The sequence below is a fragment of the Nocardiopsis sp. NPDC055879 genome, from assembly GCF_053615935.1.
Genome location: NZ_JBSHCT010000024.1, coordinates 1302 through 58972 on the forward strand (window position 1 = coordinate 1302; position 57671 = coordinate 58972).

Annotated in this window: 42 protein-coding genes and 1 pseudogene (1 of these 43 only partly in view); 11 read left to right on the plus strand and 32 right to left on the minus strand. The window is 69.1% G+C overall.

The features are described from left to right. From ACWGKS_RS24320 to ACWGKS_RS24355, 8 genes are all read right to left on the minus strand, one after another. Nucleotides 1-294: ATP-binding cassette domain-containing protein (locus ACWGKS_RS24320; protein WP_452524160.1), on the minus strand; the 294-nt coding region annotated here is incomplete at its 3' end. Beyond that, nucleotides 294-926: a biotin transporter BioY gene (locus ACWGKS_RS24325; protein ID WP_358504276.1), complete on the minus strand. Its 633-nt coding sequence runs from the start codon at nt 924-926 to the stop codon at nt 294-296. The genes ACWGKS_RS24325 and ACWGKS_RS24320, both read right to left, overlap by 1 nt. 235 nt (nt 927-1161) lie before the next feature. Further along, nucleotides 1162-1809, minus strand: coding sequence for an RraA family protein (locus ACWGKS_RS24330; protein ID WP_358504279.1), 648 nt, complete (start codon nt 1807-1809; stop codon nt 1162-1164). 51 nt (nt 1810-1860) lie between these two features. Continuing rightward, complete coding sequence (locus ACWGKS_RS24335) at nt 1861-3276, minus strand: TRAP transporter large permease (RefSeq protein ID WP_358504282.1); 1416 nt, start codon at nt 3274-3276, stop codon at nt 1861-1863. Then, entirely contained in the window at nt 3273-3854 is a 582-nt protein-coding gene (locus tag ACWGKS_RS24340; RefSeq protein WP_358504285.1) for a TRAP transporter small permease subunit, read from the minus strand. Before ACWGKS_RS24340 ends, ACWGKS_RS24335 begins: the two co-directional genes overlap by 4 nt. After that, nucleotides 3851-4969, minus strand: coding sequence for a C4-dicarboxylate TRAP transporter substrate-binding protein (locus ACWGKS_RS24345; RefSeq protein ID WP_358504288.1), 1119 nt, complete (start codon nt 4967-4969; stop codon nt 3851-3853). Before ACWGKS_RS24345 ends, ACWGKS_RS24340 begins: the two co-directional genes overlap by 4 nt. Before the next feature lie 3 nt (nt 4970-4972). Next, nucleotides 4973-5773 carry a carbon-nitrogen hydrolase family protein gene (locus tag ACWGKS_RS24350; protein WP_358504291.1) on the minus strand — a complete coding sequence of 267 codons (801 nt, stop codon included), beginning with the start codon at nt 5771-5773 and terminating at the stop codon, nt 4973-4975. Then, nucleotides 5773-6531: an HpcH/HpaI aldolase family protein gene (locus ACWGKS_RS24355; protein WP_452524163.1), complete on the minus strand. Its 759-nt coding sequence runs from the start codon at nt 6529-6531 to the stop codon at nt 5773-5775. Before ACWGKS_RS24355 ends, ACWGKS_RS24350 begins: the two co-directional genes overlap by 1 nt. A gap of 101 nt (nt 6532-6632) precedes the next feature. Here ACWGKS_RS24355 and ACWGKS_RS24360 point away from each other — a divergent pair, with 101 nt between their 5' ends. Beyond that, nucleotides 6633-7307: a GntR family transcriptional regulator gene (locus ACWGKS_RS24360; RefSeq protein ID WP_452524165.1), complete on the plus strand. Its 675-nt coding sequence runs from the start codon at nt 6633-6635 to the stop codon at nt 7305-7307. Between the two features lie 121 nt (nt 7308-7428). On the opposite strand, the gene ACWGKS_RS24365 is transcribed toward ACWGKS_RS24360, so the two are convergent. From ACWGKS_RS24365 to ACWGKS_RS24380, 4 genes are all read right to left on the minus strand, one after another. Beyond that, nucleotides 7429-7860, minus strand: coding sequence for a cupin domain-containing protein (locus ACWGKS_RS24365; protein WP_067597214.1), 432 nt, complete (start codon nt 7858-7860; stop codon nt 7429-7431). A 103-nt stretch (nt 7861-7963) separates the two neighbouring features. Further along, nucleotides 7964-9373 carry a sugar porter family MFS transporter gene (locus tag ACWGKS_RS24370; protein WP_452524167.1) on the minus strand — a complete coding sequence of 470 codons (1410 nt, stop codon included), beginning with the start codon at nt 9371-9373 and terminating at the stop codon, nt 7964-7966. Continuing rightward, complete coding sequence (locus ACWGKS_RS24375; protein WP_358504300.1) at nt 9370-10761, minus strand: glucose-6-phosphate dehydrogenase; 1392 nt, start codon at nt 10759-10761, stop codon at nt 9370-9372. Before ACWGKS_RS24375 ends, ACWGKS_RS24370 begins: the two co-directional genes overlap by 4 nt. Before the next feature lie 267 nt (nt 10762-11028). After that, nucleotides 11029-12141, minus strand: a complete 1113-nt coding sequence (locus ACWGKS_RS24380; RefSeq protein WP_358504303.1) for an NAD(P)-dependent alcohol dehydrogenase — start codon at nt 12139-12141, stop codon at nt 11029-11031. A gap of 120 nt (nt 12142-12261) precedes the next feature. Here ACWGKS_RS24380 and ACWGKS_RS24385 point away from each other — a divergent pair, with 120 nt between their 5' ends. The 4 genes from ACWGKS_RS24385 (at nt 12262) to ACWGKS_RS24400 (ending at nt 13596) form a co-directional block, all read left to right on the plus strand. Continuing rightward, a complete protein-coding gene (locus ACWGKS_RS24385) occupies nt 12262-12651 on the plus strand; it encodes a YgjP-like metallopeptidase domain-containing protein (RefSeq protein WP_358504306.1) in 390 nt (129 codons plus the stop codon). 17 nt (nt 12652-12668) lie between these two features. Further along, on the plus strand, nt 12669-12854 hold the full coding sequence (locus ACWGKS_RS24390; RefSeq protein WP_358504309.1) for a hypothetical protein: 186 nt from the start codon (nt 12669-12671) through the stop codon (nt 12852-12854). After that, a complete protein-coding gene (locus ACWGKS_RS24395; protein WP_358504311.1) occupies nt 12851-13111 on the plus strand; it encodes a type II toxin-antitoxin system RelE family toxin in 261 nt (86 codons plus the stop codon). Before ACWGKS_RS24390 ends, ACWGKS_RS24395 begins: the two co-directional genes overlap by 4 nt. Nucleotides 13112-13242: 131 nt before the next feature. Further along, nucleotides 13243-13596 carry a YgjP-like metallopeptidase domain-containing protein gene (locus ACWGKS_RS24400; protein WP_358504314.1) on the plus strand — a complete coding sequence of 118 codons (354 nt, stop codon included), beginning with the start codon at nt 13243-13245 and terminating at the stop codon, nt 13594-13596. On the opposite strand, the gene ACWGKS_RS24405 is transcribed toward ACWGKS_RS24400, so the two are convergent. The 3 genes from ACWGKS_RS24405 to ACWGKS_RS24415 form a co-directional block, all read right to left on the minus strand. Then, nucleotides 13530-13928 carry a hypothetical protein gene (locus ACWGKS_RS24405; protein WP_358504317.1) on the minus strand — a complete coding sequence of 133 codons (399 nt, stop codon included), beginning with the start codon at nt 13926-13928 and terminating at the stop codon, nt 13530-13532. The genes ACWGKS_RS24400 and ACWGKS_RS24405 overlap by 67 nt on opposite strands. 367 nt (nt 13929-14295) lie before the next feature. After that, on the minus strand, nt 14296-14607 hold the full coding sequence (locus tag ACWGKS_RS24410) for a DUF397 domain-containing protein (protein WP_358504320.1): 312 nt from the start codon (nt 14605-14607) through the stop codon (nt 14296-14298). After that, nucleotides 14543-15379: a helix-turn-helix domain-containing protein gene (locus tag ACWGKS_RS24415; protein ID WP_358504323.1), complete on the minus strand. Its 837-nt coding sequence runs from the start codon at nt 15377-15379 to the stop codon at nt 14543-14545. The genes ACWGKS_RS24410 and ACWGKS_RS24415 overlap by 65 nt, the downstream gene beginning before the upstream one ends. A 239-nt stretch (nt 15380-15618) precedes the next feature. Between ACWGKS_RS24415 and ACWGKS_RS24420 the strand changes: the two genes are divergently transcribed. The 3 genes from ACWGKS_RS24420 to ACWGKS_RS24430 are packed head-to-tail and all read left to right on the plus strand — an operon-like array spanning nt 15619 to nt 16606. Beyond that, on the plus strand, nt 15619-16074 hold the full coding sequence (locus ACWGKS_RS24420) for an ATP-binding protein (protein WP_358504326.1): 456 nt from the start codon (nt 15619-15621) through the stop codon (nt 16072-16074). Then, nucleotides 16071-16325, plus strand: coding sequence for a hypothetical protein (locus tag ACWGKS_RS24425; protein WP_358504329.1), 255 nt, complete (start codon nt 16071-16073; stop codon nt 16323-16325). Before ACWGKS_RS24420 ends, ACWGKS_RS24425 begins: the two co-directional genes overlap by 4 nt. Continuing rightward, nucleotides 16322-16606 (plus strand): hypothetical protein, encoded by a 285-nt coding sequence (locus ACWGKS_RS24430; RefSeq protein WP_358504332.1) that lies wholly within the window; start codon nt 16322-16324, stop codon nt 16604-16606. The genes ACWGKS_RS24425 and ACWGKS_RS24430 overlap by 4 nt, the downstream gene beginning before the upstream one ends. Before the next feature lie 272 nt (nt 16607-16878). On the opposite strand, the gene ACWGKS_RS24435 is transcribed toward ACWGKS_RS24430, so the two are convergent. After that, on the minus strand, nt 16879-18117 hold the full coding sequence (locus tag ACWGKS_RS24435) for a DUF2786 domain-containing protein (protein ID WP_358504335.1): 1239 nt from the start codon (nt 18115-18117) through the stop codon (nt 16879-16881). A 214-nt stretch (nt 18118-18331) separates the two neighbouring features. Beyond that, nucleotides 18332-18448 (minus strand): annotated as a pseudogene (locus ACWGKS_RS24440) (lactonase family protein); the annotation flags it as partial. Nucleotides 18449-18586: 138 nt separating this feature from the next. Between ACWGKS_RS24440 and ACWGKS_RS24445 the strand changes: the two are divergent. Beyond that, nucleotides 18587-19567 (plus strand): hypothetical protein, encoded by a 981-nt coding sequence (locus tag ACWGKS_RS24445; protein ID WP_358504338.1) that lies wholly within the window; start codon nt 18587-18589, stop codon nt 19565-19567. A 120-nt stretch (nt 19568-19687) separates the two neighbouring features. Here the strand turns inward: ACWGKS_RS24445 and ACWGKS_RS24450 are convergent, their stop codons facing one another. Next, on the minus strand, nt 19688-20890 hold the full coding sequence (locus ACWGKS_RS24450) for a lactonase family protein (protein WP_358504341.1): 1203 nt from the start codon (nt 20888-20890) through the stop codon (nt 19688-19690). A gap of 479 nt (nt 20891-21369) precedes the next feature. On the opposite strand from ACWGKS_RS24450, the gene ACWGKS_RS24455 reads away from it, so the two are divergent. Then, nucleotides 21370-21843, plus strand: coding sequence for a globin domain-containing protein (locus tag ACWGKS_RS24455; protein ID WP_358504344.1), 474 nt, complete (start codon nt 21370-21372; stop codon nt 21841-21843). A 67-nt stretch (nt 21844-21910) separates the two neighbouring features. Then, nucleotides 21911-22561, plus strand: coding sequence for a pyridoxamine 5'-phosphate oxidase family protein (locus ACWGKS_RS24460; RefSeq protein ID WP_358504346.1), 651 nt, complete (start codon nt 21911-21913; stop codon nt 22559-22561). 42 nt (nt 22562-22603) lie between these two features. Here the strand turns inward: ACWGKS_RS24460 and hrpA are convergent, their stop codons facing one another. The 14 genes from hrpA to ACWGKS_RS24530 form a co-directional block, all read right to left on the minus strand. Beyond that, nucleotides 22604-26584 (minus strand): ATP-dependent RNA helicase HrpA, encoded by a 3981-nt coding sequence (gene hrpA / locus ACWGKS_RS24465; protein WP_358504349.1) that lies wholly within the window; start codon nt 26582-26584, stop codon nt 22604-22606. A gap of 146 nt (nt 26585-26730) precedes the next feature. Further along, nucleotides 26731-27537, minus strand: coding sequence for an alpha/beta fold hydrolase (locus tag ACWGKS_RS24470; protein WP_358504352.1), 807 nt, complete (start codon nt 27535-27537; stop codon nt 26731-26733). Next, nucleotides 27534-34586: an SDR family NAD(P)-dependent oxidoreductase gene (locus ACWGKS_RS24475; protein WP_452524173.1), complete on the minus strand. Its 7053-nt coding sequence runs from the start codon at nt 34584-34586 to the stop codon at nt 27534-27536. The genes ACWGKS_RS24470 and ACWGKS_RS24475 overlap by 4 nt, the downstream gene beginning before the upstream one ends. 94 nt (nt 34587-34680) lie before the next feature. After that, on the minus strand, nt 34681-39450 hold the full coding sequence (locus tag ACWGKS_RS24480; protein WP_452524175.1) for a type I polyketide synthase: 4770 nt from the start codon (nt 39448-39450) through the stop codon (nt 34681-34683). A gap of 13 nt (nt 39451-39463) precedes the next feature. After that, nucleotides 39464-47491, minus strand: a complete 8028-nt coding sequence (locus ACWGKS_RS24485; RefSeq protein ID WP_358504358.1) for an SDR family NAD(P)-dependent oxidoreductase — start codon at nt 47489-47491, stop codon at nt 39464-39466. 429 nt (nt 47492-47920) lie between these two features. Continuing rightward, on the minus strand, nt 47921-49186 hold the full coding sequence (locus ACWGKS_RS24490) for a styrene monooxygenase/indole monooxygenase family protein (protein WP_358504361.1): 1266 nt from the start codon (nt 49184-49186) through the stop codon (nt 47921-47923). Between the two features lie 74 nt (nt 49187-49260). Next, on the minus strand, nt 49261-49818 hold the full coding sequence (locus ACWGKS_RS24495) for a GTP-binding protein (protein ID WP_067597162.1): 558 nt from the start codon (nt 49816-49818) through the stop codon (nt 49261-49263). Nucleotides 49819-49840: 22 nt separating this feature from the next. Beyond that, nucleotides 49841-50200, minus strand: coding sequence for a DUF742 domain-containing protein (locus ACWGKS_RS24500; RefSeq protein WP_084392184.1), 360 nt, complete (start codon nt 50198-50200; stop codon nt 49841-49843). Between the two features lie 48 nt (nt 50201-50248). Next, nucleotides 50249-50674 carry a roadblock/LC7 domain-containing protein gene (locus ACWGKS_RS24505; protein WP_067597160.1) on the minus strand — a complete coding sequence of 142 codons (426 nt, stop codon included), beginning with the start codon at nt 50672-50674 and terminating at the stop codon, nt 50249-50251. Nucleotides 50675-50771: 97 nt separating this feature from the next. Then, nucleotides 50772-53351 carry an ATP-binding protein gene (locus ACWGKS_RS24510; protein WP_358504366.1) on the minus strand — a complete coding sequence of 860 codons (2580 nt, stop codon included), beginning with the start codon at nt 53349-53351 and terminating at the stop codon, nt 50772-50774. Between the two features lie 542 nt (nt 53352-53893). Further along, entirely contained in the window at nt 53894-55141 is a 1248-nt protein-coding gene (gene ccrA / locus ACWGKS_RS24515; RefSeq protein ID WP_358504369.1) for a crotonyl-CoA carboxylase/reductase, read from the minus strand. A gap of 265 nt (nt 55142-55406) precedes the next feature. Next, complete coding sequence (locus ACWGKS_RS24520) at nt 55407-57221, minus strand: ABC transporter substrate-binding protein (protein ID WP_358504372.1); 1815 nt, start codon at nt 57219-57221, stop codon at nt 55407-55409. Then, nucleotides 57218-57409 carry a hypothetical protein gene (locus ACWGKS_RS24525; RefSeq protein WP_358504375.1) on the minus strand — a complete coding sequence of 64 codons (192 nt, stop codon included), beginning with the start codon at nt 57407-57409 and terminating at the stop codon, nt 57218-57220. Before ACWGKS_RS24525 ends, ACWGKS_RS24520 begins: the two co-directional genes overlap by 4 nt. Before the next feature lie 7 nt (nt 57410-57416). Further along, nucleotides 57417-57671: the end of an ABC transporter ATP-binding protein gene (locus tag ACWGKS_RS24530; protein ID WP_358504377.1), read on the minus strand. 768 nt of this gene lie beyond the right edge of the window; 255 of the gene's 1023 nt are visible here — the last part of the coding sequence; its start codon lies off the right edge, out of view; its stop codon occupies nt 57417-57419.

Sequence of the window (57671 nt, forward strand, 5' to 3'; positions counted from 1 at the left end):
CCCGATCTCCACGTCCTCCACGACCGTCGGCATGATGATCTGGTTGGCGGCGTCGGAGAACACGAAGCCGACGCGGCGTCGGATGTGCTTGGCGTGCCGGCGGGTGTCCCACTCCCCCAGCGACACACGGCCCTCGTCGGGCAGGACGAGTCCGTTGAGGGTGCGGGCGAGCGTGGACTTGCCCGATCCGTTGGCCCCGATCACACCGATGCGGTGCTGCGCCAGGTCCAGGGTGATCGCGCGCAGGACCGCGCGGTCGTCGTAGGAGTGGGAGACCCCCTCGATGCGGATCATCAGGTGTTCTTCCCCGTCTCCGTACCGGAGGTGACCGGGCGACCGGCCGGCGGGATGGGGTAGGCGCGGAACACGGTGGCGGCGATGAGCGCGGTCACCACGGCCTTGACGACGTCACCGGGCAGGAACGCGACCATGGCCGTGGCGGTGGCCAGGACGCCGTCGCCCAGGACGACCCCCATCCACGGGACTCCGATGGCGTAGATGACGATGATGCCGCCCAGGGCGTTGATCAGCAGCCCCTGCCAGAAGCGGTACTTGCCGCCGCGGACCATGAGGTCGGTGAGCAGGCCGATGACCAGGGCCGCGAACACCCAGCTCACGATGAACCCGGCGGAGGGTCCGGCCAGGACCGCGAGTCCGCCGCGACCACCCGCGAACAGGGGCAGACCGGCCAGGCCCAGGGCGAGGAAGGCGACCACGGCGAGGGTTCCGCGCTTCCAGCCCAGGAGACTCGGGGCGAGCATGATGCCCAGGGTCTGGAGGGTGATCGGCACCGGGGAGAACGGCAATGGGATGGCGACGGTGACGCTCATCGCGGCGATGAGCGCCGCGAAGATCGCGATGAGCGCCAGGTCACGGGCGGTCAGACCGCGGTGACGGACGTGCTTCCTGGTCCCGGTGTCGGGCATGGGTGGATCCTCTCGGGGAGGTGGTGGGAGGTGGTCGTCCCCCATTGTCCGATACCGGGGCCTTCGAGGCAGTGGCCGGGGCGTACAGAAGCCGGGCGGAGGTGTTGTGGACTTCCGTCAACGTCGCGGGGCGACCCGGGGCCGGCCCGGAGAACATGACGAGGGCCCCGGGCGCGCGACGGTGTGAACCGCCCCGCGCCCGGGGCCCGGGTGAGAGCTCCCGTGGGAGCGTTTCTCAGGGAAGGTAGGTGGCCGCCCCGGAGAACTCCGCGAGGGATCCACCGGCCGAGATCGACTCCCGCGCCGGGATCTCGGCGTCCTCCTTGGCCTTCAACAGGTCGCCCAGGCCCACCGCCTCCTCAGGTGTGAGGAAGGCGGCGCCGTCGGAGTCCGCGAAGACGACGTCACCCGGGTGCACGACCGCGCCCGCGATGGTGACCGGCACGTTGATCGCGCCCTCGATCCCGCCGATGCGGGTGGTCAGCGGGCTGAATCCACGCGAGACCACCGGGAAGTCGTAGGCCAGGGTCTCGTCGTGGTCGTTGATCGACCCGTCGATCACCGCTCCCACCGCACCTCGGGCCTTGGCCGTGTAGGAGACCAGTCCGCCGAAGCACGAGCGCTGTCGGTCACCGGACTGGTCCACGACCAGCACGTCGCCGGGGCGCAGCATGTCGACCGCCATGTGGACGGCGGTGGAGTCCAGGTGCGGGATGCGCACCGTGACCGCCGTACCGACGAACTTGAGCGGGCGCCTGTTCGGCTGCAGACCGAGCGCGAAGCCGTGGTCCCGAAGATGACCGAGCGTCGAGACGCACGTCTTCTCCAGTTCGGTGACGATCCGACCATCGATCTGTTCGGGCATGTCGTTGACGACGAACACGACTGTTCCTTTCTCAGGGTGCTTGTTTCAAGGATTTCGAGGAGCGGTGGCTCACTTCGCGCTCGAAAGCTCGGGGATGAAGGTGACGATGTCGGGCACCATGATGAGGATGGCCACGACCACCAGGTCGGCGATGATGAACGGCACGATGCCGCGGAAGATCCGTCCCAGACCCGCTTCGGGGACCGCGCCCGAGTAGACGAACGCGTTCATCCCGACCGGAGGCGTGATCAGCGCCATCTCGGCGACCTTCACGATGAGGACGCCCAGCCAGAGGCCCTCGAAGCCGTATCCGCTCAGGATCGGGTGCAGCAGGGGCGCCGCGACGAGGATCATCGAGATCCCGTCGAGGAACATGCCGAGCGGCAGCAACAACAGCAGGCACAGCACCAGCACGACGTAGGGTTCCAGGTCGGCGGCCAGGACCGCGTCCACCACCGCCGTGCTCGCCCCGGACAGGGCGAGGAAGTAGGTGAACACCCCGGCGCCGGCCATGAGCAGGAACGTCATGGCGGTCAGTCCGACTGCCTCGGTGACCGACTCCTTGATCGCGCTCATCCAGCGGGGCGGCCTGGTGCGGATGAGCAGGATGACGAACGCGGACACCGCACCGAAGGAGGCCGCCTCGGTGGCGGTGGCCAGACCGAGGTAGATCGTGCCGATGGAGACCATGAAGATGACCACCAGGAGCATGAACCCGAACAGGTCGAGTTTGGGCTCCGGGGTGCCCTCACCTGTGGCCTCCCCCTCGGCGGCCACGGTGGTCTCCGAAGTGGTCGTGGCCGACGCCGACGACCCACCGGCCATCGCCGGTTCCCTCTCCATCGACGCGTTGGCCCGGTCCCGCTTGCGGCGGGCGGCCAGGACCATCAGCACGATGGTGATCCCGTAGAGGAGGATCGTCAGTAGGCCTGGGCCGATGCCCGCCAGGAGCAACTCCCCGATACTCTCCCCGGTGACGACGCCGTACAGGACGAGCACGATGGACGGCGGGATGAGCACACCCAGGGTGCCGCCGGCACAGACGACTCCGGCCGCCAGACGGATCCCGTGGCCGGCCTTGACGATCGCGTCGGTGGACACCCGGGCCATGGTCGCCACGGTCGCGACACTGGATCCGGTGACCGCGGCGAACAGACCCGATCCGGACAGCGACGCGAGCGCGGCGCCTCCCGGGAACCGGCGCAGCACCCGTGAGGCGAGGTCGAACCCCGCCTGGGCCAGCCGGGCGTGGACGGCGAACACACCCATGAGGATGAACAGCGGGATGATCGTCAGGGAGTAGTCGGCCGAGGTCGAGAACGGCTGGTTGGCCGCCGTGCTGACCGCGGCGTCGGTCCCACGCATGAGGACGATGCCGACCAGGCCCGCCACCATGAGGGAGAGTCCCACGTGGAACCGGATCGCGAGCAGTCCGAGGAAGAGCGCCAGGACCGCGATGACGATGAAGAGTGTCGCAGCGGTCATGGGGTGCCCTCGCTGTCTTTGTGTTGTGCGGCGGAGTGGGCCTGTTCGATGGCGGCGTCCACCTCGTTGCTCTCCAGCACCTCACCGGAACGGAACGCGCGGAACTCGAGGACTTCCTTCCAGACCGCCATGACGAAGAACAGGAGGAAGGAGAGGAAGAGCACGAGCTTGGCCGGCCACGTGGCCAACCGCAGGATGTCGTTGGTCGTCTCCCCACGCTCATAGGCGCTGATCAGGACCTCGCCCATCCCCCAGACGATGAGGACGCCCAGGACCAGCATCAGGACCAACCTGATCCCGGAGAGGACCATGCGCGTCCTGAAACCGAGGCGCGCCTCGACGAGGGTGACGGAGACGTGCTTTCCGTCGATCTCGGCGGAGGCCAACCCGAGGAAGGCGATGGTCACCAGGAGCAGTGTCGAGATGTCCACCGTGCCCAGGACCGACTGACCGAACACACCGCGCCCGACCACGTCGGCGACGGTCAGGAACATCAGGGCCAGGAGCAGGAGTCCGGCGACGATGTTGAACGCGGTGGAGGTCCCTCTCACCGGCCGTGGAAAGCTGATGCGGCTCACTCTTGCCGTCCTTCCATGCAAGCGGCGAGCGGGCTGACGTAGTCGGAGACCCGGGTCTCCTCCTCGATGATCCGCCGGTAGTCGTCGAGCACGGACTGCGCGTCGTAACCGCGGTCCTCGTAACGCGACACCCAACTCTCCGCGACGCCCGACTCCTCCTTCCACCGGGAGGTCTCCTCCTCCGGAAGGGAGAGGAACTCCGTCCCGCTCTCGGTCATCTCCTGGCAGGAGACCTCACCGAGTGCGTCCATCTCCTCCAAGCCGATGGAGATGCCCTGGGCGGAGGCCTCCAACAGCGCCTCCTGGTATTCCTCGGGCATGCCTTGGAACAGCTCCTCGTTGATGACCGCGATCGAGGATGCGTACGCACCGATGCCGGGGTCCATGAGGTAGGGCGTGGTCTGCGACAGCCCGAAGGTGGGCAGATTCGCCAGGGCCAGCGAGGTGTAGCCGTCCACGACACCACGGCTCATCGACTCGTAGATGTCGTTGGCCGTCATGCCGATGGGGTTGGCGCCCGCGGTGAGCATCACGTCCGAGGTCAGGCCGCCGGCCCGGATGCTCCTTCCCCTCAGGTCGTCGAGGCTCTCGGCCTCCTCCTTCAACCCGATAGCCGCGATACCGAGCGGAATCGGAAAGAGCGGCCGGACGCCCTGACGGTCGAAGTCCTCCCGGTAGGTCTCGTTCTCCTCGTACAACCGCTCGATCGCGGTCATCTGTACCTCGGGGTTGTCGGTCTCGAACGGCAGTTCGATGACCGTGTACATGGACAGGTCCGAAGCCGCGTAGATGGACCCGACCTGAGCCATGTCCGCGCGGCCGTCCAGGGTCGCCTGGGCCGATTCCTCCGCGCCGACGAGGCTCTCCGAGTAGTGGAGCCGAACGGTGACACCACCGTCGGTGAGTTCCTCGACCTGTTCCGCCCACCGCTGCGCCGTACGCGACTGGTCCGACGTGGCGTTGGAATAGGTCGTGTAGTGCAACACGTAGGTGTCGTCGCCCAGAGCGGTACCGCTACACGCGGTCAGTACCGCCAGGGCCGCGCCCGAGGCCAGGAGTCCGGTGGCACGGGATACCGAACCACCGGCTCGGGCACGTCTTGCGCCTGCGTTCATGTCTCACGCTCCTGTTGGGGCCACGCCGTAGCGACGAAGGGTCAGGGCGGGGTTGACCTTGCGGACGTGGTCGAGCCGGTCACGTTCGACGACGGCCTTGCCGATGCCCGGGGCCTCACCGACGGTGGCGATGGCGATCCCCATCGGGTCCACGACGGCGCTGTTGCCGGCGCCGGTCGGGGCGCTCTGGTCGGCGGCGAGAACGTAGACGGTGTTCTCGATCGCCCGGGCCCGCACCAGGGTGTTCCAGTGGTACTCCTTCAAAGGACCGGGAACCCATTCGGCGGGCAGGGCGATGATGTCCGCGCCGGCGTCCACGAGGATCCGCGAGACCTCCGGGAAGCGCAGGTCGTAGCAGGTCTGCATGCCCACCTTGAAACCGTCGACCTCCAGGATCTGCGGCTCCTGCGGGTCGGCGGCCAGGACACGGTCGGATTCCTTGTAGCCGAACGCGTCGTAGAGGTGGACCTTGCGGTAGACCGTCTTGACCTCGCCGTCCTGGATACCGACGAGGGTGTTGTGGATACGGCCACCGGTGGCCGTCTCGTTCACGCCGGCGATGATGGAGAGGTCGAGTTCGGCGCTGAGGGCGCGCAGGCGCGAGACCGCCGGACCGTCGAGCGGCTCGGCGCTGTCGACGAACCGATCGTCCATCGCGGGGGCGGTGAACACCGCGTACTCCGGCAGCACGGCCAGGCGCACGCCACCGGTGGCGGCCTCACGCAGCATCCGCTCGATCTCGGCCAGGTTCTCGGCCTTGTCCTCGGCGGGCGCGAACTGCACGACTGCAACGTTCAGGGACATCAACGGCTCCTCAGCTCGTTCTCGATGTTTCGCAGGGTGTCGAGCGCTCCGGTGAACCCGGACAGCAGCGCTCCGTACTGCATGGTGGTCACGATGGTCTCGGCATTCTCCTCGACCGCGAGACGTTTTTCCGCGTCGCTCCAGGCGGGCAGGACCCACGGCTTGCCGGCGGCCTGGGCCGCGCGGGCCAGGTGGCGCAGGTCCGCCAGGTCCTCCTCGCCGGCGGTGTAGGCGCCACGGTCACGACGCAGCGACAGGTCCGAGGGACCGATGAAGATGCCGTCGACCATGGGCAGGGCGAGGATCTCATCGATCTCCTCCAGCGCGGAGGCGTCCTCGATCATGGGGTAGCACCGCGTCTCGGTGTCCTGCCGGGTGACCCACTCGTCGGTGAAGCCCCGGAAGTCGGAGGTCCGGCCGCCCGCGAAGGACCGGTCGCCCAGCGGGGGGAACTTCGCGAATCCGCAGACCTCCTTGGCGTGGGCGGCCGACTCCACGTGCGGGATGGCCACGATGTTGGCTCCCAGGTCCAGGGCCTGCTGGATCGGGCCCCGTTCCGGTCCCAACACCTTCGCGATGACGTCCATGCCCTTGGAACGGATGAGCGGCATGATCCAGTCCAGGGCCGCCAGGTCGAACGTCCCGTGCTCGATGTCGAGTACGACCGTGCCGTATCCGGCGAGGTTCGCCATCTCCACCGCCGCCGCGGAGGGCTCGGAGAGCCAGACCGCATGCCGCTTGTCCATTTGCGCGCTCAAGGTGCTTCCCTTCAAAGGATGTGACGCACACCGCTAAATATCTGGTGTGGACACCTTGTATACACGGAGCATCCAGGCTGTGTAAAGGTAGGGTGGGCTCTGTGTCACATCAAAACAGCATCGCAACCGGGGGTAGCAAACCTCGACAGTCCGCACGGGAGCGCGCATACGAGATGATCGGGGCCGCCATCCTGGCCGGCACGTTCGCCGAGGGCGAATTCCTTGACGAGGCGGTCCTGGCCAGGGAGGTCGGCACCTCCCGAACACCGGTGCGTGAAGCGCTCCACCGTCTCCAGGCCGAGCGCTTCGTCGACCTCGTGCCTCGACGTGGCGCGCAGGTCCGGGTCGTCACCGCCACGGAGATGCGCCAGATCTATCAGGCCCGTTTCGTCATCGAGGCCAACGCCATCGGCAAGATCTGCGATCGCCGTCTGGGCGCTCCCCCCGAAACCCCGGAGCTCATCGAAGCACTGGAGACCGCCGGCCGGAACCAGGACTGGAACGAGTTCGCCCAACTCGACCAGCGATTCCACTCCTGCATCGTTCAACATCAGGGCAACGCGGTCCTGGCCCAGATGTACGACTCCCTACGACCACGACAGGTGCGTCTGGCGGTACGCACCATCACGCAGGGCCCCGAACGCTTCCCCATCATCGAGCGCGAACACCGTGAACTGGAGGCCGCGCTCAACGCACACGATGCCGCCCTAAGCACGAGGATCCTCAACGTGCACCTCCAGGAGGTGCCCGAACTCGTCCGAGCCTTCTCGGAGTGACCCGGCTCGATCGACGCTCGATCGGCATGGTTCGCCCGAACCCTGGAACGCCGGGTCCCCCACCCCCCATGGGCGAGCGGCCCGGCGCTCGGCGACCCGGTCGACCCCCGGCATGCCCCGATCAGTCCTCGTTGGGGTCCTTCTCCGCGTCCTTGTGCGCCGGATGCACGGTGCCGGGCTCGTGGTCCGGCGGACCGTAGAGCGCATAGAGCTTCAACGGCCGGTCACCGGTGTTGACGACGTTGTGCCAGGTCCCCGCCGGGACCATGATGACGTCGTCGTCCTCGACCTCCCGGACGAAGTTCAGATCGTCCTCGGCCGGCCCCATCTCGGTGCGTCCACTCCCCTGCTCCACCCGGAGGAACTGATCGTTGTCCGGATGGACCTCCAAGCCGACGTCGTCGCCCACGGCGATGCTCATCACGGTGAGCTGTAGGTGCTCGCCGGTCCACAGCGTGCGTCGATAGTGGCTGTTCTCGACGCTCGCCTCCTCGATGTCGACGACGAACGGTCTCCCGCCCCGGTCCTTCCCGGTGGTGTAGTCATCGCTCACGGCCGTACCTCCTGGGGTCACGCGTGGAACAGTTCCCGACCTGCCTCACCCTAGGCACCAGCGTGTGAAGCACCCAAGAAGGCACGGCCGGGGTCCACCGGGTTCACCCGTCCGAGAATCCCCACCGCCTCCGCAGGTCCGCGCTCACCGTTTCGGTGTCCCGATTCCGGGTCTCGGGGACGAACCTGGCCACGAAGACCAACCCCACCAGACAGATGGCCGCGAAGATCCAGAACGTGGGGCCCTGCCCGATGAGTTCGATGACCGGCAGGAACAGCAGGCTCACCAGGAAGTTGGCCAGCCAGTTCACCGTCGCGCCCACGCTGGACCCGGTCGCCTGGTGGTCGGTCGGGAAGAGCTCCCCGAGCAGGATCCAGAAGATCGGGCCCATGCCGACACCGAACGACAGGATGTAGGCCATCATGAACACGAGCATGAAGAGCGGGGCCATGCCCACGCTGAATGCCAGTCCCAGCAGGCCGATGGAGACGAACATACCGGTCAGGGAGATGAGCAGCAGCGGGCGACGGCCGATCCGGTCCACGAGGCTGAGCGCGACCAGCGTGATGACGACGTTGACCACACCGATGAAGACCGAGTAGTAGATCGCGTTCGACGCCGACAGCCCGGCCTGACCCATGATCGTCGGCGCGTAGTAGAGGATCGTGTTGATCCCCACGAACTGCTGGAGCGCGGCCAGGGCCACGGCGACCAGGAGCGCCGCCAGGGCCGTGCCCTTGAACAGACTCGACGACCCCCTACGGGCCCTCTCCTCCTCTTCGCGATGTTCCTCGGTGACCCGGGCGACCACCTTGTCCGACCCACCCGGTTCGGCGACGCTGTCCACGACCTCCCGCGCCCGCTGTGTCCTGTCGTTGCGGATCAGCCACGTGGGCGATTCGGGCAACCACACGGCCGCGATGAACAGGAGCGCGGCGGGGATGGCACCGACCCCGAACATCAGGCGCCACATTCCGGCGTCGGCCAGGGCCCAGTTCACCAGGTAGGAGACGAGCAGGCCCACGGAGATGAACAGCTGGTTCAGGCCGAGGATGCGCCCTCGGATCTGCGCCGGCGCCATCTCGCCGAGATAGGTCGGCACCGTGGCCGACACCCCGCCCACGGCCAGGCCCATGACGAACCGGCCGGCCACCAGCGTCCAGTATCCGGGGGCCAGGGCCGCGGCCATGATCCCGACGAAGAAGACGACGCCGATGGCGCCCATGACAGGACGGCGCCCGTAGCGGTCGGCGATACGCCCGCAGCCGAGCGCGCCGATGACGGCACCGAGCAACAGAATGCTCACGGCCGAGCTCTGTTGGAAGGACGTGAGCTCGAAGTCCTCCTGGATGAACAGCAGCGCGCCGGAGATGATGCCGGTGTCGAAGCCGAACAGGAAGCTACCGAGGGTGATCCCGATCGCCCATCTACGGACGGTCCTGAGTCCCTGGGGCGTGAGCTCCACGAAGTGGCTCTGCTGCCTGGGACGGGTGTTCAACGGTTGGCTGCTCATGGCTCCCGGTTCTCCATGATCTCCGCGCCGGTACTTCCGGCCCGGTAGTGGTGGAGGGGGACCCGGCCGGCGTTCCACGCCCGCAGCACCGGCTCGACGATGCGCCACGACTCCACCGACATGTCACCGCGCACCGACAGGGGCATCTCGTCGGAGAGCACTCCTCGGAGCACCTCGCCGTATTCGAGCAGTTCACCGGGGTCGTAATCGGTGGCCAACGTGACCGGTGAGACGTCGTAGGGGTCTCCCGGGCCGTTCACATTGAGGTCCATCCCGATGTGGCGAGAGCCCAGACCGATACGCAACCGGTTCTCGACGAGGTCGCCGACGAGGCCGGTGGGGACGTGTTGTGGGGCCTTGAAGCGAAAGACGATCTCCTGGCGGGGCGAACCGATCGCCTTTCCGGTGCGAATCCGGAACGGCACACCGTGCCATCGCCAGGTGTGGACCGCGAACACGACCTCGCACAGGGTCTCGGTGCCGCGTTCGGGGTCGATACCGTCCTCGTCCACGTAGGCGGGCATCGAACGGCCCTCGACGGTGCCGGCGGTGTAGCGGGCCCGGTGGCTGAACCGTTCCGGATCGTCCCGCCACACGCGAGTGGCCCGCAGGATCCGGGCCTTGGCGTCACGTTCGTCGCGCGCGTCCAGGGTGCCGGGTGGTTCCATGGCCACCATCGCCAGGACCTGGAGCAGGTGGCTTTGGACCATGTCGCGCAGGGCTCCGGTGACGTCGTAGAAACCGGCCCGACCCTCCAGTCCCAGGGACTCCTCGAAGAGAATGTCGACGGACTCCACGTGCTCGGAGGAGAGCAGTGGTTCGATCACCCGGTTGGCGAACCGGATGCCGAGGATGTTGAGCACCGTCGTCATACCGAGAAAGTGGTCGACCCGGTGGACCTGTTCCTCCGGCACCAGGGCGTGGAGCAGCTCGTTGAGCGCGATGGCGTCGGCCATGTCGGTACCGAAGGGTTTCTCCAGCACCAGGCGCGTGCCCTCGGGGACGCCGATGCGTTCCAGGATCCGGCAGCTCCCGACCACGACCGCGGGCGGCAACGCGAAGTAGAGGGTGACGCGGCCTCGGGCTCGGGCGAGGAGTCGACGCAGGTCGGATTCGTCGGTGGCGTCGGCCTGGACGTAGCGCGTGTTGCGTACGACGGTGTCGACGTCGGGCCCGCTCACACCCCCGTCCGCGAACGCGCGGGCCACCGTCTCCTGCCACTGCCCGTCGGTGCCCTCACCCTGGCCGCTGCCGATGAGGAGGAGGTCGCCCAGTGCGTCGGCGGCGACCAGGGTGCCCAACCCGGGCAGGAGCAGACGTTGGGTCAGGTCGCCTTGCGCACCCAGGATGATCAGGGTCTGGACCGATTCTTCCACCGAGTCTTGCATGGGTCTCCCGTTCACCCGGCGAACCCCGGACCGGCCGGCCCCGGACGCCCGGTGATCGGGCGAACGGCGTGCCCGTCTCCGGTCCGGCACCGAGGTCGGGGTGTTCGCGCGAGATAGTGATGAAGAGGCGATCCAGACGGACCGCCGAAGGTGTACGCCGTGACCTTGGCGACCGGGGGACGCGCGACCTCGTCGAGCGCGCCCTCCGGTGTGCGCCTGTGCGCCGAGCCGCCGGCTCCGCGCCGTGTGCTCACACGGGCGTCGGCGTCACAGGCGCAGGACCGGCTTCAGGACGCGGCCCTCGGCGGCGTCGGTGGCGGCCTCGTTGATCCGGTCCGGCTCGTAGAGGCGGACCATCTTGTCGAAGGGCAACCGTCCGGCCCGGTACAGCCCGACCAGTTCCGGGATGAAGTCGAAGACGTCGCTGTCTCCCTCGGTCACACCACGAATGGTGCGTCCGTTGAGCAGGAAGTTGACGTCGAAGGTGCCGTCGGTGCCCACGGGAGGCGCGCCGACCACGGCCGCCATACCGTCGCCCACCGCCAGGGAGTCGACCGCCTGGCGAAGCAGCGCGGGTACCCCGCTGCTCTCCAGGGCGTGGGTGAGTCCCCGGCCGCCGGTGATCTCGGCGACGCGCGTGACGGTGTCCTCCTCCTTGCCGTTGATGGTGTGGGTGGCGCCCAGTTCACGGGCCAGTTCCAGACGGGAGGGCACGATGTCGATGGCGATGATCTTCGCGGCCGGGGTGAGCGCGGCCCCCATGACCGCGGACAGGCCCACCGCTCCGGCTCCGAAGATCGCGACCGTGTCCCCGCTGCTCGGGTCGAGTTCGTGGAGCACGGCCCCCACACCGGTCTGGATCCCGCAACCCACCGGCGCCAACATCGCGAGTTCGTCCTCGTCGGCAGCCTCCACCGGGACGACGCTGCGCGCGTGGGCCACGCAGTACGTGGCGAAGGAGGACTGTCCGAAGAAACGGCCACCGATCGCCTCACCCGTGGTGGAACCGATCGGGGTGGTGCCGTCGGGGCGCCTGCCGTCGAAGTTGAGGGAGAGGAAGTCGACGCAGTAGGCGGGGTGTCCGTGCCGGCAGGATCGGCACTTCCCGCAGGAGCTGAAGGAGAGCAGGACCTTGTCGCCGGCCGAGACGTGGGTGACGCCCTCGCCCACCGCCTCCACCACGCCGGAACCCTCGTGGCCGAGCACGGCGGGCAGGGGGGTGTGCAGGTGCTCGTCGCGGGTGGCCAGGTCGGTGTGGCAGATCCCGACACCCACCACGCGGACCAGGACCTCGTCGCTACGGGGTTCCTCCAGGCGGACGTCCTCCCAGGTGAAGGTGCCACTACCGGGATGGACCACCGCGGCCCTGGCTTCGGACATGACCGAGTCCTCTCTTGCGTCCGTCCCCCGAGAAGGGGAGATCGGGCACATTCTCCGTCAGGGGGAACGCGGTGGCCGCAGGACGCGCCGAGTGATCCGATGTGGTCTAGCCTGGTCACCATGCCCGCGACCCTGAACACCCACCCTCCCGAACGGCTGCACCTGGAGGAGCTGGTCTTCTCCGTGCGGGTCTCCTCACGGCGCAAGACGGCGGGGATCACCGTGGATCGGGACGGATCCCTGATCCCGCACGTCCCCGAGGACATCGAGTGCGCACGAGTCCAGGAGTGGGTGCGACGCAAACGGCACTGGGTCCGGGACAAGTTGGCGGACAAGGACGTGCTGATCTCACGCCGACCTCGGCGCGAGTTCGTCTCGGGTGAGGGCTTCGACTACCTGGGCCGCCGCTACCGGTTGAAGGTCACCGACCAGGTCCCCGGCGTGCACTTCAACGGCGCTCGACAGCGCTCTCCAACCGGGCGTATCTTCGGTGTAGACCCCGTCGAGTGAGGGTGGAGCACAGCATCATGACAGCTGAACCGATCGAACCGGATGCAATGGCGGCGGCATTGGCGGGAGCCCTCGCCGACCGTGGGCTCGTCTTGGTCTCCGCCGAGTACCTGGAGAACCTGGAAGACGCTGCGGACAGTGCCGCGGTGGAAAACCTCGCGGGCGAGGAGACATCGCCCTTCCGGCTCGAGGACTATGTGTGAGCCGATATCAGGTGGAAATCACGTCCACTGCCCGGAAGACACTTCGTAAAATCGATCAGCCTTCGCGCAAGCGGATCGCCGTGGCGATCTCTGAACTGGCGGATGAACCTCGTCCTTCTGGATGCAAGAAACTCAAAGCCAGAGATGGCTATCGCATCCGTATCGGAGATCATCGGGTGATCTACACGATCGATGATGGCCAGGTCACCGTGGTGGTCGTCAAGATCGGTTCTCGCGGCGACGTATACGGGCACTGAAATACCAGGTGAAGGACACTGCCGGCGGAGTGGATGAGGGCTGAAAGCCCTCGCATCGGAAACGCTGATCGGTGGTCGAGGTCGGCCGTTGCTCCTCGGTGACGTTCTGAGCGTGGTCTAGCCTGGTCACCATGCCCGCGACCCTGAACACCCACCCTCCCGAACGGCTGCACCTGGAGGAGTTGGTCTTCTCGGTGCGGATCTCCTCACGGCGCAAGACGGCGGGTATCACTGTGGATCGGGACGGATCCCTGATCCTGCACGTCCCCGAGGACATCGAGTGGGCACGGGTCCAGGAGTGGGTGCGACGCAAACGGCACTGGGTCCGGGACAAGTTGGCGGACAAGGACGTGCTGATCTCACGCCAACCTCGGCGCGAGTTCGTCTCGGGTGAGGGCTTCGACTACCTGGGCCGCCGCTACCGGTTGAAGGTCACCGACCAGGTCCCCGGCCGGCCCCCGTATCCTCGTCCCGCATGGTCGTGACGATCAGGTCGCAGAAGGGCGCTTCGGTGTTGGGGTCCAGGCCGGTGTCGTCGGCCTGCCTGCCGGCCCTCCTTCACATCGGCGTGCAGGTCCGGGAACGCCTCGTACATCGCGGCCCGGTTGCCGTCCAGCCGGGTGAGGATCTCGTCGAAGCGTTCGGAGAGCCTGCCATAGTGCTCGGGGTCCTGGTCCAGGTTCTGGCTGATGTGGTGGCGTAGCGCGTGTTCCCTCTCCGGGGCCTTGGCCCGGTCCGAGGACAACGCCTCGATCTTGCTCTCGAAGTCGCTCGCGGTGATGGCCGTGAGCGGGATCTTGGTCCGGATGTCGTGCACGCGGATGTACTGGTCGATGAGGTCAGGGACCTTGGCGCCGTACAGGGAGGGGAAGAGCGCACGTCACCTTCCCCCGAGGGTCCATCCCATGGTGGTGAGCTGGTCGATGAGGGGTTTCTCGGTCAGCTCCCATTCGGGTCCGGTTGGTTGCTTGCCGCCGGTGGCTTGCCTGCCAGCGGACCGGTTTCCGGGCTGATACGGAACGGAGGAGTGTGGGGATGGGCCCTCAGGGGTGTGCATCGGGCACCTTTCGTCACAGGCGTCTCAGCGTGCGGGCGACATGTCCATGTTGCCCAGATTCTGCCGGACGGTGACGACAAACGCCCGCCGTTTCGGGCCTTCGGAGCCCGAAATTGATAGCCAGAGACTACTGGGTGACTGAGCCTTCACGCAGGGCACTCAGGAGGGTGGTCCAGGTGGATGGGGTGAAGGTGAGATGCCCGAGGGAGCGGTTCTGCGTGTCCCGGACGTGGACATGGTGCGAGGTGTCCGCGACCTCGACACAGTCCCCACCCTGGTTACCGCTGTAGCTGGACTTGCGCCAGTTGGACGGCACAGTGCCTGCGACCTCTACGCAGTCACCCCGGTTACCGCTGTAGCTAGACTTGTACCAGCTAAAAGGAGTCGATCTCACGACTGTGTGCCTCCTTGTATCGGGATATGAAGTCCACGGACTCACTCGGCGAGAGCGCCTGCGACTGAAGCGCCCCAAACCACAAGGAATATTGTTCCACGTCTTCCACATCAGAGATCACGCGACCGCTGCTAGGGATCTCTGCGTATGCCAGGCGAGCCCCGTCGTTCATGGCCAACACTTTGAATGATCCGTTCATCGCTGCGTGCGCCCCAGCGCAAAAGGGCAATACCTGAATCCGGATTTTCATGTCTTGCGACAGGCGAATCAGGTGCTCCATCTGGTCTTGCATGATCTGCTTGGAACCAACTGATCGACGCAGCACAGATTCATCGATGATGGCAGAGATGAGTAGAGCCGAACCCCGCTCAAGCACACTCTGTCGCGTCATCCGAGCGGTGAGCTCAGCCTCGATCTGCTTCGTATCGATCGGCGGCCATCCAGCACTCAACACCGTCCGGGCATAGCCTTCGATCTGGAACAAGCCTGGTATGGCGTCAGCCTGAAAATCGTGAATAAGCTTCGCCTCTCGCTCCAGATCTACGTAGCGACGAAACCATCGATGGTAGCTCTCACGTTCCCCTGGACGCAGGCGAATCAACGCTCCTTGAGCCCCCAACTCCCTGTCGGCAAGCTCGACAAACTGCTTACGCGGAGCACGCTCGGCACGCTCTATAGCGCCAAGCATCTGGTAGGAGATCAAGGTCCTCGCAGCCAACTCACGCTGTGAGATGTCTGCAGCCTTGCGCAACCGATGCAACTCTTGTCCGAATTGAACCAATTCAGTCTTTAGTGCAGCCTTCTCACTATCCACCATGACTACAGTTAACCACAACCCACTGCAACATACTGCAGGGTTCCACAAACTCCTTAATTATCAGACTAGGGCTGGAAACATCTCTGAGTCGCATGTCAATGTGACCTTTGTGAAGGCAGGCCATCTCCATGACTGCACCACACGTAGCAAGTCCTGAACCCAGCAAAACGGCCCCGATCCGGTGCGCTAACACCGAACCAGGGCCTTAGCCCACAACCTGAGTAGACAGGTGAGGACTCATGGTCAACCGTATCGTTCCCATCGCGACGAAGCGTCAGCGGATTCCGCTGCGCCGCTGCTCCTTCCGGTTCTCCGGCGAGCACTCAAGCGTCAGCCAGGCCCGTGACTGGCTCGGACGTCGCCTGAAGATCGTCGGTCTTCCCGAGGAGATCGGCGACACCGCGCTGCTCCTGCTCTCGGAGCCGGCGACCAACCAGGTGTTGCACGCCCTGGGATCAGAGCGCGACAGCACCAGCGGAGACTACTTCGTCCGGGTGTTCTTCTCCCCCGAACGCCTGCGAGTGGAAGTCCGTGACGCCCAGGGCCGATCCCCCGAGTTCCACCTTGCGGATCCAGACCCCGACGCCGAACACGGACGCGGGCTGTTCCTGGTGAACGCCCTCGCCTCCCGGTGGGGACGCTTCGAGTCCGGCCGTGGACCCGGCATGTTCTTCGAGCTCCGTTGGGACCGGTGATCACCTTGACCGGCTATCATCTGCGGCCCAGCGAAACCGTCCTGCGCCTGCGCACAGAGTTCCCCGACTTCCTCATCTGCGAGCTGAGCGGGGAACCCGGAAAGCCCTGCTTCACCGCGACCAGCACCCGGACCAACGCCAACGGTCGACCCGAACTGGTCGTGACGGCCTGCCCGGAGGAGTTGAGGCGAACGCTCACCATCCTCGCCACGGACGAGACCCACATGGGCGAGGAAGGGGGTCGCAAATGACGCTGGACACTCTGGATGTTCCCGTGGCGGACCACCTGTGCCGGCTGCGCGCCACCTTCCGAAAGCGGGGATGGACCATCTGGCACGGAGACTCGACCGGCCAGTACTGGGCGGCGCACACGGGCCTGATGGTGCTGGTCAGTGGCGACAGCGCGCAGGCGCTGACCAAGGAGATCGAACGAATCCAGCCGAGCAGGTACCCGGCCAAGGTTCCCACCCCTCGACGCTTCTCCCCCTGGCGGCGGCCTGACCGCGCCCACCGAGTGAACCCGTTCCGCTAACCACACACCCACTGTGGCCCGGGAACCCCTACCCGGGCCACACCCCTGTGTTCTGGCCACGGAGGCTTCAGCCACGGGTAGTTGACAACCGGACAGCTTCGTCACGGCCAGTGCGGCCAACCCAATCGCGACGAGGACGGGTCTGTCCCGGGATTCCGGGGTTTTGAACGGTGGATCATCGGGATCGGTTCCCAAGGAACCCATCGCGACCAACGGAGTGGAGCCTGTGCCGGGAACGCGGGGGCCGAGCCTCCTGGCAGGCCCCACCAGGGTCACCCCGTGGTGATCCGCTCCCCCATGCCCAGGCTCGCCGCGTCCGCTGCGGCCCGACCCGCCCGCCACCCGCTCGGGTTGGTCGTCCGGGAGACCCTGGCCATCTCCAGTTCGGGGAAGGACTCCGCCAGCGCCTCGCGTACCTGCCGCTCACGCGACGCCAACACGGGCAGCAGGTCGGTGCCCGCGCGAGCGTACTCGTCCAGGGCCGCGCTCTCCTCCCCGTCCGCCGACTCGGCCAGGCGTTCCCCGATCCGCTGGGCGAAGGAGCTCAGGAAGGAACTGCGGAAGGACCGCGTCGTGGAACGGCCACGGGCGTCACGGGTGGAACCGGCCCGCCGCATCGCGGTGGTGGCCTGGACCAAAAGGGAGGTGAACAGCAACTCCACCATGTCGATCTGGTCGGGGAAACCCATCACCGTGCACATGCCCATGTTCTTGTGCCAGACCGACCGACAGTGGTTGGCCTGCGCCACGACCTCCAACAGCACCACCTTGAGGTCCTCGTAGGGGGCGTCCAGGGGCATGCGCCGCGCACCGACCTCCGATACGCGGCCCGATTCCGCCATCAGGGCGGCGTGGTCGATGCTGTGCCTGGCCATCAACCGTTGGGCCCGTTCGGAGAGCGCCTCGGCCTCCTCCGGGAACTCGGTGGCCTCCGCCTTGGCCAACAGCGCACGGATCCGGGCGAGCTTGCTCGGGTCCACCTGGTCCCGGAGCCGGCGGGAGGTGGCTCTGGCCGTTCCCGGCGGGGGCGTGAGGACCTGGATCTGCGGGAGGTGGTCCAAGAACTCGATGAGTTCCAGGGCCGTCGTGACGTGGCCCAGACGGGTGACCCCGTGCCGTTCGATGAACCGGGCCGTGTGGTCGATGTCGGTCCCCCACCACGGCTCGCCCAGCCCGCGCACCTGGTCGGCCCACTCGGGCGCCACCCGGGCAGCGGCGTGGTGACGGTTCTCGGCCATGACCACGTCCGTGACCAGGTCGGCGGCCTGACGTGAGTTCTCCCGACGCACGATCCGGACGAGTTCGGCGGGCTGCCACCCTCGGGGCCACACCTGGGCGACCGCGTCGACGAGTACGCCGAACAGGGCCCTGTCCACGATCCGGTGCCACTCGCTGCCCTCCTCCGCGAGTATCGCGGCGACCTCCTCGCGAGGCCGGCCGGGGCACCGACCACAGTCGCAGGAGGACGCCCCCGAGTCGATCAGGGCCGTGATGATCTCCTGATCGGTCATCGTGTCGAAGATCGACCCTTCGAAAGGCGCTTGGCTCTGGGTGGGGCCACTGCGACGGCGTTGCCGCTCCCGCGACTTCTTCTGCTTCGCCCGACGGCGTTCGCGATTGGACTTTCCCACGTGGTCCTCACCATGGTCTGGGATGTTCGTTACGAGCGTCCCACATCGACGTCTTCGCCGTTGACGGTTGTGGACAACGCGCGAACGATCCCTCGATCAGGTGGTCGGGTTCGTCGCGATGGCCGCGTACCACGGTGAAGTGGCGGGGCCGGGCGCCCACGGGGGCGCCCGCGAGGTGGTCCAGGTGGGCGCTCCCGTCGTTCCCTTCAAAGGGTCCGGGCAAGGCGGGTCTGTCGCACTCCTCCGCTACGCTCCGCGTGACCCTCCGACCATCACCGTTGGGCTTCCCGTCCCCATCCCCTCCCATCCCCCTTCTCGGGAAGCTCCGCGGCCTCCTCCAGGAGTCCCCATGGAACCGACCTACGCCGACCTGACCGCCAGCCCTGCCCGGGTGGCCAACGCCCAGGTGGACCGCGAGAACGCCCGGTTCGGCGGAAGCAGGATAGAGCTGGATTCGGGAGGCTCCGTCGATCTCACCTTCTACCTGGACAAAGTGATCGTGGAAGGCGTCCTGCGGGTGACCGCGCTCGTCTCCAAGAGCGGAGGCTCCCCGGGGCATGCCCCGCTGACCGTGCTGGTCAACGGCGAACCGGTGGCCTCGCGCCTGACCATCCCCGGCGGCGGCGACCTGCCCCAGGACCTCGACTTCGCGGTTCCCGGCGGGTGGCTGCGAACGGATGGCCCCAACGTGGTGACCGTGCACAACGGCGCGGACGCCCGAACGATGCTGTGGCTGTACCGGATCAGCGTCGACTCCATCGACGAACGAGACCGCTCGGTATGCGCGATGCTCGCCGCCGCCGACCGGCGTTCGGTGCTTCGCTACACCACCCGCAAGCGGGTCCATTCCACGCAGGGGCCACAGCAACAGTGGGAAACCGCCGAGCGGCTGCTGGTGTACGTCGACCGGGGTGAGAAGGCACCGATCGCTCAGCTCTCCTGGCGCGACGCCGACGGAGCCGAGGCGGCGATCAGCTTCCAGTCGGCACTGGGTGACTTCCACGGCTACCACCGCTCGGCCGATGGCCTGCTGAGCGAGTACCGGGGTGACCTGGAACAGCGCCTGGCCTACCCGGAGGGGACGGAGGAGGCCACCGTGCACCGCTTCCGCACCGAAGAGCACTGGGGCGAGCGTTGGCACACCTCGGGGGAGCTGCGGCTGATGGTCGAGGATGGTGACGCCCCGGTGGAGCGGATCACCTGGCGCGACCAGCGGGAGAACTCCGGTTCGGTCGCCTTCGAGGAGGATCGGACAGGCTTCCTCGGCTATTACCAGCGGGTCGGCGAGGGCCCCATCGGTTACCGAGGCAGGGCCGTCAACGAGGTGTGAGCGGTCGCGCTGCTCAAGGCGGCGCGACACGGCGCCCCCATGCCCTGGTCCACGGAACGGACCCCGGCCACCGAGTGACACGGTGCCCGGCGAGGGTCATGGGGGCGCGGGGCCGTGTTCTCAGGCCTGGCCGGCCTCGGCACGGCGGATGCGCTTGAGGGGGATGGGCAGGACGCAGACGGGGGCCGAGATCGCCAGGCGGTGGCCGGTGTCCTGGGGAACGCCGGTGTCGGGGTCGATGAGCAACGACATCAGCTCATCGCCGTTCTGGGCGGCGGCGACCAGGTGGTCGGGCTCGTCGCGATGGCCTCTGACCACGGTGAAGTGGCGGGGCCAGGCCCCCACGAGGGTGTCCGCGAGGTGCTCCAGACGGGCACCTCCGTCCCGGACCGCGAACGTGGAGATGGCGTCTGCGCCCCGGTTGGAAACGTACACACGCCCCTCGTAGGTGCTGGTCGGGGGCAACGCGTCGCCCTCGGCGATCTCGCGGCCCTCGACCTTGAGCCGGTGCAGGGCGATCTCGGCGGGGAAGTTCTTCCCGGCCGCCTCGTGGGCGGTGGCGGTGACCGAGCCCAGGTGTTCGCCGCTGCCGGACACCCCGTCCCAGCGGACGACGTGCACGCGGGAGTCGAGCTCACCGGCGACGTACACGTGGTCGCCGTTGACCACCATGTGGCGGGGTCCGGTGCCGGGTGGCAGGGGCACGCCGGGGAAGGCGTTCTCGCGAGGCTCGGGGGCCTCCTCGGTGAGCTGTTCGGGGACCGGGCTGTAGTGGTAGACGCGCAGTTCGTCCGTGCCGAGGTCCGCGGCGAGCAGGTAGCGGTTGCCGGGTTCGAAGGAGTCCAGGGCCACGGCGCTGCTGTGCGCGTGCGGCCCTTCCTGGCGTTCGGTGACGGGGCCGGTGCCCTGATGGGTGAATTCGAGGGTGTCGCCGGTGGGCGTGCCGTCCTCCGCGGTGGTGATGAGGGTGACCACGCCGTTGGCGTAGTTGGTGACGGCGACCTGGTGCGGGCCCAGGTAGCGCACGTGGCAGGGGGAGCCGCCGCCGGTGGGCACCGATCCGATCTCGGTGAGGGAGGCGTCGCCGTGCGGCCGGAACGCGGTGAGGGTGCCTTCGGCGCGCTCGTTGACCGCGTACACCGTGGGCGGTTCGGGCCGGTAGGCGAGGAAGGAGGGGCCGGTCGTGCGGACGGCGATCCCGTCGTCGGTCATCTCACCGGTCCGGGGGTCGAACCAGACCCGGTGCACGCCCTGTCCCTCCCCCGGCGGTTCGGAGTCGGGGGTGTAGGTCCCCACGAGCAGAAGCCGTCGGGGTGTGTCCACAGGGTGCCTCGTTTCCGTCGCTTGGGGCAGGGATGTGGTCCATACCACCGGCGGCATGGTATCGCCCCTGGGCACGGTCGGAGAAGGCCGAACCGAGCGGTGCACCGAACCCGTGTGAACGCCCCGGGGTCCGGACCTCACGCGAGGCGTCCAGGTCGCGCGCACCTGAGTCCCGAAAGTATTCACTGTTCACAAAAAAGAGGCCTCTGCCCTGTGTAGCGCATCTGTTACAGTTCCTCCTCGAAAGACCGATCCGGGGAGGACGGAACCGCTCTCGATAACCCATGTCCTCTGCGTTTTCGGCGGATTCAGTCTCTCGGATTCCGCGAGACCATAGAAGATGAGGACACTTCGGGACCTTTGTCGCGAAAAGCACACGAAGGTCTAGGTCAGAGACTTTTTCATCCTCGGTTCGGAGGGTGCGCCCGGCCCGGCGTACTCACCACCCGTGACCCCGCACCCGAACAACAGGACCCCCATTGGCCCTCCGTCCCATATCCGAAGTACCGCTGCCCGATCCGACGACCATCGAACAGGTCCGTCTATCGTGCGCCGATATCCCCGAGGGGTCGACCCGCCTATCGAGGGCCTTCTACGACCACCTCTTCGCCATGGTCCCCGAGGTGCGGGTGATGTTCTCCACCGACCTCAAACCGCAGCAGCAACGCATGGCCGACGCCCTACTGTCCGTGGTCCACCACCTGGACACCCCCGAGGAACTCGCGGGATACCTGCGGAACCTGGGGCTGCAACACCACCGCGAGCTGGGCGTGCGACCCGAGCACTACCCCCACGTGGGACGTGCCCTGATCCGCGCCGTCAGCGAGGTCTCGCCCACCTGGTCCTCCTCGATGAGCTCGTCATGGGTGCTGGTCTACCAGTGGATCACCGCGCACATGATGGCCGGGGCCGAGAGCGCCATGTCCCACTCCGCGTCCCACAGGGCACGCTGACGGCATCGGACGTCACACCCGCGCGTCGCCGTCCCCGTACACCGCACACCGTCGAAGGTCCTCGTTGATGACACAGAGCAGTAGCAACCACGTGCCCGGATCCGAGGGGGAACACTACGTACAGGCGGTCATGGGAAGCACCGAACGCGCCGAACGCTTCTACCGCGACCAGATGCTGGACCACCTCAACCCGATGATGAGGGAGTTCATCGCCCGCCAGGAGATGCTGTTCATCGCGACGGCCGACGCCCGTGGTGAGTGCGACTCCAGTTTCCGGGCCGGGCCACCCGGTTTCGTGCACGTCATCGACGAGTGGACCCTGGTCTATCCGGAGTATCGCGGCAACGGTGTGTTCGCCAGCGCGGGCAACGTGATCGAGAACCCGCACATCGGGCTGATGTTCATGGACTTCCAACGCGACCGGATCGGCCTGCACGTCAACGGCCGCGTGAAGATCATGGAGGACGAGCGTCTGCGACCCCACGTCCCGAACCTGCCCCTACCGCAGACCCCGGGCCAACGGGCGCAGATGTGGATGATGGTGCAGGTCGAGGAGGCCTACATCCATTGCCGTAAGCACATCCCCCACCTGCGCAAGGTCGGCGCCGACGAGTCCTGGGGCACGGACGACACGCTGCGCAAGGGCGGTGACTTCTTCGCCGCCAAGGAGGAACGTGAGACCCGCCTGCGCGCACCCTCCGGGGTCGGCCACCCGTAGGCGCTCACCGGGTGCCCCCTTAGGGGGTACACCCGGTGACCACTACTTCTTGTCGGCGGCCTTGACCGCCTCGATCGCCTTCATGATGCGTTTGTCCGAGACCGGGTAGGCGGTCCGCAGCTCCTGGGCGAACAGGCTGACCCGGTACTCCTCCAGCATCCAGCGCAGTTCGACCACGTCCGGGTCGTCTGCGCGGCCGGCCTTGAGCACACCCCGGATCCGCCGCACGGCCTGGCGCATCTGTTCGACCTTGGACATGTTGACCTGGTCGCGGCGCGGGTTCTCGGGCAGCTTGTTCAGCCGGTACTCGATACCGCGCAGGTACCGGTGCACGTCGTCCAGACGGGACAGGCCGGCGTTGGTGAGGAAGCCATCGCCCACCAGGTCGCCCAGCTGACCCTGGACGTCGTTGAGCGAGGGCAGCACGGCCAGGGACGTGGAGCCCTTGACCTTCTTGGACACCTTGCGCCACAGCACGAGGACACGGGCGGCCTTGTCCAGGACCTCGGCGAGGGTGTCACCCAGGTCGGCGCGCACGCGATCGCGCAGCTTCGCGAAGTCGTCGCCGTTCCACACCGGGCCGCCCTCGCGGACCAGCAGGTGGTCGACGGCGGCGGACTCGGCGTCGGCGAGGATCTTCTTGATCGAACCGTGTGGGTTGTCGGCCAGGGCGAGCTTGTCCGGGTTGTTCAGGCCCTTGCTCACCGCCGTCGCCGGGGACGGGATCGTCAGCAACAGGAGCCGGCGCACACCCGCGCGCATGGCGGAGCGCTGTTCGGCGTCGGTGTCGAAGATGCGGATGGCGACGCTGTCGCCCTCGTCCACCAGCGCCGGGTAGCCCTTCACCTTGGGGCCCAGCGCCTTGCGTTCCAGGGTCTGCTCCAGCGGGCCGAAGTCCCAGGAGGTGATGCCCTTCTTCTCCACGCCCTTGGCCTCGGTGGCGATCGCCTCGCGCAGCCGCGGCTTGAGCTTGGCGCGCAACTGTTCGAGGTCCTTGGACTCGGCCAGTGTGCGCTTGCGGTCGTCCACGGCACGGAAGGTGATGCGCAGGTGGTCGGGGACCCGATCGAGCTGGAAGTCCTCGGGCCGGACGCGTTCGCCGTAGGCCATGACGGTGAGCTCCGCGGCCAGGGCCTCGGTGAGCGAACCCTCATAGGGGTTCAGGGCGCCGCGGGCCCGGGCCGCGTTGTCGGGCACCGGCACGAAGTGGCGACGCAGCGGTTTGGGCAGCGAACGGATCAACGCCGTGACGAGCTCGTCGCGCAGTCCGGGGATCTGCCAGTCGAACCCGTTGTTCTCCACCTGGTTGAGGAACTTGACGGGGATGTGCGCGGTGACGCCGTCGGAGTCGCTGCCCGGCTCGAACTGGTAGGTGAGCGGGAAGACGAAGGGCCCCTGACGCCAGATGTCGGGGTAGTCGTCCTCGCTGACCACGTCCACGCCGTCGTTGATGAGCTCATCGCGGGTGAAGTCGAGGAGCGTGGGTTCGGTGCGGCGGGCCTTCTTCCACCAGGAGTCGAAGTGGGCGGCCGACACGGCGGAGGAGTCCACGCGACGGTCGTAGAAGTCGAACAGGGTGTCGTCGTCCACGACGATGTCGCGGCGGCGGGCCCGGTGTTCGAGGTCCTCGACCTCGTCCAGGAGTTTGCGGTTGTCGTGGAAGAACTGGTGGCGGGTCTCCCAGTCGCCCTCGACCAGGGCGCGGCGGATGAACAGCTCCCGGGACATCTCCGGGTCGATCCGACCGTAGGACACCTTGCGCTGCACGACGATGGGCACCCCGTACAGGGTGACCCGCTCATAGGCCATGACGGCGCCGCGCTTGCGTTCCCAGTGCGGTTCGCTGTAGCTGCGCTTGACGATGTCGCCGGCCAGTTCCTCGGCCCACTCGGGTTCGATCCTGGCGACCATGCGACCCCACAGTTTGGAGGTCTCGACCAGTTCGGCGGCCATGACGAAGCGCGGTTGCTTCTTGAACAGGGCCGAACCGGGGAAGATCGCGAAGCGCGCCCCACGACCGCCCAGGTACTCGTGTTTGTCGGGGTCCTTGAGGCCCACGTGGGAGAGCAGACCGGACAACAGCGACATGTGGACGGCGCGGGTGTCGGCGGTCTCCTCGCGCAGCGGCGGCACCTCGATGTCCATCTGCCGCAGGACCTGCTTGAGCTGGCCGTGGATGTCCTGCCACTCGCGTACCCGCAGATAGTTGAGGAACTCCTCGCGGCACATCTTGCGGAACCGGTTGCCGGACAGTTCCCTCTGCTGCTCGCGCAGGTGGTTCCACAGGTTGAGGAAGGCCAGGAAGTCCGATTCCTTGTCGGCGAACCGGGCGTGCGCCTGCTGGGCCTGTTGCTGTTTCTCCGTGGGGCGTTCGCGCGGGTCCTGGATGGACAGCGCGGAGGTGATCACCATGACCTCGGGCAGGCAGTCGCGTTCCTGGGCCTCCAGGACCATGCGCCCCAGGCGGGGGTCGATGGGCAGCTGGGCCAGGCGGCGGCCGGTCGGGGTCAGGCGACGCCGGCTCTCCTTGGCGTCCTTGGGCTCGGGGTGCAGGGCGCCCAGCTCGGTGAGGAGGTTGACGCCGTCCTTGATCTGGCGGTGGTCGGGGCCGTCCACGAACGGGAACGCGGCGACGTCGCCCAGTCCCAGGGCGGCCATCTGCAGGATGACCGAGGCCAGGTTGGTGCGCAGGATCTCGGGGTCGGTGTACTCGGGGCGGGACAGGAAGTCCTCTTCGGAGTACAGCCGGATACAGATGCCCTCCGAGACACGGCCACAACGACCCTTGCGCTGGTTGGCGGAGGCCTGCGAGACCGCCTCGATGGGCAGGCGTTGCACCTTGGTGCGGTGCGAGTAGCGGGAGATGCGGGCGGTGCCGGGGTCGATCACGTACTTGATGCCGGGCACCGTCAGGGACGTCTCGGCGACGTTGGTGGCGAGCACGATGCGGCGGCCACCATGCCGGGACCACACACGTTTCTGTTCGGCCACCGACAGGCGGGCGTAGAGCGGAAGGACCTCGGTGCCGCGGAGTTTCTTCTTCTCCAGGGCCTCGGCGGTGTCGCGGATCTCGCGTTCGCCGCTGAGGAAGACGAGGACGTCGCCGGGGTCCTCGCGGGAGAGCTCGTCGACGGCCTCCAGGATGGCCTGGGTCTGGTCCTTGTCGGTGCCCCCGCCCGGGTTCTTCTCCTCCGGGTCGAGGATCTCGTCGGTGATGGGCCGGTAGCGCACCTCCACCGGGTAGGTGCGTCCGGACACCTCGATGATGGGGGCGTCGTCGAAGTGACGGGAGAAACGCTCGGGGTCGATGGTGGCCGAGGTGATGATGACCTTCAGGTCGGGCCGCTTGGGCAGCAGCTGCCTGAGGTATCCGAGCAGGAAGTCGACGTTGAGGCTGCGTTCGTGCGCCTCGTCGATGATGAGCGTGTCGTACTGGCGCAGCATCCGGTCGTGCTGGATCTCGGCCAGCAGGATACCGTCGGTCATCAGCTTGACCAGGGTGTTGTCACCGGAGGAATCGGTGAAACGGACCTTGTAGCCGACCGTCTCCCCCAGGGGGGTGCCGATCTCGTCAGCGACGCGCTCGGCGACCGTGCGAGCGGCGAGCCGGCGCGGCTGGGTGTGGCCGATGGTGCCCATGACGCCGCGACCCAGCTCCATGCAGATCTTGGGCAGCTGGGTGGTCTTACCCGAACCCGTCTCACCGGCGACGATGACGACCTGGTTGTCGCGGATGGCCGCGGAGATGTCGTCGCGCTTGGCGCTGACCGGGAGTTCTTCGGGATAGGAGAGTTCGGGGACGGCCTCACGGCGCAGTTCCACGCGCGTCTCGGCGCGTTCGACGTCCTTGACGACCTGGTCGCGCACCGAGGCGCGGCGACGCTCGTCACCGATCTTGGCGAGGCCGTCGATGCGGCGGCGGAGCCGATGGCGGTCGGCGGGCATGAGGCCGCGCAACCGGGCGCGGAGCGGATCCGCGTCGGAGGAGGGCTTGCGCGCGTGCGCGGGCGTGGTGGTGCTCATCAGTACTCAAGGTTAGAAGGGCCCGCAACCGGTTTTACCGGGCGTGGCCGGCCGGGTCGGTGCGGGGTGCGGGCGGCTGCCGGGTCGGGGTCCCGGGCGCACCACACTCGCCAACGCCCCGACGAGACGGATTGTTCCGCCGCCGATCAGAGAGGACGAGTCAGCCATTGGTGGAGAATGCGATTCCACTGCCGAGGGTCGTTCAAGTGAGGGTCGTGAAATGTGTCCTCCATCTCTACGAGGCGGGTGGTGGGACGACGGTCGAGCAGACTCCGCTGCTGAGCGTCGCTGAACATGCCGAGGTCGCCGAAGACGGCGAGGGTCGGGACCTGCAGGTTCTCCCATTCGGACCATCGCGGTCGGCGGAGGCCGACCATGATCGCTTCCAGGACCGCGGGGTCGAAGCGGGGCACGAATCCCTCGGGGGTCTCCTCCAGATCGGCGACCCAGACCTCGGTGAGATCGTGGCGGCCGAGGTGGGCGCGGGCCGCGTCCCGGTCGGGGAACGGGGTGGGCCAGGAGGCGAAGTACGCGCCGATGCGGGGCGCGGTCTCGGGGCCGTCTCCCCCGGGGTGTCCCTCCAGCATGGTGAGCCGGTCCACGAGGTCGGGGCGGGCGCTCGCGGTCAGCATCGCGGTGTGGGCGCCCATGGATTGGCCCACCAGGTGCACGGGCCCCTCGGCGAGTTCCTCGATGACGGTGACGATGTCCGCGACGAACGCTTCCCGGGAGGTGTCCTCGGGCAGGCGGGTGCTACGGCCGTGGCCGCGTTGATCCACCATGAGGACCCGGAAGTCAGGTGCGAGGGCGTGAGCGGTCGGGAGGAACTCTCGGGCGTTGCCGGCCAGGCCGTGGAGCAGCACGACCGGTGGTCCCTCGGTACCGGTGTCCAGGACGTGGAGGGTAACGCGGTCGCGGTGGATCCACCGCGACCGCGTCGACGAAGAGATCACTCGGCGATGCTCCGGTCCACCGCTTCGGCGGTCCGGGGGGCGTGTTCCTCCATCATGGTGAAGTGGTCCCCCGGCACCTCGAACCGGTCGTGCGCGGTGGGCCAACTCCAGTCCAGGCCGAGTTTGGCGCCGCCGGCGGTGACCACCGCTTCGATCGGACGCACCTGCACCGTCGGGCCCCGCCACGACGAGGGCCGCCACGAGGAGAACAGGTCGAGGTAGGCGCCCATCGCGGTCAGTCGGGCGGTGTCCATCAGCTCGAACTCGTTGGCGCGCTCGGTGACGAACTCCGTCACCATGGGCAGGAGTTCGTCGTCGCCGGGCACCACCGTGTCGAGTAGGACGGCCTTCGCGGGCGGGGTCCCCCTGGCGGCGAGTTCCTCGGCGACGGCGTGTGCCGTCCAACCACCCGAGGAACGACCGACCAGGACGAACGGACGACCGGCGGCCACGGCGAGCGCCTGGTCGGCCTGGGAGCGCACGAAGGTGTCCAGGTCCGCGGGTAGTTCCTCGCCCTCCAGGTACCCCGGAGCGGAGAGCACGTGGACTCCACGGCGTCCCTGCCACCGGCCGGCGAATCGGGCGAACTCGTGCGGGCCGGAGGTCATGACCAGGGACGGGTGGCAGATCAGGACGGGTTCCTCGGGTCCCGTGGCCAGGGTGGTGGCGGCAGAGGGTGAGGCCCCGGTGAAGACCGCGCGTGTGCGCGAGGCGGCCAGGGCCAGGTCGACGGCCTCCTTGGGGCGGTTCGCGACGCAGGCGTCCAGGAAGAGTCCGACCAGGCTGTCGGGGGTCCCCCCGGTCGTGCCCGTTCCCGGGGTGGACCCGCCCATCTCCCGGTCGAGGTGCTCGGCCAGGGCCACCGGGGTGGAGTGCTGGAACACCAGGGTGGCGGGCAGGCGCAGATCGGTGAGCGCCTGGAGGTGGTTGCGCAGCTCCACGGCGGTCAGCGAGTCGAACCCGGACTCGGGGAACTCCTGGTGGGCGCCGTACTCCGCGTAGCCCAGGATCTCGGCCGCACGTTCACGGACCAGTCGGGTGATCAGCCCCCTGCGCTCGGCCCCGGACGGCACGGAGATCACCCGGTCGGTGTCGCCGGCCGCGCGTTCGGGGGCGCGCACCAGCCCGCGCATCAGCGCCGGCACGGACCCTTGGGTGACCGCTCGGGTGCGCAGGCCCACCAGGTCGATCGGTGAGGGCACGAGTTCGGCGCGGCCGGCGGCCATGGCCGCGTCCAACAGCGCGCACCCCTCGTCGTCGCCGATCCCCTGGACGCCCCAGGTGCGGGCCATCCGGTTCGCGGAAACGTCGTCCATCTCGGCGAACTCGCGGGTCTCCACCAGCCAGCGCCCCCAGGCCAGCGACTGGGCCGGCAGTCCCTGTTCCCGACGGTGCCGGGCGAGTGCGTCCAGGTAGGCGTTGGCGGCCGAGTAGGCGGCCTGACCGGCGCTACCGAAGACCCCCGCCGCCGAGGAGAACAGGACGAACGCGTCCAGGTCGAGGTGGGCGGTGAGACGGTGCAGGTTCCACGCGCCGACGGCCTTGGGAGCCATCACCTTGTCCAGGCGTGCGGTGGTCAGCCCGGTGAAGGTGGAGTCGTCGATCAGGCCGGCCGAGTGCACGACCGCCGAGACCGGAACCTCGGTGAGGAGGTCCCGCAGACGGTCGGTGTCGGTGACGTCGCACGCCTCGATCCGGACGCGGGCCCCGAGCTCGGTGAGTTCGGCGACGAGTTCGGTCGCGCCGGGGGCGCGGGGCCCCTGGCGACCGATGAGGAGGAGGTCCTCCACGCCATGCCGGACGACCAGGTGGCGGGCGACCAGGCTGCCCAGGCGGCCGGTGGCCCCGGTGATCAGGACCGTTCCACCGGGGCGCAAGCGAGTGGACAGCTCCAGTACGGCCTTGCCGACGTTGTGGCCGCGCTGCATGATCTGGAACGCCTCGGGCGCCTCCTCGATCGGGTACCGACTGAGGGGGCCACGGGGCAGGGTGCCGTCCGCGAGGAGCGGCAGGAGTGCGGCGAAGGCGCGCCGGATCGGCTCCGGCCCCGATTCCAGGACGTTGAAGGCCCGGTAGGTGACGCCTTCGGGGACGTCGCCCGTTCCGAGCAGTTCGTTACGGCCCAGTTCCATGAACCGGCCGCCCTCGCCGAGTAGCCGCAGGGACGCTGTGATCGCGTCCCCGGTGAGGGAGTTGAGGACCACGTCCACGGTGCCGGCGCTCGCGCGGAAGCACTCCTCGAACCCGAGTTCACGCGAGTGCGCGATCTCGTCCTCGCCCAGACCGGACCCTCGGAGCAGGTCCCATTTCTCGGGGCTTGCCGTGGCGAGCACGCGGGCACCGAGGTGCCGGGCCAGGCCGAGTGCCGCCTGACCCACCCCGCCCGCGGCGGAGTGGATGAGGACGGTCTCACCGGCGCGCAGGCCGGCCTCCTCCACCAGGGCGAGGTAGGCGGTGAGGTAGACGGCGGGGATGGCGGCCGCCTCCGCGTGGTCCCACCCTTGGGGGACCTTGGCCAGGTACCGGTGGTCGGCCACCGCGACCGGGCCGAAGGCGCCGGGGAAGAGCCCCATCACCCGATCGCCCGGCTTCAGGCCTTCGGTGGCCTCTCCGACCTCCAGCACCACGCCGGAGCCCTCGTTGCCGATGTCGCCCGGTTCGGGGTACATGCCCACGGTCATCAGGACGTCGCGGAAGTTCAGCCCCGCGGCGCGGACGGCGACACGCACCTCATGGGGTGCGAGCGGGCGTTGGGCCACGGGCACGTAGGTAAGTCCGTCGAGGATGCCGTGACCGTCGGTGTCCAGACGCCAGCCCGGGCCGCGGGCGGGCGGAACGGTACCGATGTCGGCCTCGGAGCGGGTGCGGGCCAGGCGCGGGGCGTGGAGCCGACCGCCCCTGGCGGCCACTCGCGGTTCCGCCGTGCGCAGCGCGGCGGCGACCAGTTCCGGGTCGGCGTGGTCGGCGTCCAGCAGCAGGAAGCGGCCGGGGTTCTCGGTCTCGGCGGAGGCGATGAGTCCCCACAGCGCCGCGGCGGACGGGTCGACGGGCAGGTCGGTGTCCCCCGGCAGGCTCACGGCTCCCCGGGTGAGCACCACGAAACGGGTGGCGGCGTAGCGGTCGGCCTCCACCCGGTCGCGGATCGGGCCCAGTACGGCGGACAACCGTTCGAGGGCGTGTTCGGGGTCGGCGCCCGCGGGTCCCTCGGGCGCGAGCACGATCACGGCGGGCGCCTCGTCGCCCTCCTGGGGACGACGATCGATCCCGGGCACGGTGCCCACCGCGGCCCAGGTCGTCGGGTCGGGCACGGCGCCCTCGCCCGGTTCTGTGAGTTCCTCCCACTCCTGGTGGAAGAGCGCGTCCTGGTCCGCTCCGGTCATCGGTGCGGCCTCCCGGACGGAGAGGGCGGCGATGCTCAGGACGGGCGCGTCCTCGGGGTCGGTGAGCAGGACCTCGTAGGTGTCGTCCCCGGTCCGGGTGAGCCGCACCCGGACCCGTTCGGGGGTGTCGGACCGATGCAGTCGTACCCCGCTCCAGCCGAAGGGCATCAGCAGTCGGGGCGCCTCGTCGGTGTCCGTCTCACGCAGGAGCAGGGACTGGAGTCCGGCGTCGAGCAGGACCGGGTGCGGGCCGGTCATCGCCTCGGCGTCAGTGGGCAGGGTGTCCGGTCCGGCCTCGGCCCAGGTGCGGGTTCCGTCGGCGCGGACCGCGCGCAGGCCCTGGAAGGCGGGACCGTACTCGATGCCGCGGGCCTCGAACAGGGCATAGGTGTCGGCCATCGCGAGTTCGGTGGTGCCGGGGGCGAACGGCACGGGGGCCGGCGCGGGGGTCCGTGCGGCCGGGACCAGCCGTCCCTCGGCGTGCTCGGTCCAGTGTTCTCCGTCGGGGGAGGACGAGAGCAGCCGGAAGTCGCGCGCCCCGCGCAGGTCGGGGGCCTCCACGATGACCTGGAAGGGCGTCCCGGGACCGTCGGGGTCGATCTCCAGTGGTGCGCTCAGGGTCAGCTCGGCGATCTCGGGACGGTCGCAGACCCGTCCGACGGTCAGGAGCAGTTCCAACGTGGCGGTTCCGGGCAGGATCACCCGACCGGACACCGCGTGTTCGGTCAGCCAGGGCGCCCGCGCGGTGTCGAGTCGGCCGGTGAAGAGAGTCTGTCCGCTCGCACCGATCGGCGTCCAGGCGCCGATCAGCGGGTGGTCGGCGGGGGTGAGGCCGACCGATGAGGGATCACCGGCGAGCTCGGGCTCCTCCAGCCAGTATCGGCGTCGTTGGAAGGGGTAGGTCGGCAGTTCGACGTCGTTCGCGCCGGCGCCCAGGACCCGTTCCCAGTCGACGGTGATTCCTTGGCAGTGCGCCTCGGCCAGCGCCGTGAGGAAGCGGTCGCCGGTGTCCTCGTCCCGGCGCAGGGTGTGCACCACGGGGCGGTCGGCGACACCGGCGGCCTCCAGGGTCCGCCGCAACGGCATCGACAACACCGGGTGCGCTCCGACCTCGACGAACGCGTGCCCGGCGGTGGCCAGTCGACGGATCACCGGTTCGAGGAGCACCCCGTGGCGCAGGTTCCGGTACCAGTGGTCGGCGTCGAGCGTGCTCCCGTCCACGGGCTCCGTCGGCGGCTCGTCCCCCGGTCGCCAGGTGGGCGAGGGGGCCACGGTGGAGTGGAACGGTACGGTGCCCGGGCGGGGGCGCAGGTCGACCAGACCGGCCCGGAACTCCTCCTCGACCCGGTCCATGAGGAAGCAGTGCGAGGTGTAGTCGACCGGGATCCTTCGCACGAAGGTCCCGTCCCTCTCACGGGCCGCCACGAACACGTCGATGACCTCGGCGGCACCGGCGACCGTGCTGGTATCCGGTCCGTTGGCGCCCGCGAGGACGATCCGGTCACCTTGGCCTTCGATCAGACCGGCGACCTCGGCCGCGCCGAGCCCGACCACGGCGATGCCGCCCTCCCCCGCGACCTTGCCCAGCACACGGCTGCGGGTGACCACCACCCGCGCACCGTCCTCCAGGGAGAGGATCCCGGCCACACAGGCGGCGGCCACCTCTCCTTGGGATTGACCGACCACGGCGGAGGGTTCGACCCCCGCGGCGCGCCACAGCCGGGCCAGGGACACCAGGACCGCCCAGAGGGCCGGTTGCACGACGTCCGCCGGCGCGTCCTGCCCCATGAAGGGCGGAGCGTGGGGTTCCTGTCGCAGGACCGCCGACAGCGACCAGTCCACGAGAGGGGCCAGGGCCCGTTCGCACTCGGCCACGGACTCGGCGAAGACCGGGGAGTGCGCCATGAGGCCCTTGGCCATGCCCGCCCACTGACCGCCTTGACCGGGGAAGACGAAGACCGGCTTCTCCGAGCGTCCGGGCCGGTGGACCTCACCGGTGACCAGACCTTCGGTGTCCTCGCCTCGCGCCAGGGACCGCAGCCGGTCGGTGAGGACCTCGGTGTCGGCGCCGACAACGGCCGCGCGCCGGGCGAAACGGCCGCGGGTGGTGGCCAGCGAGCGGGCGACGTCGCCGGCGGAGGGGGCACCACCGGGGTGGTCGGTCAGCCGATCGGCGAGACGGTCGGCCTGGGCCGTGAGCGCGGCCCGGTCGCGGGCGGACAGCGACCAGACGGTGCGCCCCTCGACCAGTGGCCCGGCGGTTTCCGGGGCCTGCGAGGCCTCGGCGGCGGGTTCGGGGGCCTCCTCCAGCACGAGGTGGACGTTGGTCCCGCTGATGCCGAAGGAGGACACACCCGCGCGGCGCGGTCGTTCGCCGCGCGGCCAGTCCCGCGCCTCGGACAACGGCCGCACACCGCCCGATTCCCAGTCGACCAGGGTCGAGGGGCGATCGGCGTGCAGCGTCCTGGGAAGTCGTTCGTGACCCAGGGCCAGCACCATCTTGATGATCCCGACTGCGCCGGCCGCCGCCTGGGTGTGGCCCAGGTTCGACTTGACCGACCCCAGCCAGAGGGGATCCCCGCCCGACCTACCGCCGAACACGTCCAAGAGGGCGTCGGCCTCGATCGGGTCACCGAGTTCGGTGCCGGTTCCGTGCGCCTCCACGGCGTCGATGTCGTCGGGGGTCAGCCCGGCGTCGGTCAGCGCCGCCCGGAGCACCCGGGTCTGCGCGGGGCCGTTGGGGGCGGTCAGTCCGCTGGAGGCGCCATCCTGGTTGACCGCGCCGCCCCGAACCACCGCCAGGACGCGGTGGCCGTTGCGTTCGGCGTCGGAGAGCCGCTCCAGGACCAGGGCCGCGGCGCCCTCACCGAACCCGGTGCCGTCCGCCCCGGCACCGAAGGCCTTGCAGCGACCGTCCTGGGAGAGCACGCCCTGTTTGGCGGACTCCGCGAAGAGCGAGGGACTCGACATCACGGTGGCGCCGCCCGCCAGCGCCAGTGAGCACTCGCCCTGGCGCAGGGACCGCACGGCGAGTTGGACGGCCGTCAGGGAGGAGGAGCACGCGGTGTCGACGGTCAGCGCGGGGCCCCGCAACCCCAGGGTGTAGGCGATCCTCCCCGAGGCCACGCTGGCGGCGACGCCGGTCATCAGGTAGCCCACGGCCCCTTCAGGCATGGGCACCCTGCCGGAGGTGGTGGTGCGGGCGTAGTCGGTCGTGCTGATCCCGGTGAAGACCCCGGTGGACGTCTCGGCCAGGGCCGCGGGGTCGATCCCGGCGCGTTCGAGGGACTCCCAGGTGACCTCCAGCATGAGCCGCTGTTGGGGATCCATCGCCTCGGCCTCGCGCGGGGAGATCCCGAAGAACCCGGCGTCGAACCCGGCCACGTCGTCGAGGAACCCGCCGCCCGCGGACATGCCCGGGCGGCCTCGCATGTCCTCGACGTCCCATCCCCGGTCCTCGGGCAGGTCGCCGATGGCGTCGGCCCCCTGTGCCAGCAGGTTCCAGAGTTCTTCGGGGCCGTCCACCCCTCCGGGCAGACGGCAGCCCATGCCCACGATCGCGATGGGCTCGCTGTCGCGTTCACGCAGCCGCGCGAGTTCGGCGCGGGTGCGTCGCAGATCGGTGGTGACCCGTTTGAGGTAGTCGAGAACCTGTGCGTCGTCGGTCATGGGCGTGCCTCACCGCTTCACTTCGCGGCACCGCGCGCGGTGCCGGGGTCTTGGCTGTGGTCGTTCGGTCCTTGGCCCTGGGCGTCGGCCGGGATCAGTCGCCCAGGGTCTCGTCGATGAGCGCGAAGAGCTCTTCCTTGGAGGCCGTGGCCAGGTCGGAGTCCTCGGGACCGGACTCCGGCCGATTCGACACCCCCGGGTCCAGTCGGCCCAACAGGGCTCGGAGTCGCTCGGCGACCAGGGCTCCCCGTTCGCCCTCGTACTCGTCGAGGGCGGCGGTGAGACCGTCGAGACGTTCCAGGACGATCTGTTCCGCGCTGCCGAACACGCGTTCCTCGACGTGCCGGGCCAGCGCCTCACAGGTGGGGTGGTCGAAGGCGACGGCGGAGGGCAGGCGGACTCCGGTGAGCGCGGAGAGCCGGTTGCGCAGTTCCACCGCCGTGACCGAGTCCATCCCGAGGTCCTTCAGGCCCCGGTCGGACGGGACGTCGTCCGCCGACCGGTACCCGAGGATGGCCGCCACGTGTTCGCACACGTGCTCGGTGAGCGCGCGGACCCGTTCGCCGCGCCCCGCTCCGGAGAGTCGGTCCCGCAGGGTCGCTCCCTCCGTGGGCGGGGTGGTGGACGCGGTGGTCCCCATGACCCCGGCCGGGTGGAGGTCGCCGATCAGTGGGCTGGGCCGGTTGGCGGTGAAGGCCACCCGGAAGCGCGGCCAGTCGACGTCGGCGACGGCCAACGCCGTCTGGTCGTGGTCCAGGGCGCGCCGCAACCCCTCCAGCGCCGGTTCCGGTTTCATGGTCGGCAGGCCGTGTCGGCGCAACAGCCCGGCCACGGCCTCGCGACCGGCCATCCCCGCACCCTCCCAGGCACCCCACGCGATCGACGTGGCGGGTAGTCCCAGGGAGCGGCGGTAGTGGGCGAAGGATTCACAGAAGACGTTGCCGGGGGCGTAGTTGCCCTGGCCGGTCACACCGAACACGGCGCCCACCGACGAGAACAACACGAACGCCGAAAGGTCCAGCCCTCTGGTGAGCGCGTGCAGATGCACGGCTCCGTCCGCCTTGGCCCGCAGGACCCGGGCGATGTCGACCGGGTCGAGGTCGGCCACGGCGCCGTCGTCCAACTCGGCGGCGGTGTGGAACACGGCCGTGAGCGGGAGGTCCTCGGGAACATCGGCGAGGGCTTGGGCGAGTTCGGCGCGATCCCCGACGTCGCAGGCCACGAGCGTGACCCGGGCCCCGGCCGCACGGAGGTCGGCCGTCAGTTCCTCGGCCCCGGGGGCCCGGGGTCCGCGGCGGCTGAGCAGGAGGAGGTGCTCGGCCCCCAGTTCGGCGAGCCGGCGCGCGGTGTGCGCCCCGAGCCCTCCGGTGCCGCCGGTGACCAGAACCGTGCCCGACGGCTTCCAGTCCCGGACCCCGTCCCCTCCGAGCGGTGCTCTGGCGAGTCGTCGCGCCAGCACGGCGGGTCCGCGCACCGCGAGTTGGTCCTCACCCGCCGCGACCCGGCCGGTCAGGATCGCGGCCAGGACGGTTCCGCTCTCCGGGTCGTCGGGGTCGGGGAGGTCGACCAGACCGCCCCAATGGTCGGTGTGCTCCTGGGCCGCGACACGGCCCAGGCCCCACAGCAGCGCGGCGGCGGGATCGTTCACGCCGGTTCCGCTGTCGACCGCGCCACTGGTCAGGCACCACAGCGGGGCGTCGATCCCCGTGTCGAGCATGGCCTGGAGGGTGAGAAGGGCGTCCTTGTGGGCGGGGTCGGTGGACGGGGGCCGGACCTCGTCGGGGGCGGTGTCCAGGGCGGTGGTCAGCAGGACGCCGGCGATGTTCCCCGCCCCGTCCCGGGCGGTGTCGAGCAGTGCGGACACCGAATCCCGCCCGGCGTCGTGGGGGAGGTCGACGACGCGGATGCCGTGACCGTCCGCCTCCAGGGCCGCGACGCAGCCCTGGATCGCCGGCCCGCTCCGGGAGCCGACCAACAGCCAGGTGCCCCGGTCGGTGGCCGTGGCCGATGGGTTCGCCGAAGCGATGGCGGGCACCGGAACGGTCACCCACTCCTCGCGGTAGGTCCAGCCGCCGGCGGGACCGCCCTCGACGTCGCCGACGGCGTTCTCGAAGGAGCGCCCCTCGGCCCGCGTCTCCGGTCCCGGCCGCCAATACCGCTGTCTTTGGAAGGCGTAGGTGGGCAGGTCCACCGGGACGGCGTCCACATCGAACAGTGGGGACCAGTCGAGGTCGACCCCGTGGCCGTGGGCCTGTCCCAGGGCCGTCAGGAAGCGGACCGGGCCACCCTCGTCACGGCGCAGGGTTCCCAGCGCGACCGTGTCGTCGGCCCCGACGACCTCCGCTGTCTCCTGAACGGCCGGGGTGAGCACCGGGTGCGGTCCGACCTCGACGAACACGTCGTGTCCGGCGGTGATCAGGGCCTCGGTGGCCTCGGCGAAACGCACGGGTTCGCGCAGGCCCTGGAACCAGTGGGCGGCGTCCAACGGTCGTCCGTCCAGGAGTTCACCGGTCAGGGTGGAGTACAGGGGGATCTGCGGTCTGGTCGGAACGATCCCGGACAGTTCACCCTGGATCCGATCCCGCAGGACGTCCACGAACGGTGTGTGCGACGCGTAGTCGACGGCGATCATCCGGGCCCGGACGCCTTCGGCCTCACACCCCTGGACCACCTGGGCCACCGCGTCGGGTTCACCGGCGATGACGGTGCTCGAAGGACTGTTGACCGTGGCCACGTGGACCCGCCCCGCCCAGGGGCCGAGGCGGTCGAGCACGGCCTTGGCGGGGCTCGCCACCGAGGCCATCGCCCCGGTGCCGGCGAGTTCGAGCACGGCCCGGCTGCGCAGGGACACCACCTTCGCGGCGTCCTCCAGGCCGAGGGCACCCGCGATGTGCGCGGCGGCGACCTCCCCCTGTGAGTGGCCCACCACGGCGGCCGGGACCAGGCCGTGCGCCATCCACAGGCGGGCCAGGGAGACCATGACCGCCCACAGCGCGGGCTGCACCACGTCCACGCGGTCCAGTGCGGGTGCGCCCCGCACGCCTCGAAGGACGTCGGTGAGCCGCCAACCGACGTGGGGTTCCAGCGCCCGTTCACAGGCGTCGACGTGCCGGGCGAACTCGGCGGAGGCGTCCAGAAGCTCGACGGCCATGCCTTCCCACTGGCCGCCCTGGCCGGGGAAGACCAGTACGGGGCGGCGGTCCGGGCGGGCCCGGCCGGTGGCCACGGTGGCCCCCGGCGTTCCCGCCTCCAGGGAGGTCAGCGCGGTCAGGAGTTCGTCACGGTCGCGTCCCACGACCACGGCCCGGTGTTCGAGGGCCGAGCGCGTGGTGGCCAGGGCGTGCCCGACATCGGACGGAAGGAGGTCGGGGTGGTCCTGGACGTGTTCGCGCAGGCGCGCGGCCTGGGCGGTGAGCGCCTCGGGGGTGCGTGCGGACAGGGGCCATGCGGCGGCCCCCGCCACCGAGACCGGCCGCGCGGGGACGTCCCGTGGGTCGGCGTCCGGAGCCTGTTCCAGGATCAGGTGGGCGTTGGTCCCGCTCATCCCGAACGAGGAGACCGCCGCCCTGCGCGGCCGGCCGGTGTCCGCCCAGGGACGGGTCTCCTGGAGCAGCCGGACACCTCCGTCCCAGTCCACGTAGGTGCTGGGTTCGTCCGCGTGCAGGGTGGGCGGCATGATCCCGTGCCGCAGGGCCTCTACGGTCTTGACGACCCCGGCCACCCCGGCGGCGGCCTGCGGGTGCCCGATGTTGGACTTGAGCGAACCCAACCAGAGCGGATGGTCCTCGGAACGTCCCCGGCCGTAGGCGTCGATCAACGCCTGAGCCTCGATGGGGTCGCCCAGGGTGGTCCCGGTGCCGTGGGCCTCCACCAGGTCGACGTCGGCGGGGGTCAGCCCGGCGTCGGCGAGCGCCCGGCCGATCACCCGGGTCTGGGAGGGGCCGTTGGGGGCGGTGAGCCCGTTGGAGGCCCCGTCCTGGTTGACCGCGCCGCCCCGAACGACCGCCAGGACGCGGTGACCGTTGCGTCGGGCGTCGGACAGGCGTTCCAGCACCACCATCCCCGCCCCCTCCGAGAAGGCGGCTCCGTCGGCGTCCCGACCGAAGGCCTTGGAGCGCCCGTCGGGGGCCACCCCGCGCAGGCGGGTGAACTCGGTGAGGGTTCCGGGGGTCGACATGACCGTGGCGCCACCGGCCAGGGCCAGTGAGCACTCGCCCCCACGAAGGGCGCGCACGGCCAGGAGCATGGAGACCAACGAGGAGGAACAGGCGGTGTCCACCGTCAGCGCGGGGCCGGTCAGTCCCAGGCAGTAGGAGATACGGCCGGAGGCGACGCTCGACGACACCCCCGTGAGGGTGACGCCGTCCGCCGTGCTCCGGTGCACCGGCGGCCCGTACTCCTGTTGGACGAGCCCGACGTAGACACCGGTCTCACTGCCGGCCAGGGAGGTCGGGGCGATCCCCGCCCGTTCGAGCGTCTCCCAGGCCAGTTCGAGCAGGAGGCGCTGTTGGGGTTCCATCGCCTCGGCCTCACGGGGCGAGATACCGAAGAAGGCCGGGTCGAAGTCGAAGACGTCCCGTAGGAAGGATCCCCGGTCCATGTCGACGAGTCGGCCGTTCTCCCCCTGGGCCAGGAGTCCCGTCAGGTCCCATCCACGGTCGTCGGGGAGGGGACCGACCGCCTCCCGTCCCTCGAAGACCATCTCCCACAACTGTTCGGGGGTGTCCACACCACCCGGCAGCCGGCATCCCGTTCCCACGATCGCGATCGGTTCGGGTTCACTCTCCAGCTCGGCGCGGAGCCGGGAGTTCTCCTTCATCGTGTTCCGGAGCGCCGCGACCAGGCGTTCGCTTTCGCTGCTCAACTCAAGCTCCTCGTCAAACGCTCGGGCCCCGCAGGGCGAGGTCCACCAGTTCGTCGACGCCCATCTCGTCGATGTCGTCCTCGTCGCCGGTCTCCGTACGAGGTGTGTCGGTCCGGTGTCGGCCCACGCGCTCGGTCGCGGCCTCGGGTTCCCGAGCCAGGAGACCGTCGAGCAACCGTGCCAGCGCCCGGGGGGTGGGGTGGTCGAAGACGGCGGTGGCCGGGATCCGCACCCCGATGGCGCTGCTGAGCCGGTTGCGCAGCTCCACGCTGGTCAGCGAGTCCGTGCCCTGTTCGGTGAAGGGGCGGTCGGGGTCCACCTTGGACGCCGAACCGGCCCGGTGTCCCAGGACCACGGCGGTGTGCGCGCGGACCTCCGCCAACAGGGCACGGGACCGCTCGTCCTCGTCCATGGCGGCGAAGCGCGCGGCCGGATCACCCGTGTCCCCCGCGCCACCGGTGGAACCGGAGGCGGTGGGTGTGGCGGGCAAGGCACGCTCCGCGCCGGGTTCGGGCAGGAGCCCTCGGAGCACACTGACTCCGGTGGCCGGGGTGAGCCACGCGGGGACCGCGTGGACCGGGTTCCGGGAGAGCACGGTGTCGAACAGGTCGAGCGCCGCGTCGGGCCGCATCGGCAACAGACCGCTCCGGCCGAGCACGTCCAGGTCGGACTCCTCCAGGTGGCCGGTCATACCACCGCCACCGGCCCACAGCCCCCACGACAGCGAGACGGCGGGAAGGCCGTCCCCGCGCCGCAGGTGTGCCAACGCGTCACAGAAGGAGTTGGCCGCCGCGTAGTTCGCCTGCCCGGGGTTGCCCAGGACACCCACCGCCGAGGAGAACAGGACGAAGGACGACAGGTCGTCGGTGAGTTCGTGCAGGTTCCACGCGGCGTCGACCTTGGGGCGAAGGACGGTGTGCAATTGCTCCGGGGTCAGGGAGGCGACGGTGGCGTCGTCGAGGGTTCCCGCGGCGTGGACCACCGCGCGCAGCGGACGGTCCTGCGGCACCGCCGCCAGGACACTCCGCAGTTCCTCGCGGTCGGCCGCGTCACAGGCGACGACCTCCACCTGGGCGCCGAACGCCTCCAGCTGGGCGGTCCGCTCCGCCTGTCCGGGGGTGTCCGCGCCGCGACGGCCGAGCAGCAACAGGTTCCGAACGCCGTAGGCGGTGACCAGGTGGTGCGCCAGACGGTGGCCGAGCCCGCCGGTGCCACCGGTGATCAGGGTCGTGCCCTCCTGGGGGAAGGGTGCGGGGATCTTGAGGACCACCTTGCCGACGGTCTCGCCGCGCTGGAGCGCGCGGAAGGCCTCCTGGACCTCTCCGACCTCGTACACGGTGGTGGGCAGGGGACGCAGGGCCCCCTCCTCGAACAGCTCCATCACCCGCACGAGCATCCGGCCGATCCGTTCGGGATCCACGTCCGGCAGGCTGAAGGCCTCGTAGGTACGGCCCGGATGGTCGGCGGCCACCTCGTCGACGTCACGGATGTCGGTCTTGCCCATCTCCACGAACCGGCCGCCCGGTCCCGCGCCGTCGCCGGGCGAGCGCAGGAGGCGCAGTGAGGCGTCCACGAACTCGCCGGAAAGTGAGTTGAGGACCACGTCGATGCCTCGGCCGTCGTTGGCTTCCCTCAACCGGCCCTCGAACTCCAGCGTGCGGGACGAGGCCAGCCGTTCCATCGGGAGGCCATAGGCGGCCAGTCCGGGCCACTTGTGCGGGCTGGCGGTGCCGAACACCTTGGCGCCCATGTGCTGGGCGAGTTGGACGGCGGCGGTACCCACTCCCCCGGCCGCCGCGTGCACGAGCACGCTCTCACCGGGGCGTACCGCGGCCAGGTCCACCAGGCCGTGGTAGGCGCTCAGGAAGGCCACCGGCACCGAGGCCGCCTGCTCGAAGGTCCAACCCTCGGGCATGCGGGCCAGACGTGCCCGGTCCGCCACGGCGAAGGGGCCGAAGGCACCATCGAACATCCCCGCCACCCGGTCACCGGGGGCCAGGTCCGTCACCTCGGAGCCCGTCTCCAGGACGATTCCCGCACCCTCGATGCCGATCCCGGTCTCGCCCTCGACCAGGCCCAGCGCGACCACGACGTCCCGGAAGTTGACGCCGGCGGCCCGAACGGAGACCCGGACCTCGCGCGGAGCCGGCGTGTCACGGGCCTCCGGTGCGGGCAGTGCTTCCACCGAATCCAGGGAACCGGGGTGTCGAGTGTCCATCCGCCACACCCGGGTGGAGGGCACCACCAGGTCCGTCGCCTCGGTCGAGGGCCTCCGCAGACGTGGGACCAGGACGGTGCCCGAACGCAGGGCGATCTGTGGTTCGTCGAGTTCGAGCGCCGCGGGCAGGACCGCGTGGGACTCCTCGGCACCGTCGGAGTCCAACAGCACCAAGCGGCCGGGATGTTCGCGCTGGGCCGCGCGGAACAGTCCCCAGACCGGACCGGCGGCGAGCCCGGGGAGCGGTTCCCCGGTTTCGACGGCGACCGCGCGCCAGGTGATCAGGGCCAGCCGAGAGTCGGCCGTACGCTCGTCCGCCAGCCACGCGCGGACCGATTCCAGGGCCGACTCCAGCCCCTGCCGTACCGCGTCGGGCAGGGTGTCGCCCTCGGCGTAGACCACGGAGGCGGGCAGCTCGGCGCAGACCAGCGCGGGCACCGGCGCCTCGGGATCCAGGTCCGCCAGGGCGGGAAGGGTACCGGTCTCCTCGACCCGGGGTTCCGGAGGTTCGACCCTCTCCCAGTGGAGCTCGTACAGTTCGGGAAGTTCGCCCGGTTCCGGTTCGGGCAGAGCGTCCCGGCCCAAGGGCCTCAGGGTCAGTTCATCGACGGACCAGAGCGTTTCGCCCCCGGCGTCGGTGGCCAGGAGCCGGTAGCGGTCCCCGCCCAACGGGGAGAGCCGTGCCCTCAGCGTGCGGGGCATCTCCCCTCCCTCGACGGCGCTCAGCCGAATGCCGCTCCAGGCGAAGGGCACCACGGGTCCGTGGTGGCCCTCTCCGCCGCCTCCCGGTAGCACCGCGTGGAGGACGGCGTCCATCAGGGCCGGGTGAAGCGCGTGGAACGTCTCGTCCGTGGCGACCCGCTCCGGCAGTTCGACCTCGACGAAGAGTTCGTCCGCGTATTCGCGCACCGACTTCAGTCCGCGGAACGCCGGACCGTATCCGTAACCCCGAACGCTCAGGTCGGCGTAGTCGACCGGGATCCGCTCGGTACCGGAGGTGGGCGGGACGGTCGAACCCGGTTCCGTGTTCTCGGGGGTGCCCGCGGGGGTCCGCACGCCGGCGACGGCACCGGAGGCGTAACGGATCCAGGGCTGGTCCATGGTCGCCCCACCTCGCGCGTACACGTTGACCTCACGGTGCCCTCGCCCGTCCTGGGCGGCGACGAGGACCTGTAGCTCCGCCGTCCCCTCACGCCCCAGTGTCAGGGGCGCCTCCAACACCAGGTCCGTGACGACGTCGGCACCGACGCGCGCTCCCGCTCGGGCGACCAGGTCCACGATCGCGGTGCCGGGCACCATCACCCGGCCCAGGACCCGGTGGTCGGCGGCCCAGGGCTGTCGGGCGACGGAGATCCGGCCGTGGAACACCGCTCCCCCGTCGGCCAGGGAGAGTCCGTCGTCCAGCAGCGGGGTCGCCACCTCCTCCGCACCGACCTCGGGCGCACTCGGCGAAAGCCAGTGGCGGGAACGCTGGAAGGGATCATCCGGCACGGTGACCGGGGCGACCTCGTCGGCCACCCCCTCCAACAGCACGTGCGCGTTGGTACCGCTGATCCCGAAGGAGGACACCGCGGCCCGCCGGGGCCGTCCGGTGTCGGGCCAAGGGGTCTCCTCGGACAGCAGACGCACACCACTGCCCCGCCACTCGACCCGGTCAGTGGGTTCGTCCACGTGCAGTGTCCGTGGCAGGCGACCGTGGCGCAGCGCCTCCACGGTCTTGATCACGCCCGCCACCCCCGCCGCGGCCTGGGCGTGGCCGATGTTGGACTTGAGGGAGCCGAGCAGCAGGTCGTGCTCCCGATCCCGGCCGTAGACCGACATCAGGGCACGGGCCTCGATCGGGTCGCCCAGCCGGGTCCCGGTGCCGTGCGCCTCGACCGCGTCGACCTCGCCGGGGGCGAGTCCGGCTGCGGACAGGGCCTGACGGATCACCCTCTCCTGGGCCTCCGGATTGGGGGCCGTCAGACCGTTGGAGGCCCCGTCGGAGTTCACGGCGCTGCCACGCAGCAAGGCCAACACGGGACGACCGTTGCGGCGCGCCTGCGAGGCCCGTTCGAGCAGGAGCATCCCCGCTCCCTCCGCCCACGCGGTGCCCTCGGCGCCCGCGCCGAAGGCACGGCAGCGTCCGTCCGCGGACAGGCCGCGCTGGGCGGAGAACTCCAGGAACATCCCGGGGGTGGCCATGACGGTCGCACCACCGGCCAGCGCCATGGAGCACTCGCCCCGGCGCAGGGCGGCGGCGGCCTGGTGCAGGGCCACCAGCGAACCGGAGCAGGCGGTGTCGATGGTCAACGCGGGGCCGTTGAGACCGAGCACGTAGGCGATACGTCCGGAGGCCACACTCAGCGTGCTTCCGGTCAGCCGGTACCCGCCGTCGGCGTCACCGGCCGGATCGGCCAGCCGCGCACCGTACTCACCGGGCATCGCCCCGACGAACACGCCCACCTGCCGGCCGCGCAGTTCCTCGGTGTCCAGGCCGGCCCGCTGGATCGCCTCCCAGGAGGTCTCCAACAGCAACCGCTGTTGGGGGTCCATGGCGTCGGCCTCACGAGGGCTGATGCCGAAGAAGTCGGCGTCGAAGAGGTCGGCGTCGTAGAGGAATCCGCCGTTGCGCGTGTAGGTGCGCCCGGGGGTGCCGGGTTCCGGGTCGTAGAGCGAGTCCAGGTCCCAGCCGCGGTTCTCGGGGAAGGCCCCGATGGCGTCGGTCCCCTCCTCCAGCAACCGCCACAACTGTTCCGGGGAGCTCACCCCGCCGGGCAGGCGACAGGCCATCGCGGTGATGGCGATCGGGTCGTCGTCGGCCGCTCCCACCGGCGTGGTCTCGGCGGGGGCCGCACGGCGCGGCGCGGCCTTCTCCCGCTCCCGGTCGGGCGGTTCCTGGCCCAGTTCCTCGGCGACGTGTCCCGCGAGCGCGGCCGGGGTGGGGAGTTCGAAGAGGACGGAGTCCTCCAGGCGGACACCGGTCTCGTCCTCGATGAGGTCGGCCAGTTCCAGCAGCATGATGGAGTCGAAGCCGAGGTCGCGGAAGGCCCGCCGTTCGTCCGCGGGGTCCAGTTCGTCCAGTTCCAACACCTGGGCGCTCAGGGACGCCACCAGCCCGGAAGCGCCTCCGCCCCCGGGGGTGGCCGACTCGTCGGCGGGTTCGGGCGTGACCTCCGGCGCCACGGTCATCGGTGCGACCGGGGTGAGCTCGGGCCAGTGACGGGTGCGTTGGAAGGGGTAGGTGGGCAGGTCGACGCGGTGCGCGCCCGAACCCCTGAAGAGATTCCCCCAGTTCACGTCCAGTCCGGCGGTGAAGGCCTGGGCCGCCGCGGTCAGCAGCTGGGCCTCGTCTCCGTGGTCGCGCCGCAGGGTCTCCAACACCGCACCGCGCGTCTCACCGGACGCCAACACACGTTCGATTCCGTGGGCGAGGACGGGGTGCGGGCCGACCTCGACGAAGGTGTCGTGTCCGCCGGCCACCGCCTCGGTCACCGCGTCGGCGAAGCGGACCGGATTGCGCAACCCCAGGTACCAGTACCGACCGTCCATGGCCGGCCCGTCCTGGCGCAGCTCGCTCCCGGTCAGCGTCGACAGGACCGGTATCCGGGCCGGACGCGGCGTGACGCCGTCCAACTGTTCGAGCAGGGTCTCCCGGACCCGTTCGACGTGCGCGGAGTGCGAGGCGTAGTCGACGTCCACCAGGGCGGCGTGCACACCGTCGTCCACGCAGTGGTCCACGGCGGCGCGCACCGAGGCGGGATCGCCCGAGACCACCACGGACTCGGGCCCGTTGACCGCCGCCAGGTGGAGGTCGTCCAGCGAGCCGATGAGCTCCTGGGTCTGTTCCGGGGAGAGCCCGAGGGAGGCCATGGCCCCACTGCCACCGAGGGCGGTCAGCGCCCGACTGCGCAGCGCCACCACCTTGGCGGCGTCCTCCAAGGTCAACACACCCGCCACGTGGGCCGCGGCGATCTCGCCCTGGGAGTGACCGATCACGGCGGTGGGACGTACCCCCAAGGTCTCCCAGACCCGGGCCAGCGCCACCATGACCGCCCACAGGACCGGCTGGACGACGTCCACGCGGGCTCCGGGGCCGACGTAACGGGGCGCCCCCGGCTCCCCGCGAAGCACCCGGGTGAGGGACCAGTCGACGTAGGGGTCAAGAGCCCGCTCGCACTCACGCAGTCGCCGACCGAAGGTCCGGGCGAGTCGACCGTCGCCGTCCAGGAGCGGACGGACCATGCCCGCCCACTGGCCGCCCTGTCCCGGGAAGACCAGGACGGGGCCGCGACCATCGCGTTCGCCCACCGGCGCACCGGAGGGACGGATCGACTCCAGGTCACGTGTTCCATTGCCGCCCGGGGCGAGGATGACCGCGCGGTGCTCCATGACCGTGCGGGTGGTCGCCAGCGAGAAACCCACGTCCTCGGGGCGCAGACCGGGCCGCTTGGACACGAAGGAGTGCAATACCGAGGCCTGGGCGCGAAGGGCCGCCTCGGAGCGGGCCGAGAGGATCCAGGGCACGGGGTCGAGAGCGCCCTCCCCCGGTACCTGGCCGGAGGCCTCGGGTGTGCGTCGAGGCGGCGGGGCCAGGACGAGGTGGCAGTTGGTCCCGCCCATGCCGAAGGAGGACACCCCGGCCAGAGGGGTCTCCGTGGGCCAGGGTTCCCGAACGGTCTGCGGGGCCAGCCCCAGACCCTCCAGGTCGATCCCCGGGTTGGGCGCGTCGAAGTTCCGGGTGGGCGGCAACAGGCCGTGGGAGAGGCTGAGCACGACCTTGATCAGGCCGACGATTCCGGCGGCGCCCTCCAGGTGTCCCACGTTGGTCTTGACCGAGCCCACTCGCAGGGCGCTGGAACGCTTGGTGAAGACCTCGCCGAGCGCGGCGGCCTCGACCGGATCGCCGGCCGGGGTGCCCGTGCCGTGCAACTCCACGTACCCCACGTGCGCGGGGTCGATCCCGGCCCGGCGGTGGGCGGCGCGCAGGACCTCCACCTGACCTTCGGGTTCGGGCCGGGCCAGGTAGGAGATGGGGCCGGAGTTGTTGACCGCTCCGCCGGAGAGAACGGCGTGGACGTGGTCACCGTCCGCCAGCGCGCGATCGAGCGGTTTGAGGACGACCACGGCCCCGCCCTCGCCTCGGACGTAACCGTTGGCGCGCGAGTCGAAGGTGTAGCAGTGGGCGTCCGGCGACAGACCGCCGAACAGCTCCACGTCATCGGTGCTTCCGGGCAGGAGGATGAGGTTGACGCCGCCGGCCAGCGCGATCTCGCACTCTCCGCTGCGCAGGCTCTCCATCGCCGTGTGCACGCTGACCAGGGAGGAGGACTGCCCGCTGTCCACGGTCATGCTGGGCCCACGAAGGCCGAGCGTGTAGGAGACGCGGTTGGCGATCATGCCGCGCTGACCACCGGTCAGGCTGTGGTGCGAGGCGGGCTCGTCCCGAAGCAGGAGGGAGTAGTCCGAGGAGATGGCACCGGTGAAGACCCCGGTCCTGGTGCCGTGCAGACTGTCGGGCGCGGTACGCGCGTTCTCGACGGCCTCCCAGCTCAGTTCGAGCATCAGCCGCTGCTGGGGGTCCATGGCCACGGCCTCGCGCGGGGAGACACCGAAGAAGGCCGCGTCGAAGTCCTCGGCACGATCCAGGTAGCCGCCCCAGCGGTGGTCCCGTTCGGCGGAGGTCCAACCGAGACGTTCGGGCGGCGGTGAGATGGCCTCCCGCCCCTCGCACAACAACCGCCAGAGGGCCTCCGGTGTCGAGGCGCCTGGCAGCCGGCAGGCCAGCCCCACCACCGCGATGGGTGAGCGGGGGGCCGCACCGCTTCGAGGATCCCTGGTCATCGCGTTCCTCCGGTCGAACTCGACGTCCCCACCCGGGCGGGTCCTGGCCCGAGGGAGTCACGGCTCGGCTTGAAAGTCTCGTGAAGGTGCACGCGCACTGCCCTTTATGCGCAGTTCAGGGTGGGTCCGACGAACACGAGACCCCGCGACCGAAACCGAGAACTCTCCGGAAATCGACCACGGGGATAATCAAGCCGCACACGGCTCGATCAACACTTCAACCACACGTTCCCCACCCGTGGTTTCAAGCCGTCCGCAGAGTGGATGCTATCCGCGATTCAGGACAGAAGACAACGGAACACTAGTTTTCGGTCAATCCACTGCGAGCATTCAGACCCTGGCACAACTGATAATTTCGCGAAACCGTTACCAAAAGGAAATGCCCGATGTCCGTGGACATCGGGCACTACGAGACACGCTCGGTTCTGGTCACACCCCGCTACGCGCCCGAACCTCGGCGACGTACTTCATGGACTCTTCCGGGTCCAGGAGCCAATTGGCGTAGTCAGGCGGATAGTCCCAACCCTGAATCCACCGGTCGGCCACCTCCGTGTGCACCGAAGCCGCCTCGACCAGCTCGTAGAAGTGGGCGGGAAGATCGCCCTGATCCCACACCGTGGAATTCATCTCAGACCACATCTGGTTGTGAAGACCGAATTCCCAGAACCTGTCGAACGCCCCCACCAGGAACTCTTCGTCGAACCGGCGATCACCGTGTTCCATGATGGCCTCAAGGTAGGCCTTCGCGCAGCGCGTGGAATTATTCCAGCTCTGCCCCACGTAGGGGTCCATGGTGACGACGACATCGGCCATACCCAGGACCTTTCCCCCGGATGGCAGAGTGCCGACCGGGTTGCGCACCTGTGGGGTCAGGTCCTCGATCAGGGTGCTGCGGCCACCGTCGACCAGTTCCGCGTCCCTGACCCGCTCGTAGTACTCAGGGGAGTACTGACGAAGCAGGTCCTTCATGCGACGCAACTGCTCTTCGGGCCCCGGCCTGTCCGGCCAGGCGTCCATGGGACCGCCACGTTTGTCCACCATGAGCAGGTTGTGGCAGGGACCCTCCTGGCTCAGCATGGGGATGAAGATGGTGTTCCCCGCATCTTGGGCGGAGCAGGCCCAGCCGACGTTGTCGTCGTCCTCGGCGCTGGGCCAGACGTCATAGATCTGCGCCTGTGCGATGGACCGGGGTCGGGCTCCGCTGAAGCGGCTCTCGTCGTAGTCGAAGAGCTGACCGAGTTCTCCGTGACCGACGGCGACGATGATCAGGTCGAACATCCGGGAGAAGTAGTCGAGGTCGGTGACGGTGACGCCGTGGATGACGACCTTGCCCCCACGGTCCTCGAAGAACTCCAGCCAGTCGGCCATCTTGACACGACGGTCCACCGCCACCATGTAGTCGTTGGCCTTGCCGGTTCGCCCCTTCAGGGAGAGACGCGAACGGTCGGCGCCGGGGTAGAGGTGGATTCGCTGCTGTCGGATCTGAGGGCTGAGCGCACTCCACAGATCCAGCTCGTACTTACGCTCGTACTCCAGAGCGGTGGGGAAGGTGAACTGCGTGACGGACGGCCGTCCCGTCCGGATCTCCGTCGAGGACTGCCCCGTGATCACCGTGACGTCGTAGCCATGGGTCAAGAGACCGTGGGCCAAGTGCAGGCCGGCGTGGCCGGCGCCGACGATAAGGATCTTGCGCATTGTGTCGCTAACTTTCCTGGGAATCTACGGGGCTGTGGGAAGGGTCGACCACGAGTCCGAGCGGCCCCCACCCGTCAGGCGACGGGCTCGCTCGTTCGTTTGTGCTCCAGCGCGTACCGCAACAGGGTCTTGAGTACGTCGCCGCCGGACATCCGGTGCCGGGCGTCGAAGTCGATGATGGGCACCTCCGGGCTGACCTCCAGGGCCTCACGGACCTGATCCGAGGTGTAGTCGAGACGACCCTCGAACTTGTTCAGCGCCACGATGTAGGGGATGCGCTTGTTCGTCTCGAAGTAGTCGACGGCGTCGAAGGAGTCCGCGAGCCTTCGGCAGTCGACCACGACCACGGCACCGACGGCGCCACGGACGAGATCGTCCCACATGAACCAGAACCGGGCCTGGCCCGGTGTACCGAACATGTACATGACCAGCTCGTCGTCGATGGTGATGCGACCGAAGTCCATCGCGACGGTGGTGGTCGTCTTGTCCGGTGTGACCGAGGTGTCGTCGTGTCCGACGCTGGCCTCGGTCATGATCGCTTCGGTCGTGACCGGTGGAATCTCCGACACCGAGCGAACCAAGGTCGTCTTGCCGGCGCCGAAGCCACCGGCGATGACGATCTTGCTCGACATCTTCTTGCGATTCGACCTGTTGTCACTGGAAAAGTCGTTCGAGACCACGAAGAGCCCTCTCCAGAACCTGGTTTTCCGATGGACTGCTGCCGGTGATGGTCGGGTGGATATACACCAGGTCCTGCTCAGCCAGGTCACTGACCAGCACCTGTGTGACGCCCAGAGGGATGTTCAGCTCGGCCGAGACCTCGGCGAGCGACCGCGTCTCCCGGCACAGCTTGTGGATGTTGATCGACTCCGGCATGAGGGTGCCAGGAGGGTCCTGCCCGGGCTCGGACGTCGAGACCAGGGTCTGCACCATCAGCGGATGCCGTGACCGGGTACGCCCACCCGTGAAGGTGAACGGACGGACACGGTTACTCCTTCGCCTTCGGAAGCTCATAGCCGAGGCAACCTCATTCCTGCCGAACCGTTACGGAACACGCCGTCGTCAGTTCTGGATGACTTCGCGCAACTGCGAGCGCAGCTGCGGCGTGAGCACGTGGGCGACGTTGTCCACGAGCTTGGCCATCTGGAAACCGACGATCTTCAGCTCCGTACCGGGTGCGGTCAGCACCGCCATGCAGGAACCGTCACTGATGGCCATGATGAAGAGGTGGCCGTGGTTGAAGCGAACGAGCAGCTGCTCGCACTCACCCCGCTGGAACAGACCGGCTCCACCGACCGCCAGGCTGTGCAGGCCGCTGGAGATCGCCGCGAGCTGTTCCGCGTGCTCTTCGGGGAAGTCACTGGAGTGGGTCAGCACCAGGCCGTCGGAGGAGACCACCACGGCGTGTTCGACACCGCGCACGTCCCGGACGAACCGGTCGATGAGCCACGAGAAGTTCTCAACGCTGTCGTTCGTGGATTCAGTCATGCTTGTGCTCTACCTGCCTCGGCCGAGTTTCTTGATTCGCTGGGGGTCTGGGAGACGGCGGAACCGCGCGATGGGGCACGGGTCGCCGTGTCGATCGTCATTCCTGGTCGCCCTCTAGCTCCTCGCCTTCGAGAGCGGCGCGTTCCCCGTCGAGGAAGTCGCCGATCTCGTCACGGATCTGCTCCGCCCGGGCCTCACCGGTGAGCTTGGGCGGGGTGTCCTCCCTGCCCTTCGGGGCGGGCGGCGGGTTGTCCGAGAGCGCTCCGGGGTGCGGCATCATCCGCAGCGGCGAACCGTGCGGGGTGGCGCTGCGCCGGGGCAGACCGGCCGCCGTGACGGCGGAGCTTCCGCCGGTGGGCGGCTTGGGCGCTCCGTTGGATCCGGGGGAACCGTTGGTGCCGTTGGTCTTGCCGTTGCCGGTCGATCCGATCGGTGTCACGGAGGCGCTCGCGCTCGGTGTCGTCGAGGTTCGGGCCTGCCCGGGTACCCGGGGGGTGGCGATCCGCAGAAGTCCCTGGGGGATGATCGTGTAGGCGTTGACCCCGCGGAACGAGCGAGGCTCCAGGCGGGCCTCCAGACCGTGCTTGCGGGCGATGCGGCTGGCCACGTACAGGCCCATGTGCCGGGGCACCTCGTCGTCGAGGACCGGTTCGCCCTCCAGTCGGTTGTTGAGCTCGGCCAGCTGGGACTCGGGGATGCCCACGCCCTCGTCCTCGACGACGATCATCAGGCGCCCGTCGTCCAACTCCTGGGCGCTGATCACCACCTGTGAGTGCTCGGGCGAGTTCGCCGTGGCGTTGTCCAGCAGCTCCGCGAGGAGGTGGCTGATGTCGTCGGCGGCCAGACCGGTGATGGAGGCCTGGGGGATCTTGCCGAGGGTGACCCTGGGGTAGTCCTTGATCTCCGAGGTCGCGGCGCGGGCCACGTCCAGCAACGGGACGATCTCGTCGTGAGCGTCGGACTCGCCACCGTCATGCCCGGTCAACACCAGGAAGTTCTCTCCGTTACGCCGCATACGGGTCGCGAAGTTGTCGATCTGGAAGAGCTTGTCGAGCAGGTCGGGGTCCTGGGCGCTGGTCTCCAGTTCCTCGACCATCTCCAGCAGCGCGTCGACCAGGGAGAGGTCGCGCATGGCCAGACCGGCGAGCGCCTCGTTGAGGAGGTCGTCCTTGGAGTCGCGCAGGACCTCGGAGACGGCCTCGGCCACCTCCGCCTTGGCCGCGGCCTCCTCGTCCTGGACGACGCCGGCCTCGGGCTCGGGGGCCTCGGTCTCCTGCTCGACAGGGTTCTCGGCGCTCGGCCGCTCCCGCTCCGGGGTCGTCTCCTCGCCCGTCTCCTCCTCCGCTCGGGTGAGCGCCTTGTCCTGGCCCACCTCCGAGGAGAGGGTCGGTTCGGCGCGCTCGGCGAAGAGCGTGGCGGCCGACTCGGCGGTGATCACCTGTGGCTGCTGCCCGGCGGCGAGCACGATGACGTGCTGGACGGGCTGACCGTAGGGGTTGATCTGGCCGTAGGGCGCGAACTGGCCCGGGTAGACCATCGGCTGCCCAGGCAGGACGTAGCCGGGCGGCTGGTAGGGCAGCGGGTAGGCGCTCTGGTACGGCATCGGCTGCGCGTAGGCCTGGTAGTGCGGCGCGGGCTGCGGCATCGGCGGCTGCGGCGGGTACCCGGCGGGCGGAGCCGCGGGGTGACCTTCGTGGTGCGGCCGCTGGTAGTAGTACGAGTTCGGCTCGTATCCGCCTCGGTGGCCGTGGTCGGGGTGTCCTTGGGGGCCGGGGTACGCGGGCGGGCCCTGGTGACCGTACGGCCCGGGGTACCCCTGTCCTTCCCCGTAACCCCGCGGTGCGCGGTGGTCGTACGGGGCCGGGGGTCCCTGCTGTCCTCGCGGGCCGGGGCCATAGGGGTCCTGCCCACCCGGGCCCCGGTCCCAATCCTGTTCCGGGCCCTGGTGTCGGGTGGGCGAGGGGCGCTGCGACTCGTAGGGCGCCCGCGGGCCCTGCTCGTATCGCGGGGGCGCCCAGTGTCCTTGTGGCGCCGCGGGCTCGGCCTGCGGCCACGGGGTCTCCGGCGGCGCTTCCGGACGCGGTGGCTCCGCGCCGCGGCCCTCGGCTCTGTACGGCTCGGAGACCACGTGCCGCCCCGGCTCGGGCCGGTGCTCGGCCTCGGGGGCGGGTGGGGACACAGGGGCCTGGGGCCGCTCCGTGTTCTCTGACGGGGTGGGGGTGTCGGTCATGGTGTCCGTGGTGGCGGGAGTGTTCTGGCTGCGGAGTTCGGGCTCGTCGAGCCCGACGCCGCGCCACTGACCGACCGGGGTAGCGCCGGTGTCGACGTCGTCGACCTCGACGTTCCTGGTCGTATAGGGGTTGGGGACGCTCACCCTGGAAGTGGGACGGTAACCGTTCTCGGCGGACGCGGAGAAGGGTCCGGTGGGGGGCTCCGTCACGGGTGTGGCCTCGCCGGCCGACGAGCGGTCGTCGGGTTCTTGCGAGTGCGGATGCACGGGCTGATGCACGGGATTTCCTAGCTCGGTCTCCGGTGACGGGGGTTCCTGGGACTTGACCATCCGGGAGATGGCCCGGCGGAACCGTCCTTCACGCCTGGCTCCACGCCCACCCTCCGTCGACATCATCTTGGCCAGGGAGTCGTCATCGCGTTCCTGCGGTGACTGCGCCTGTGCCACAATCTCGTCTCCTCGAATCAGGTGGGCGGCTCGGCGGTGGCCCCGCACCACCGCCCCGACCAGGGAGGATGAAACTTCGGGGCCTTCGATCGGTTACCTGACGGGACAGGTTCCCCGATCGCCGGGGGAACGCCTCGACGGCCTTCGGGGCCGAGGGAACCTGTGGTCGGGCCCGTCACCGGCCCGGGCGACGTGCGCCCGATCCGGAGGACAGGTGTCCACGTTCCACACAATTCCTGTTCTTCCACCGAGAACCGTCGTTCGGTTCGTCAGACTAACAAAGGACGCCCCGCTTGACAGAAGAATCGGAGAAGGGGTGGAAAAGCCCCAGATGAAACCCACATGACGTGCGAGAACACCCTGAAACCAATACCCCGAACACCCCCCGAAGCGCGGCATTTATACCTTTTGTCTGTTTCTAGCCAGGTGTCATCAGTATCACTACTAATCGGCCCTGATCTGGATCACGCGACCCCGAAAGGGTGCTAGGACGTGTTCGGTGGACGCGCCGCGCAGCAGGGCGGGTATTCGCGGAACACGCCCTAGGAAAGATCCAGACCGGTCTGACCTGGGGCGGCGTTGACGAGCGCGGCCATGTTGCCCGGAGGCTGCCGGTTCTCGTGCAGGATCTGGTGGGCCTCACCGATCTCGTCGAACCCGACCACCTTGGTCACGCACGGGTCGATCCGACCGCTCTCGACGAGGTGGATGGCTATACGGCACTGGGCCGGCGAGGCGAAGTGGGAACCTTGCAGGCGCTTGAGGCGCATCCACAGGAAGCGCAGGTCCACATCGGCCTGGAAACCGGAGGTGGCCCCACAGATGACGACCATGCCCGAGTTGTCGCACAGGTACAGGGACGTGGGCAGGGTGTCGGCCCCGGTGTGCTCGAACACGATGCGAGGCGAGCGCCGCTCCCCCACTTCGGCCCAGAAGCGCTTGCCGAAGGCGCGTACACCGCGGAACCACTCGGCGTAGGCCTGGGTGTCGCTCTCGTCGGGAACCCTTCCCCAGTGGTCGAACTCGGTCCGCAGGATGGTGCCGACCGCGCCGAGTTCGCGGCACAGCCTCGCCTTCTCCTCGGTGGAGACCACCGCGACGGGCAGGCCACCGGCCTGATGGACCAGCTGGATGGCGGAGGTGCCCAGACCGCCCGCGCCACCCCAGATGAGGACCGGGTCGCCGGGGTCGACGGTGTGGGGCGGCCAGCCGAACAACTGCCGGTAGGCGGTGGCGACGCTGACGAGGAAGCCGCCCGCGACGTCCCAGGGCAGGGACTCGGGTTTGTGGTGCAGTTGGACGTCACGGACCAAGGTGAACTGGCCGAAGGACCCGTGGTTGTTCTCATAGCCCCACACCCGCATGGTCCTGGAGGCGATGGGGTCGCCGCCCATGCGGATGTCGTCGGCCGTCTCGTCCCACTGCCCGGGGGCGATGATGACGTGGTCGCCGACCTTCACGTTGGTGACACCGTCGCCGACGGCCCAGACCACACCGGAGCCGTCGGACCCACCGACGTGGTAGTCCTCGGGCTCCCCCGCCTTCTCACGCGCGGCGATGACGTCGGCCGGGTGTCCCTTGGCCGCCCAGATGTTGTTGTAGTTGATCCCCGCGGCCATCGTGTAGATCAACACGTGCCCGGGCTTCAACTCGGGGACCGGCACGATCTCACGGGCGAACGCGTCTCGGGGCTCTCCGTAGCGTTCCCTGCGGATGGTGAAAGCGTGCATGCGCGTGGGCACGTGGCCCAGTGGCGGAACCTCTCCGATTTCATACAGGTCCTTGGGCATGACGCGGCGATTCCTTTCGACGGCCGAGGCCCCTGAACGGGGCCGGGGTGTGATCGGGGCGTGGATCGGGCGGTCGGGAAAACGCGTGTGCGGTTGCACGCGCGAGGCGAGACTACATTCACTTCACATGCCCGCGTATAAACGGACATTGAGTAATCAAATGCACCCTGGTCCGTAATAAACGGAGGCGGGGCAGGACGAAGGGGCGGACGTCCGTCGACGCCCGCCCCTCTCTGCCGTTATCGGTACCGTTCGTTCCGCCCGATCACTCCTGGACCGGCCGCAGTTCGCCCTGGATGAGGGCGAGGATGACGTGGTTGTCCTGGTACTGCTCGTTCTGCGAGGTGGGTGTGTCCGTCGGGAACTCCTCGACCCGCACGCCCTCGATCGCCGGGGACAGGTACTTGTAGGTCCAGATCGGGACACGCGGCAGGAGTTCGTTGAAGATGATCGAAAGCCTCTTCAACGCCTCCTTCTGCTCTTCATCGCTCTCGGCGCGCTGGGCGGTGTCCACCAGCTCGGCGATGTCCACCTCACCCTGGGAGGGGCTCTCGACCTGGAGGTCGAAGCCCTGACCCGGGGAGTCTTCGGTACCGGCGTTCTCGGTCAGGAAGTTCATCTGGAACGCGCCCCAGTAGTCGGGCTGTTCGGGGTTGCCCCAGTGCCGGACGGCGACCTCGAAGTCGCCCGCGCCCCAGATACCCCACGGGTTGTCCTCGGGTACGTTGCGGGCCTCGGTCTTGATCCCGAAGTCGTTCCAGGCCTCCTCCACCTGGGTGGCGGTCAGCTCGAAGTCGCCCCAGCCGGCGACACCGATGACCTCGAAGCTCGCCTCCTCACCGTCTGGCAGGAACCACTTGCCGCCCTCCAGGGTCCAACCGGCCTCCTCCAGCAGTTCGGTGGCCTTGTCGTGGTCCTGGTCGTAGTTCTCGAACCCGGCCAGTTCCTCGGCGGTGAAGATCTCCTCGGCCTGGATGTCGGCCAGACCCGCGTAGTGCTCGACCCTGCTGTAGGCCTCGCCCCGGGCGACCTGCCCGATCTGGTCGCCGTCCAGGATGTAGGCCAGCGCCTTGCGCACACGCACGTCCTGGACCTCCGGCTTGGCCCGGTGGTTGAACATGATGCCGCAACCGTCGTAGCCGGCGTGTTCGATCCACCGGAACCCCTCCACGCCCTGGAAGGCCTGCTGGTCGGCGGCGGAGGGCGCCAGGGTGGAGTAGTCGACGTCACCGCTCTGGATCAACAGCGCGGACTGGCGGTTGTCGCCCTTGTGGATGACGACCTCGTCGAACGCGACCTCGGTACCCTGGTAGCCCTCCTCGTTGCGCACCAGCGTGATGCGCGCGTCCGACATCTGCGCCTCGTCGAACTTGTACGGACCGCTGCACACGATCTCGTCGGGGTCGAACTCGATGAACTCGGCGTTCCAGTCGGCGTGCTCGTCGTCGCCTTGACGGACACCGTCGTTGACCATGTCCACGGCGGGTTGGCCGAAGCCTTCATAGGTGGTCTTGGAGACGACGCGGTGCTTGATGATGCTGCGCTCGATGTTGGGGAAGGGGTCCTCGAAGCCCACCCGCACGCTCAGGTCGTCCAGCTTCTCCAGGGCCTGGACCTGTGGGAACCCGAAACCCCACGGTGGGGCCTCCAGGACACGCATGGCGTAGCTGCGGATCATGTCGTCGGCGTTCAGGTCCGAGCCGTCGCTCCACTTCAGGCCGGACCTCAGCGTCACGACGAGGTCGTCGCCGTCCCACTCGTGCCCTTCGAGCAGGAGGTAGTCCCACTCGTGGGTGCTCCAGTTGTAGACACCGCCCGGGCACAGGAACAGGTCCTTGTACACCGAACCGAGCAGCAGCGCGCCGTCCTCACGGTGGACGTTGCGGGTCATGGAGTCCAGGTCGAAGTCGAAGACCCCGGTGAACCGTGTGGTGCCACCGCTCTCGGCGTCACCGCCGGCGCAGGCCGACAGGAGCCCGGCGCCCGTGACTCCGGCCGCGCCGAGCCCCATGGCCCGCAGGAGGCGTCGTCTGCTCAGATCCTGCCGGATCGCGTTGTGGAGGGGGTGGGGGGAGGTCATGGTTGACGCTTCCTTTCCAGGAGGACGGCGAGCAGACCGAGACTGAGGACGACCAGGCCGATACCGACGGTGACGACGCTGATGACGAACTCGGCTGTGCCGGGGGATGTGAACACGGCCATGAGGACGCAGGCCAGGGTGAGGAAGGATCCGACGAGAACGCCGAAGCGCCCGATGAGGAGGAGCAAGGTCCCATCACCCCCGGGTGACGACGTGACAGGCGAGCAGCCGGTCGTGGCCGCGCACCAGCGGGGGCCGCACGGCGTCACAGTCGCCCTCGGCGTAGAGGGGACAGCGTGGATGGAAGTCGCAGCCCGGCGGCAGGTCGGTGAGGTCGGGGATGTCGGCCTCGCGCAGTCGGACCCGTTCCTTGCCGTGGACCAGGTCCGGGTCGGGTTCGCACACCGCGGAGACGAGCGCCTTGGTGTACGGGTGCCGCGGATCGTTGAC

What these genes read in the sequence shown, in the direction of transcription:
- ACWGKS_RS24325 (WP_358504276.1), bottom strand. Translation starts at nt 926, where the DNA reads ATGCCCGACACCGGGACCAGGAAGCACGTCCGTCACCGCGGTCTGACC.
- ACWGKS_RS24335 (WP_358504282.1), bottom strand. Translation starts at nt 3,276, where the DNA reads ATGACCGCTGCGACACTCTTCATCGTCATCGCGGTCCTGGCGCTCTTC.
- ACWGKS_RS24345 (WP_358504288.1), bottom strand. Translation starts at nt 4,969, where the DNA reads ATGAACGCAGGCGCAAGACGTGCCCGAGCCGGTGGTTCGGTATCCCGT.
- ACWGKS_RS24350 (WP_358504291.1), bottom strand. Translation starts at nt 5,773, where the DNA reads ATGTCCCTGAACGTTGCAGTCGTGCAGTTCGCGCCCGCCGAGGACAAG.
- ACWGKS_RS24370 (WP_452524167.1), bottom strand. Translation starts at nt 9,373, where the DNA reads ATGAGCAGCCAACCGTTGAACACCCGTCCCAGGCAGCAGAGCCACTTC.
- ACWGKS_RS24375 (WP_358504300.1), bottom strand. Translation starts at nt 10,761, where the DNA reads ATGCAAGACTCGGTGGAAGAATCGGTCCAGACCCTGATCATCCTGGGT.
- ACWGKS_RS24380 (WP_358504303.1), bottom strand. Translation starts at nt 12,141, where the DNA reads ATGTCCGAAGCCAGGGCCGCGGTGGTCCATCCCGGTAGTGGCACCTTC.
- ACWGKS_RS24385 (WP_358504306.1), top strand. Translation starts at nt 12,262, where the DNA reads ATGCCCGCGACCCTGAACACCCACCCTCCCGAACGGCTGCACCTGGAG.
- ACWGKS_RS24390 (WP_358504309.1), top strand. Translation starts at nt 12,669, where the DNA reads ATGACAGCTGAACCGATCGAACCGGATGCAATGGCGGCGGCATTGGCG.
- ACWGKS_RS24400 (WP_358504314.1), top strand. Translation starts at nt 13,243, where the DNA reads ATGCCCGCGACCCTGAACACCCACCCTCCCGAACGGCTGCACCTGGAG.
- ACWGKS_RS24415 (WP_358504323.1), bottom strand. Translation starts at nt 15,379, where the DNA reads ATGGTGGATAGTGAGAAGGCTGCACTAAAGACTGAATTGGTTCAATTC.
- ACWGKS_RS24420 (WP_358504326.1), top strand. Translation starts at nt 15,619, where the DNA reads ATGGTCAACCGTATCGTTCCCATCGCGACGAAGCGTCAGCGGATTCCG.
- ACWGKS_RS24430 (WP_358504332.1), top strand. Translation starts at nt 16,322, where the DNA reads ATGACGCTGGACACTCTGGATGTTCCCGTGGCGGACCACCTGTGCCGG.
- ACWGKS_RS24435 (WP_358504335.1), bottom strand. Translation starts at nt 18,117, where the DNA reads ATGACCGATCAGGAGATCATCACGGCCCTGATCGACTCGGGGGCGTCC.
- ACWGKS_RS24445 (WP_358504338.1), top strand. Translation starts at nt 18,587, where the DNA reads ATGGAACCGACCTACGCCGACCTGACCGCCAGCCCTGCCCGGGTGGCC.
- ACWGKS_RS24460 (WP_358504346.1), top strand. Translation starts at nt 21,911, where the DNA reads ATGACACAGAGCAGTAGCAACCACGTGCCCGGATCCGAGGGGGAACAC.
- hrpA (WP_358504349.1), bottom strand. Translation starts at nt 26,584, where the DNA reads ATGAGCACCACCACGCCCGCGCACGCGCGCAAGCCCTCCTCCGACGCG.
- ACWGKS_RS24475 (WP_452524173.1), bottom strand. Translation starts at nt 34,586, where the DNA reads ATGACCGACGACGCACAGGTTCTCGACTACCTCAAACGGGTCACCACC.
- ACWGKS_RS24485 (WP_358504358.1), bottom strand. Translation starts at nt 47,491, where the DNA reads ATGACCAGGGATCCTCGAAGCGGTGCGGCCCCCCGCTCACCCATCGCG.
- ACWGKS_RS24490 (WP_358504361.1), bottom strand. Translation starts at nt 49,186, where the DNA reads ATGCGCAAGATCCTTATCGTCGGCGCCGGCCACGCCGGCCTGCACTTG.
- ACWGKS_RS24495 (WP_067597162.1), bottom strand. Translation starts at nt 49,818, where the DNA reads ATGTCGAGCAAGATCGTCATCGCCGGTGGCTTCGGCGCCGGCAAGACG.
- ACWGKS_RS24500 (WP_084392184.1), bottom strand. Translation starts at nt 50,200, where the DNA reads ATGAGCTTCCGAAGGCGAAGGAGTAACCGTGTCCGTCCGTTCACCTTC.
- ACWGKS_RS24505 (WP_067597160.1), bottom strand. Translation starts at nt 50,674, where the DNA reads ATGACTGAATCCACGAACGACAGCGTTGAGAACTTCTCGTGGCTCATC.
- ccrA (WP_358504369.1), bottom strand. Translation starts at nt 55,141, where the DNA reads ATGCCCAAGGACCTGTATGAAATCGGAGAGGTTCCGCCACTGGGCCAC.
- ACWGKS_RS24520 (WP_358504372.1), bottom strand. Translation starts at nt 57,221, where the DNA reads ATGACCTCCCCCCACCCCCTCCACAACGCGATCCGGCAGGATCTGAGC.